The following is a 57671-nucleotide window of genomic DNA, read 5'->3' on the forward strand; positions in this document are numbered from 1 at the left end:
GAATTGACTGAAGATGCCGTCGTTGAACTGGCGCGTGAAGGTGGCGTCGCCTTTATTCCAAAGTTAAGCGGCCTGCGCAGAATCGCGCTCTCTTCACTGAATGCGCAACAGCGCCAAAAGGTGGTAGAGATTCTGGACCAGGCGCTGGAGCTGGGCCAACCGCCCGGCCAGCCTGCGTCGCCAGGCCAGGGCGATCAGCGCTACTTTCGTATTCAGATCGTCTGGACCCAGCACAATCAGGCGCAATATACGAATGTCATCTTGCTGGTACCCGAACAGGAAGCGCCGCCGTCGCTGGTGGATTTGTGGTTGAAAGGCGAAGGTTGCGTTTGCGATTAAGCCTCTGGCAGAACAAACTCCACGCGCTTTTTCGAGATCAGACCGTGGCCATTCTGGCAAAAATAATCCACTGCGCCGCAAGCTTTTAAGACCTGCAAAGGCTGATGGCACTCCGGGCAAAGGGCTTGCAGCGCAATCTCTTTGTTACAGGCCGCACAGTGCGCCAGGCCATTTTGCGGGGTTAATTCTGCATGACAATCCGGACAGGTAACAGGCATTGTGACTCCTTAAAAGGGGTTCAGCATGGGCTGATTTTACCACAGCGCGGTCAGTGGGGGCCACGCAGCCGTTGCTGTAAATTCAGGAGCAGTGTGACTTCGTCCAGTCGCCGTCGGGTAATGTGGCGCACCTCATCCGGCGCGCGGGAAAACAGGCTCGCCTCCCCAAGGATCTGTTCTGCGAGGCAGTGTTCATAGAGCGTACCGGTACGCGCCCAGCGCTGGAGATGTTCACCTTCGGTGAGCGTTAGCACATCCTGCTGGCCTCGCCTGTCGTGGCTGATAATGCGGCCATCGCGAAGATGCAGCCGCAGCCCTTTTTGTCCGCCCTGAGGCCCGGCATATTTATTAAGCCAGACAGCCACCGGAATACCGCTCAGATGCCCTTCTAAATGCGCTTCACCTTCTGCCGTGCGCAGATCGCCTCTCTCGATATCGCGCCCCAGCCGATCCCTGGCGGAGATCACCTGCAGCGCCATCTCGTTATTTCCCCCGAGATGGCAAACCGTTTCCCGCATCATTGCCAGTACGTGGGTGCCAATATCCAGAATTACGCCGTCCGGATGGTGCAACGTACGTGGATCAGGCTCCCCGGTAGCGAAGTTAAGAGCGACAGGTTCTCCTGCCTCATTAAAACCGCTGGGTTCCAGCAAAAAGCCCTCTATTTTGACGATATCTGCAACGCCGGAAATGGCGCGCATGGGGCGTACTTCACCCTGCGGCTGCCAGCGGGGATCCGGTTGCCCCAGCGCCAGCTGCAGCGCACCGGTTCGCGCCATCCAGTGATCGAGGGCCAGCACCCGGCGGGCGACCCGGCAATCGTTCAACAGCCCGTTTAACCGGGTGGCCTGAGCGAGGGTCGCAATAATCGGTTTTTCCACCACGATACGGGGGATCGGGGAAGCCAGGGCCTGCTCGAGTACCTCAAGGTGATGGAGCGAAGAGGTGGTAATAAATAGCGTTTCCAGCGGGGAGTCCAGGAGCGACGACAGCGTGGGACAGCGAATGATCCCCTCAGGCTGGCGGTCAAGGCGAAGGTCAAAGCCGTAGCAGTTTGCCCCCATCTGTCGTAGCGCAGGGAGGTAAGCCGTTTCCACCACCGCCCCCAGGCCGATAAAGCCGACATTCATATTCTGCCTCGCTCAATATAAAAAAACCGGCGTACAAGGCGCCGGTTTTGTCTGGTTATAACCCTGCCGTCAGGCGGTGGTTACCGGTTTTTCCTCACTTTTCGTTTGCGCATTTTCCAGCATGCGGCGGACCGGAACAATGAGGACGATCAGTACGGCAGCACAGATCAGCAAGGCAATGGAGCAGCGTGCAAAGAGATCCGGCAGCATATCCAGCTGATCGGCCTTAACGTGGCCACCAATCAGGCCCGCTGCCAGGTTGCCCAGCGCACTGGCACAGAACCACAGGCCCATCATCTGGCCGCGCATTCTTTCTGGGGCCAGCAACGTCATGGTTGCCAGGCCAATCGGGCTCAGACACAGCTCACCCAGGGTCAGCATCAGGATACTGCCCACCAGCCAGAACGGCGATACGCCTGCCCCGCCATTTTGCAGCACGTTCTGTGCCGCCAGCATCATCAGGCCAAAACCTGCCGCTGCGCAGAGAATACCGATGACAAATTTGGTGATGCTGCCCGGACGAATGTTCATGCTCGCCATCTTCGGCCACGCCCAGCTAAAGACCGGTGCCAGCAAAATAATGAACAGAGCATTAATAGACTGGAACCATACCGCCGGAATTTCAAAGTCGCCGATCATACGATTCGTATAGTCATTGGCGAACAGGTTGAACGAGGTAGGTTTCTGTTCAAACGCAGACCAGAAGAAGGCCGCCGAAATCAGCAGAATGAAGCAGACCAGCAGGCGGGCACGCTCTTTGCGATTGAGACCGGCAAAGACGAACAGCCAGATGAAGTACAGCGCTACCGAGGCGGCAATCACGTAGACCAGCGCGCTGGCGACCGCGACCGGATTAATCACAATCACGCCCTGAGCAATCAGCGCAACGACAATCGCCACACCCACCGCCAGCGCCACCAGCCAGGCCCCTACGCCATTTTTCTTCGCCACCGGGCTGTTCCAGGTGGAGTCGAGCCCCACTTCGCGGTCATAGCGTTTCATTGATGGCACGGCGAAGAGACGGAAGATCACCAGGGCAACCAGCATCCCGATACCACCGATGCCGAAGCCCCAGTGCCAGCCATGGGATTTAATCAGCCAGCCGGAAATCAGTGGCGCGATAAATGACCCCATGTTGATGCCCATATAAAAGAGCGAGAAGCCGCCATCACGACGCGTATCGCCTTTTTTATACAGGGTCCCTACCATCACCGAGATACAGGTTTTGAACAGACCCGATCCCAGCACAATGAACATCAGGCCGATAAAGAACAGGTTGTTCCCCATCACCGCCGACAGCGCAATCGACAGGTGGCCGAGCGCAATCAGAATGGAGCCGTACCAGACCGCTCTCTGCTGGCCGAGCCAGTTGTCGGCCAGCCACCCACCCGGCAGGGCCGCCAGATACATGGTACCGGCGAAGATCCCGACGATAGCCGAGGCATTTTCACGTGCCAGCCCCATGCCGCCGTCATAAACGGTGGCCGCCATGAACAGAATCAGTAACGGGCGAATGCCATAGAACGAGAAACGTTCCCACATCTCTGTGAAAAAGAGCGAGCCAAGCGGATACGGGTGGCCGAAGAAGGTCCGGCTTTCTTTATTATTAACTGAGGATTGCATAGTTCTCCCGAAGAGGTGTGTCGTTGTGCTTATAAACGCGGAATTAAGGTCGGCCAGTTACGGTTCAGGTCGATCAATACACTCCGAAAATTTTATTTAACCATTTGATAACCAGTCGCTGGTTTTGTCTAGTGCCAGATGCGGAACGTTAAGACGAAAATTCGACAGGTATCTCTTTTCGTAGATTTTATGCTGGAAAAAGCAGAATTGTGATTGACATCAGCGCACTAACGTCAGGAAGGTGAAAGAGCGTGAAAAGTAAAAAGCCCGCTGAAAGCGGGCTTGTTGAGCAAGAGGTCACCTGAAACGGTTATTTGCCCTTTTTGATGTGTTTGATTAAACGCTTACGTTTACGCATCTGGTTTGGCGTCAGGGTGTTGCGCTTATTGGCGAACGGGTTATCCCCTTCCTTGAACTGGATACGAATCGGCGTGCCCATTACGTCCAGAGACTTACGGAAGTAGTTCATCAGATAACGTTTGTAGGAATCCGGCAGGTCTTTTACCTGGTTACCGTGAATCACCACAATCGGCGGGTTATAACCACCGGCGTGGGCATATTTCAGCTTCACGCGACGGCCACGCACCAGCGGCGGCTGATGGTCTTCAGCGGCCATGGTCATGATGCGGGTCAGCATCGCCGTGCCTACGCGGCGGGTGGAGCTGTCATAGGCTTCACGTACGGATTCAAACAGATTTCCCACCCCACTGCCATGCAGAGCAGAGATGAAGTGCACGCGCGCAAAGTCGATAAAGCCCAGACGGTAGTCCAGGGTCTCTTTCACCTGCTCTCTCACTTCATTGCTCAGGCCATCCCACTTGTTAACCACAATCACCAGTGAGCGCCCACTATTCAGGATGAAGCCGAGCAGAGAGAGATCCTGATCGGAAATACCTTCACGGGCATCGATAACCAGCATAACTACGTTGGCATCTTCGATCGCTTGCAGGGTCTTAATAACCGAGAATTTTTCCACCACATCGGTAATTTTGCCGCGCTTACGCACCCCTGCGGTGTCAATCAGAACGTATTCACGCTCGTCACGCTGCATCGGAATATAAATACTGTCGCGGGTGGTGCCCGGCATATCGTAAACCACCACGCGGTCTTCGCCGAGGATACGGTTAGTAAGCGTAGACTTACCTACGTTCGGACGCCCCACGATAGCCAGTTTAATCGGCAGATCCTGCGGGTTGAAGTCGTCTTCCGGCTCTTCTTCGCCCTCTTCACGCTCTTCAAACTGCGCCCAGTATTCGGCGTCTTCATCAACCTCTTCCGGCGGGCTGATTTCATCAACGAATGGCAGCAGTGCAGTTTCGAGCAGGCTGGTTACGCCACGGCCATGGGAGGCCGCGATAGGATAAATATCGCCCAGACCCAGAGACCAGAAATCGGCCATCGCCTGGTCGACATCAATACCGTCTGTCTTGTTCGCCACCAGGAAGGTCGGCTTTTGACGCGAACGCAGGTGCTTGGCAATAGCGGAATCCGCAGGCATCAGACCCGCGCGGGCATCCACCAGGAAAAGAACGACATCGGCTTCTTCGATAGCCAGCAGAGACTGCTCAGCCATACGCGTTTCAACGCCGTCTTCCGTTCCGTCGATACCGCCGGTATCAATACAGATGAATTCACGACCTTCCACTTCTGCACGACCGTACTTACGGTCACGCGTGAGCCCCGGGAAATCCGCAACCAGCGCATCACGGGTGCGTGTTAAACGGTTAAAAAGAGTGGATTTTCCAACGTTCGGGCGCCCGACAAGCGCGACCACAGGTACCATGTTTAAAGCCTCATAAAATGCATTACTACGTCGCTTTTGCGGCGTAGATAAAAAAGTCAAAACGGCCCCTGAAGAGACAGGAGCCGTTTATTATACTACAACCGCTGTGATTAACGCGTGATCGCGTACAGCGTGCCGTCTTTTGCCTGAATCAGCAGTTTGCCGTCAGCGACGACAGGTTCCGTCAGGAAGCCGGAGCTGTCGACTTTATCCTGAGCAACAAAGCGGCCGTTTGACGGGTCGAGCCAGTGCATATAGCCTTCGCTATCGCCCACCACCAGGCTGCCGTTATAGAGCGCCGGTGCGGTCAGCAGACGGTGCAGCAGATCGCTTTGCGTCCACAGGGTCACGCCCCCTTCGGTGCTCAGCGCCAGCAGACGATCGTTCTGGTCAACCAGGTAGATACGGTCGCCATCAACGATGAAATCATTCACTGAACCCAGCTCACGTTTCCACATGATCTGGCCACTACGCAGATCCAGCGCGGTCAGATTGCCGTTGTACGCCAGCGCGTAGACGACGCCGTTGACGATAACTGGCGTGGTATCCACGTCGCTCAGACGGTCGATCTCAGTCGGACCGGTCGCCTGCGAGATACGCTGTTGCCAAATCAACTGGCCCTGCTGCATCAGCACGGCGTTCACACGACCGTTATCACCGCCCACGATGGCTGCGCCAAAGGCGGTTGCAGGAGCGGATTCACCGCGCAGAGAGAGCGCAGGCATATCCAGGTTAACGGTCCATTTTACCGCGCCATCGGCTTCGTTAAGCGCCTGAAGCTGACCATTCGCCGTGTGAACCAGCACCATACCATCGCTCACCACCGGACGAGAAAGCGCTTCGCCTGCAACACGACTCTGCCAGACGATTGAGCCATCGCCGCTGTCCAGGGCGTAGACCTGTGCTTTTTCACTGGCCACATACACGCGTCCACCGGACACGGTTAAACCGCCAGAGAGCAGCGCTGGGTTACGGGAGAACCAGCCGCTTTTTTCTGCCAGATTGATCGACCAAATCTCTTTTCCGTCGTCGGCGTTGACCGCTTTCACGGTGCCTTTACGATCGGCCGCATAGACGACGCTATCCGCATAGGCCGGGTGCAGGTTGGAGTAGAAATCACCGATACCGTCACCGACGGAGGTACTCCACGCAGTAGACGGGGTGAATTGATTTTCCACCGTCGGCAGCGGAGACATGGTGACAACATCTTCTTCGCCACTGAACAGTGAACAGCCACTCAATAACGTAACGGAAAGCAGTCCTGGCAGAAGTAATTTACGCAATTGCATCGGGTCCCTCTCAGACGGACAAATTATTTATTTTCATCTGCATCATTTCGCTCAGCGCTGGCGAGGCGTTGCTTTTTACGCCCGCTTCCCATGCGCTGCGCGCGCCTTGTTTATCGCCTTTGCTCAGCAGTGCTTCACCGCGCAGATCGGCAACAATAGAGGCAAAACCTTCACCTTTAATGGTGTCGAGCGTTTTCAGCGCTTCGTCAGCTTTCTTCTGCTGAACCTGAACGCGTGCCAGACGCAAGTTGATCAGCGCTTTCAGGTTATCGTCGCTGGCGGCAGCCAGACCTTGCTGAAGCTGAGCCGCTGCTTTATCCAGGTCGTTTTTATCAACGAACTGCTGCGCAACTTCCAGCGACGCCAGTGCACCATAGGTGTTTTTTGTCTCCGCGGCGAATTTCTCAGCGGCGGCCAGGGTTTGCGGCTGGTCGGCTTTGATCGCGCTGACCGTATTTTCATACTGCAGCGAGGAGCCACGCACGGAATCCACCTGATGACTGGTCCAGTAACGCCAGCCAATTAATGCGCCAACACCTAAAATAACCCCAACTGCCAGAGCCTTGCCGTTTTCAGCAAAGAAGCGCTTGATGGCATCAACCTGGTCGTTTTCGTTTTCGTACATTTCCACGCCGTCCTTCTCCTTAGAAAGTCAAAGAGCGCAAGTGCGCCGCAACGCCGTCCTGCGTTACCGTAATCTGTTCACCAGAGCGCAAGTCTTTCACCACGACGTTACCCGCAGCGACTTCAGACTCACCCAGTACCAGTGCCACCTGTGCGCCCCACTTATCGGCACGCGCAAACTGTTTTTTAAAGTTGCCGCCACCATGGTTGGTCATCAGCTTAACGCCCGGCAATTCATCACGAATGCGTTCGGCCAGCTGCATTGCCGCAGGTTGCGTATCCGCACCCGAGGCGACCAGGTATATATCGACAACGGATTCTGCTTTAAATTCCGGATTAACTGCCTGAACCAGCAAAACAAGTCGCTCAAGACCCATGGCGAAGCCCACTGCAGGCGCAGCACGCCCACCCAGTTGCTCAACCAGGCCATCGTAACGACCGCCTGCGCAGACTGTACCCTGCGAGCCCAGGCTGGTGGTTACCCACTCAAATACGGTACGGTTATAGTAGTCCAGACCACGCACCAGGCGCTGGTTCACGGTGTAGGCAATGCCCGCCGCTTCCAGTAATTTGCACAGACCGGTGAAGTGCTCACGCGACTCGTCGTCCAGATAATCACCCAGCGCAGGCGCGTCGTTCAATAGCGCCTGTACCTCGGCGTTTTTGGAGTCCAGTACGCGCAGCGGGTTGCTGTACATCCGGCGTTTGCAATCGTCGTCCAGCTTCTCTTTATGCTGTTCAAGGAACGCGACCAGCGCGTCACGGTAGTTGGCTCGCGCTTCCAGAGAGCCGATAGAGTTCAGCTCCAGGGAAACGTGCTCAGCAATACCGAGCGCACGCCACCAGCGGGCGGTCAACATAATCAGTTCGGCGTCAATATCCGGCCCCTGCAGGCCAAAGACTTCAACACCCAGCTGGTTAAACTGACGATAGCGGCCTTTTTGTGGACGTTCGTGGCGGAACATCGGGCCGATATACCACAGGCGCTGCTCCTGATTGTACAGGAGACCATGTTCGATGCCGGCGCGTACACAACCCGCCGTACCTTCAGGACGCAGCGTCAGGCTATCGCCATTGCGGTCTTCAAAGGTATACATCTCTTTTTCAACCACGTCGGTTACTTCGCCGATTGCGCGCTTGAATAACGGGGTCTGCTCTACAATCGGCAAACGGATTTCGCTGTAACCGTAGCTGCCGAGCACCTGTTTCAGTGTGCCTTCAATGCGCTGCCAGATGGCGGTCTCGCCAGGCAGATAATCGTTCATGCCGCGAATGGCTTGAATGTTTTTTGCCACGTTTATTCTCTTTCTATATACAAAAATGAACCCAAAGATTCATTAACCCAAGGGTTCAATCATACACAGGAAGCGCACCGCTTCCCATCTCGTTATTTTTCGACGTGTTGCACGCTGATGCGTTGCGTCTCATCTAGCATGGTTGCCTTGGCACGAATGCGGGCTTCCAGCTGATCAATCATGTCGTTATTATCCAGACGATCTTTGCGAACGCCATCTTCATAGAGACCGCTTTTCTTGTTACCGCCGGTTACGCCCAGGGTAGAGACCAGCGCTTCGCCTGGGCCATTGACCACGCAGCCAATGATAGAGACATCCATTGGCGTGATGATATCTTCCAGACGCTGCTCCAGGGCATTAACCGTACCGATAACGTCAAACTCCTGACGTGAACAGGTTGGGCAGGCGATGAAGTTGATCCCGCGCGAGCGGATGCGCAGCGATTTAAGGATATCGAAACCGACTTTGATCTCTTCGACCGGATCCGCCGCCAGTGAAACGCGCAGCGTGTCGCCGATCCCTTCGGAGAGCAGCAGGCCCAGGCCAATGGCTGATTTCACCGATCCGCTGCGCAGTCCACCGGCTTCGGTGATCCCCAGGTGCAGCGGCTGATCGATCTGTTTTGCCAGCAGGCGATAGGACTCTACGGCAAGGAAGACGTCAGACGCTTTCACGCTGACTTTAAACTGATCGAAGTTCAGACGATCGAGGTGATCCACATGGCGCATAGCGGATTCGAGCAAAGCCTGCGGCGTTGGCTCGCCATACTTTTCCTGCAGATCTTTTTCCAGCGAACCGGCGTTCACACCGATACGAATAGGAATGTTTTTATCGCGTGCGCAGTCAACGACGGTGCGAATACGCTCTTCACTACCGATGTTACCCGGGTTGATACGCAGGCAGTCCACGCCGTATTCCGCCACTTTCAGGGCGATACGGTAGTCAAAATGGATGTCTGCAACCAGCGGAACGCTGACCTGCTGTTTGATAAGTTTGAACGCCTCGGCGGCATCCATGGTTGGCACGGAGACGCGAACAATATCGGCGCCTACGCGTTCTAACGCTTTAATCTGATTAACCGTCGCTTCCACATCCGTGGTGCGTGTGTTCGTCATGGACTGAACGGCGATAGGTGCCCCATCGCCGATTGGCACATTCCCAACGTAAATGCGTTTGGACTTTCTACGCTGAATAGGGGCCTGGTTATGCATGAAAAATCTCCCGCGTCGCCTGTCTGTTACTGTGCTGCTGATTGTTCGGCATCGAGGGTCAGACGCGCAACCTGGTTAGTTCTGATAAAACGGCTCAGATCGACAGGTTTACCCTGGAACTGAATCTGTACGGCTGATGGTGCACCGATTTTAAGTTTGTACGGTGTCTGGCCTGCCAGATTTAAACTGCCATCTTTACGCTGCAGGCCGCTGAAGAGTTTTTTGCCTGTGGCATCGGTCACTTCCAGCCAGCAATCGGCGGTGAAGTTCATGACCAGTGCATTAGGGTCAGCCGCGGGGGTTGCCACCCCTGCCGGATCGGACGGCAGAGTCTGGGCGGTATCCGTCGTCGTGGTGGCCGGAGCGCCAGAATCGACGTTCGCCTGAGACGGAGAAACCACGGCATTATCCACCGGTGCCTGAGCAGGCTGATCGGCGGCTGGCGTCTGTGCCGGCGTCGCCGCAGGCGCAGCGGTTGCAGCTGTCTGCGGATCGGCTGAAGGCGTGCTGCTGTCGGTGTTCAGAGGAACGTTCTGCGCGCCGCTGTTTCCGGAGTTGTTAAGCTCGATAGAAGATTGATCGGCCATGGTGGTGATCTCTTCCTGCTGCGCTTTGTGGTTCTGCCACCACCATGCGCCCGTCAGACCGATCACTACAAACAGCACCAGCCAGGTAAAGCTCATCAACCAGCCGTCGCGTTTTTTGCGGCGTTTACCTAAAGAAAAAGTCTGCATCGGCGCGACCTTAGCCGCTCTGACCGGTGCCTGCTTTTCCATCATAGGCAGAAGTTCTTCTTCGGGGATATGCACCAGTTTTGCATAAGAGCGGATATAACCACGCAGAAACGTTGAAGCGAGATCGGCCGGAGCCTTGTCTTCTTCAATATCGCGAACCGTGGAAACCTTCAGACATAGGCGCTCTGCAACGGCTTGCTGGCTAAGTCCGAGTTGTTCACGGGCGTTGCGGAGACGAACGCCGGTGGAAAGTGCTGCATTTTGGTCGTGAGTGGCTTCAGTATTCATTCGCTACAACTACTGGTACGTGAAAATTAAGGATCCAGGTGCCGGTGAGTCACAATGCTACCCGCACCGCGAAACTTCTGGTCAGTTAACCTTAGTAAGACAGTCCTGGACTGTCAGGTTTTTGTTGACAGAAGAGGCCTGCCCGCGAGGCTAAACTGTTGTTGCGTCGTTACATACTGCCCTAAAGTCATCAGAAACGCACCGTAATTATTTCCCCTTCACTCGCACACGGAATGATTATGCGCGTGAGACGCCGTCACCGCGCAAAACCTGCGCGGTGACGGCATAAGGATTAGACGGCTTTGACCGCAATCGACTCGCCCTGCATGCGTTTACGCAGCGTGCGTTTGGTACGGTCAATGACGTCACCCGCCAGCTGACCACAGGCGGCATCGATATCATCACCGCGGGTTTTACGCACGATAGTGGTGAAACCGTACTCCATCAGAACTTTGGAGAAACGGTCGATGCGGCTGTTAGAGCTACGGCCATACGGCGCGCCAGGGAACGGGTTCCATGGGATCAGGTTGATCTTGCATGGCGTATCTTTCAGCAGCTCGGCTAACTCATGCGCATGCTCGGTACCGTCGTTCACATGATCCAGCATCACGTACTCAATGGTCACGCGGCCCTGGTTAGCGTTGGACTTCTCCAGATAGCGGCGTACACCGGCAAGGAAAGCTTCGATATTGTACTTTTTGTTGATCGGTACAATTTCGTCACGAATTTCGTCGTTAGGTGCGTGCAGGGAGATAGCCAGCGCCACGTCGATCATGTCACCCAGTTTGTCCAGCGCAGGCACAACGCCTGAGGTAGAGAGGGTAACGCGACGTTTAGACAGACCAAAGCCGAAGTCGTCGAGCATGATCTCCATGGCCGGCACAACGTTCGTCAGGTTGAGCAGCGGTTCGCCCATGCCCATCATCACAACGTTCGTAATCGGACGGGTACCGGTCACTTTTGCCGCACCGACGATTTTCGCCGCACGCCAGACCTGGCCAATAATTTCGGACACGCGCAGGTTGCGGTTAAAGCCTTGCTGAGCCGTAGAGCAGAATTTACACTCCAGCGCGCAGCCAACCTGTGAAGAGACGCACAGCGTTGCACGATCGTCTTCCGGAATGTAGACCGTTTCAACACGCTGATCGCCCACGGCGATGGCCCACTTAATGGTGCCGTCAGAAGAGCGTTGCTCTTCTACGACTTCCGGCGCGCGAATCTCAGCCACTTCTTTAAGCTTGTTACGCAGCACTTTATTGATGTCAGTCATGTCATCAAAGTTGTCGCTGCAATAGTGGTACATCCACTTCATGACCTGATCGGCACGAAATGGCTTCTCGCCCATCTCTTTAAAGAACTCGCGCATCTGCTGACGGTTCAGATCCAGCAGGTTAATTTTTCCATTTTTATTTGGAACCGCAGGCGTGGCGATTTCGGAGGTGTTCACTAATTCAGACATAATTTTTTCCGGCCTCGTTGTTACACGTTATGGCCCGTGGAGGGTTGAAAAGAAACGCCCCGGAAAGCAGTGTGCTCATCCGGGGCGTTGCATTGTACAAAGTCTGGCGCAGGGATGCCACGTTTGCACGTGGCATTTACGAAAATAATGTGTAAACGAAACCGTTAAATTAACGGGTACGTGGACACACTTCGCCTTCAGCGAAGAAGAAAGCGATTTCACGGGCTGCTGATTCAACAGAGTCGGAACCGTGGGTGCCGTTCTCGGTGAAGCTGTCTGCGTAGTCAGCGCGCAGCGTACCCGCCAGGGCGTTGTCCGGGTTGGTTGCACCCAGCAGATCGCGGTGACGCTGAACCGCGTTTTCGCCTTCCAGTACAGAGACAACGATTGGGCCAGAGGTCATGAACTCTACCAGGCCGTCGAAGAATGGGCGACCTTCATGCTCAGCGTAGAAACCGCGAGCCTGCTCTACGGTCAGATGCAGCATTTTGGTGCCAACGATTTTGAACCCTGCAGATTCAAAGCGAGCAAAGATGCTGCCAATAACGTTTTTTGCCACCGCGTTTGGTTTGATGATGGAAAAAGTACGTTCAATAGCCATGATTACCTCTGTGATTTGTTATGTGGTTTGCATACAGCGTTAGACCTGGCGCGGATTATAATGAGCAATAGCGCCATTGCCTATGGATGGATGTAACATTTTTTTAAAATAAGACGAGTTTCAACAACAGAAACGTTCAGAGACCCCTTTTCTCCGTTTACCTACTGCAGCGTAAAGTGCACAGTGGCCACCTGCCCGGCTTCATCCATCACCAGAAGTTGATACTCCCCGGCCTGTTCCAGTTTTAAGGTATAGGTCCGCCCTTGCGCATTGAGCGGTTCACCGTTTAAAAACCACCAGCGCTGCCCCGTACTGCCGCTAACCTGTAGCGGCAGCGACACGCGCGGCTCGCCCGGAAGACGCTTAACAACCGCCCCCTCCTGAATACCGGAAAGAATTAACGGCACCGGATCGTCCTGACTCAACGGCGGGCACTGCGTCGATGACGGCGGAATACGCTCCGCCCGCCGCTCTGTTCCCGGCAGCCACGGCTCCAGCGCCAGCGGCCAGACGTCGACTGTTTTCTGCCTCGCCTGCGGGCAATCTGCCGCGACCCGTTTACCGGCGCTATCCAGCCACAGCGGGAAGCGGATCCCTCGCATCCCCTCCTGCTCGGGCAGTAAAAGCGTAGGCGGCTGGCTGCCATCGAGCAGCCAGGTTGCCAGACGTCGACGGCAGTTATCATCCCCATCGGGCAATGCCTGGCCTCCAGGCCAGCAGATGACCCCGCGCCCCACAGACGCAGGACGCGGGTCGCGTGGTAGTCGCGCTTCATCCACCACCGAGTGCGACAGCAGCAAATTGTTCACCTGGTTAAGCAGCGGTACCGCGCTGGCATAGCCAAACTGCCCCGCCACCGGCGTACCGTCCGGCCGACCGGTCCAGATGCCGATGACATAGCGGGCATTAACACCGATAGCCCAGGCATCGCGATAGCCATAGCTGGTGCCGGTCTTAACCGCCAGCGGCACCACCTGAGGCAACGCGCTATCTGGCAAAGGCTGGGCCTGGTTAGCCAGTATTCGACGAATGATCCACGCCGCCCCCGGCGTCATTAACGGGCGTTCAACCAGCGGATCGCCGGGTAACAGACGCAGTCGCGCGGCATTTCCATGCCGGGCAAAAGTACTGTAGGCGGCGACAATATCCTGCAGGCGTGCCCCCGCCCCGCCCAGAATCAGCGCCAGATTGGGCTGGGCTCCGGCGGGCAAGATGAGCGGTAAGCCGACGTTACGCAGCTTCCCGGCAAATTTTTTCGGTCCGTAGGCTTCCAGCACCTGTACCGCAGGGAGATTCAGCGAGCGTAGCAGCGCCTCGCTCATACTGATTGGGCCATGGAATCCGCTGTCAAAATTGCCAGGCCGATAATCGCCGGTGCGGCGAGGAACGTCCTGTAGCAGCGAGGCCGGATGGAGCAGTCCGTCTTCCATCGCCAGGCCATAAACGAAGGGCTTCAGGACCGATCCCGGGGATCGGATTGCGCTCACCATATCCACATGGCTAAAGCGACTGTCATCGTTAATGTCTACCGATCCCACCCAGCCGCGCACTTTCATCGTGGCGTGATCGACAACGATCATTGCCAGCGAGCTACGCGGCGGCAGGCGCCCTTTCCAGTTCATTGCCAGCTCTTCAAGCTGGCGCTGCAAGGCGGCATCCAGCGTGGTGACAATTTTATCGTCGCGGCTTTTGCCCAGCATCATTCGCGAGAACAGCGGCGCCAGCTGCGGCATCTGACGCGGCGCCAGCCACACCGTCTCTTCACGGGATTCCCGCACCTGCTTCGCGCTCCACACCCCCTGGGTTTCCATCCGCGCCAGCACTTTGTTGCGCGCCGCTTCGGCGCGCCCGGGCCAGCGGTCAGGACGCAGACGGCTCGGCGCCTGCGGCAATACTGCCAGCAACGCCGCCTCGGAGTAGCTGAGCTGTGCCGGTGATTTGCCCAGGTAGGCCCAGCTTGCAGCCCCTACCCCCTGCAATGTGCCGCCAAAGGGGGCGCGATTGAGGTAGAGCGTCAGGATATCGCGCTTTGACAGGTGCCACTCCAGCTGCAGGGCGCGCCAGAGTTGACGAATTTTGCCGCCAAAGGTGCGGGGATGTGGATCGAGAAGGCGCGCGACCTGCATGGTCAGGGTGCTCCCTCCGGAAACCACTCTGCCAGAGGTGAGATCTTGCCAGGCGGCACGCAGAACGGAAAAGGGGTTTACGCCCGGATGATCCCAGAACCAGCGATCTTCGTACTGGATCAGCGCTTCAAGATAGCGGGGAGAGACCTCTTCTATTGTGACCGGATAGCGCCAGATCCCTTCACTGTCGGCAAAGCGCCAGAGCGGCGTGCCCTGTTCGTCCACAACAACCCGCGCGGGATTAACCTCTTTTAACGGTAGCGGCCACAGGCGATCGGCGGCAACAACCAGCCCCCATATCAGCAGAATCGCCCCCGCCAGCCACAGCCAGCGGGAGCGCAAAGGTGAAAGAACCGGCACGTTATGGGGCTACAGTCAGCGGGCCACTTGCCGCACCCGTTGCCCGCCACTGGGGAACGTACATCGATTCAACCATGGGGACCGGCACCTGATAGGTCCCCGGCGTCACGGCACGCGCCAGGTAGACCAGCGTGACGGGCTGACCTTCATTCACCGGTACTGCGGCCACAAAACGGTCATCGCGAAACTCCATGTGCTGGATATCCGCCTGCTGCATCTGGTTTAGCAGATTTTGCACTTCGCTACCGCTCTCCTGCAGGCTGGCGCTGCTGCTGGCCAGATTCTGATTTTCCAGCTCAAGTCCGGCAGGGAGCAGATCAACCACCAGCGCATCCGGTACGTTCTGGCTGGCCTGCACCTCGAGCCAGACCAGTACCAGCTCACCGCTCTTCAGGGTAGAGAGATCTTTGCTGCTGCCATCGGTGGCCAGAATGTGGCGCTCGATTTTCAGCACCTTCGAGGAAGGCTGCGGCGCACGCTGTGGATAGCCGCTACTGTCGAGACGTACCCACAGCGGACTGGTGCCACTGTTACTCACCTGCAGCCCAGCCAGCCGATCGCCATCGACATTGGTTACCTGCGGTTTGTCACCGTGCGCCGGCTCTTCTGCCAGGCTGGTGGTGGCCTGCCACGCACCAGAGAGCGTTTGTTGCGCACGTCCGGCGAGGAACAGGGCATTACTCTCCTGGGTTGATAGCCAGCGCTGGCTGAATGCCTGCTGTACCAGGGCATTCAGCAGGGTGTTTTGTGCCTGCGGTAACAGAGAATTTTCCTGCAACAGCGCGAGCATCATGGCGTTATCACGCAGTTGACTGCCGTAATCCGCGATCCAGTTTTGCGAATCTGTACGCGGGGTTTGCAGCGCAGCTTCCAGCGCCTGCTGGCTTCGTGGCGCATCTCCCATCATCTTCAACGCGACGCCTAACTGCATCAGCGGCAGACCCGATTTTGCCTGCGCATGTTTTTCCCATATTTCACGCAGCGCACCCAGTGGGGCTTTTTGCTGACGTGCCAGCACCAGCGCGGCATAAGCCTGCACCGCGAACTTACTGGCCTGGGTATCGTTGCTGTAGCGGATAGAGATCATGCCCGGGTCCTGCAGGTAACGCAGCAGACGGTTGTTAGCACTGTTTAGCGCCTCTGCCGGCACGCTATAGCCCTGCTCGCCCGCACGTACCAGGAAGTCAGTCACGTAGGCCGTCAGCCAGTACTCTTCCGGGCCGTTTTTATCCCAGAGCGCAAAACCGCCGTCATCCCGCTGCATCTGTAACAGACGCGAGATGCCTACATCAATGGCACCACGCCGTTTTTCATCGGTGTCACCTTTGATACCCAGCGCAGCCAGCTGCGCGGCGTTGGTGTAGAGCGACGGGAAGAGTCCACTGGTAGTCTGCTCCAGGCAGCCATAAGGATAGGCCTGCAGTTCACGGATATAACGCGCGAGGTTGAGCGGCGGTTTACCGCTCAGCATCAGTTGCCCCTGCAACGTTGCAGGCGAGAAACCGGCAAGGTGTTGCCCTGGCGCAATCCAGCTCTCCCCCGGGTTGAGCATCGTACCCGAGTTAACCGTCTGTGCCGGGAAGGCCGGACGCACGCCGATTTTCCAGTTTTTACTCAACGGCGCGAAGGTTTCGCCGGGAAGCGACAGGCCATTGACCTGGGCCACTACCTCTCCGTCGCCATATCCCTCCAGCGCACGCACCGGGATGAATAGGGTGCTACGTGCACCGGGCGCCAGTTTTACGGGCTGCGGTTGCCCCCCTTCCAGCGCCAGTTTGCCGTGAACCGTTAACGCCACGTTCAGCGTCTGCGGCCGATCGGTCAGGTTAGTGAGATCCAGCGTCAGCCGCGAAATATCGCCGCTGGCGAGGAAGCGTGGAGTGTTGAGCTCAGCGATGACCGGTGCCGCGACCACGACCTTACTTTCGCCGCTGCCAAAGTCGTCGTCGGTCCAGGCTTGTGCCATCAGACGAAGCTCACCGTTAAAATCGCCGATCGGCATCGTAATGGTGCCTTCGCCGTTAGCATCCAGCTCAACCGGCTGCGCCTGCTGGGCGATGATGGTCACGTGATTAACAGGCGGTTTGCCGCCACGTTTGAGCTCATCGCCGTCGCCGCCGAAGCGCAGGGAGGCCAGACGCCCCTGCCCCTCTATGACCTGGCCGTAGATATCGTAAATATCGGCGCCGTAACGCTTCTGCCCAAAGAAGGCCTGCCAGGGATTCGGCGTGACATAGTCGGTAATGTTTAGCACGCCGCTGTCCACCGCCGAGAGCAGGACATTCACTTTCTGCGGCACCGCCCCCTCTTTAACGCTGGCTTTCACCTTCACCGTCACCGTCTGGTCAGGACGCATTTTGGGCGGGTTTTCCAGCGAAAGATTCAGACGACGGTTTTCATCCCCCATCGGCAAGTGCAGCAGGCCGACGGCGCGTTTTGGCGTGGCAGATTTAGACTTATCGCCGGGACGTACCACCAGCGTACTGAGGTAGAGGTCGTGGCGTTTCCAGGCTTTATCGACAGGAATAGAGAGCTCCAGCCCGTCGGCCGGAACATCGATCTCTTTCCACCATAGCGGCCCTTCGCTGGATTCGATCATCGCATAGCCTTTCCCGGCAGCCGGGGCGGCAATATGCAGCTTGATGGTATCGCCAGGCTGGTAAGCCGGTTTGTCTATCTTCAACGTAACGCGATCCGGGCGCGCCGCGCCGCTGCCTTCACTGTTATCTTGCCAGCTATAACCGGCCCAGAAACGGACGCTGCTGACGGTGTCGTTCGGCGCTTTTACTTCCAGACGATATGATCCCCACTCCACCGGGAAGCTCACTTTACCGGTCTCATCGGCCTTAAGATCCAGCGCCTGCTCCGCTTCGATCAGATCTTTTTGATCATACTGGGACTGCCAGCCTTCGCTCTCTGACCAGTTCCAGAAGTAGTCACGACGCTCGCGGATAAGGCGAACCTGCAGACCTGAAACTGCTTTTTTGGCGCCGCTGGCATCGGTGTAAACAATATCGAAACCGGCCTGGCTATTTTCGTCCACGATGGGCTGCGTCACGGTGGTGTCGGTGCGGTAGTCATAGACCGCTTTGCTGGCGAACTGCGGGCGAATCCCCGCCAGCGTGTCCGCCGGCCAGATAGCCTGTTCAGCGCGACGTGTCACCGGGCGGCCACCGGACTCCAGCAGGCTGGCCTGCAAAATGAGCTGCAGCGGTGAGTGCGTCTCTTTCCACTGGCTCTCCGCGCTGACCTGCCCGCGCCCCTCGTCATTTAACGTGAGTTGAACTTCATCCAGACTGCGGCTCAGGTTCTCTTCAGCGATATCGCCAAACTGGAATCCCGGCAGTGCCGCGACCGCCTCACGCAGCGGGCGCAGGAACAGCTGCCCCTGTAGACTATTGCCGTTTGCGGGCGCGCCATACAGGTAATACCCGTTCACGTCGAAGCTGACATTGTCCTGCGGTTTAACAGGCGCTTTTTGCCCGCTGATATTCAGCGCCATCCGCTCCGGCATAAAGTCTTCGACGTGGAAATCCCACATCTGCTTTTGATTATCGCCGGTGCTGGCGCGGATATGCCACATCCCGGTCTGGGCGCCGCTATCCAGCGCATAGTTAAAGCGATAGAGGCCATTTTCCGGCTGGCTCACGACGGTTCGCGCCACCTGTCCATCCGGGCGTAATACTTCCAGTTTTACCGGCTGGTCAGGCAAGGGTTTGCCATCACTGTCGCGCAGTAAGCCATTAAGAATTACCGTTTCTCCCGGCCGGTAGAGGTCACGCGGGCCAAACATAAAGAACTGTTTGCTAAAACCTGGCGCACCGGCAATAGCGAATTCGGCGAGGTCGAGTGCGGGCAGATTGAGGTCGAGAAGCGTGGTTTGCCCCTCTTTACGCGCCAGAATAAGCGCCGCTTCTTTATCCGTTTGCAGCACAGCGTGACCATCGCCGTCGCTGGCGGCCTGAGCCAGCGTCTGGCCTTTGTCGTTGAGCAGCACGACATCAACGCCGGCCTGCGCGCCACCGTTTTCAATGCTCTGGGTAAAGATATCCAGCCGGTTGTGGTAGCGGTGAACCGACAGGCCAATATCGCTGAGGGTAAAGAGCGTGGCGGCATTGCTGTAATTGTAATGCCCCGCCTGGTTCATTACCGCCAGGTAAACACCGGCCTGCTGCAGCGGCGCGATATCACGCAGCGGTAACAGCAGTTTTTCACGGGTGTTACGCGCCGGGTTGAGGTCGAAGCGGCCGGTATAGACCAGCTCCGCCATTTTAAGCAAATTGTCGGATTCCCAGTTGGTCAGGGAGTTACGGTATTCCCACTGGCTGACAAATGCCGCCAGCGACTCCGGTTTCACCCGATAGAAATTGACGTCAACGTTGCTGACGTTCAGCGCCATGACCGGCAGCCCCTCTACCACCTTGCCCGGCAGCAGCGAGCCGCGGCTGGCAAAGCCGACGGTAGGCTCGATATCGCGCGTGGTTATCGCTTTTTCGTAGTCGCTATCGAAGGTGGCTTTATTCAGTGCCAGCAGGCCACGCTCAACGGTCACCACCAGATTGCGGTTGGGCTCCAGATGACGTAAACGGACCTCCTTCAGATTTGGCGCCAGTTCCCATGCGCCATCTACCTTGCCGCTTTTCTTGTCCACGACGTGGAGGGTTTTTGCGAAATCCTGGGAAGGATCGAGCGGCACCGAGAAGGTGAGCACCAGCGTCGATGCGCCGTCGAGCTGAATTTCCGACGCATCCAGCAACGTCAGCGGCTTGCCCTGACTCTGTTCCGCCAGTTTTTGCAGCGTGGCATCGTCGGGTTTAGTCGCGGCCTTCGGTTCAGCAGGCGTTGCGGCAGCGGTTGCCGGCGCTTCTGCATGGGGTTTCTCGGTGTTGTCATCACAGCCGGCAAGCGTAAAGGCTGTCAGCAGCGCTATGGACAGCGCGGCGAGGCGAAACGGTTTCATCCTGCATCCCTGGCCTGAGAGGCCTGTTGGTCGTCGTCGGGTTAAGTATTATCCGCAAGTTTCATTAATACAAAAGCCCATTTTGAGGGGGCTGGAAAGCATCTCGCAAAATGGTATAGGGAACAGCATCCACCCTGTTATACCGATCACAACCTGCATGGTTACATGTTACCTTTTAGGTCATTTGTTTTTAAAACAATAAGATAGCTGGTTAAGCTCCGTTAGCGCCTGCTAGTTTTATGCCTAAGACGCACCCCGAGTGCGCGGTTCAATAAGAGAGATAGCCATGAAACGAGCCGTGAACGCCCTACAAAATTTCGGAAAATCATTGTACGGACCGGTACTTATCCTGCCGATCGTTGGTCTGTTTATCGCCTTTGGTAACGTGCTGGGTAATGGCGCGCTTGCCGATTACCTGCCGTTTCTTGGGCATCCGTTGGTGCAGAGCCTTGGGCAGTTAATCGCCAAGTCTGCCGTTTCGGTGTTAGTAAACCTGGCGCTGGTATTCGCTGTGGGGATCCCTATCGGCCTGGCGACACGCGATAAAGGTTACGCGGCCCTGATCGGTCTGGTGACCTTTGTGGTCTTTATCAACGCCATGAACGTGACCCTGCAGTTACAAGGCGCGCTTGCCCCTGCCGATCAGATGAAAGCTGCCGGGCAGGCGATGGTACTCGGGGTACAAGTCCTGGAGATGGGCGTTTTCGCCGGGATCCTGACCGGCGCGCTGTCGGGCTACCTCTACAACAAATATTCCGGGGTACAGTTTAACGGGGCGATGGCCATCTACTCCGGTCACTGCTTCGTCGCTATCGTGATGCTGCCCGTCTCAATGCTGCTGGGCGTGGTGATGAGTGAGCTCTGGCCGTTCGCCCAGCATGGTATTAGCGCAATGGCGCTGGCCATTAAAGGGGCAGGCCCGTTTGGGGTGGCGGTGTATGGCTTCCTTGAACGTATCCTGGTGCCGACCGGTCTTCACCATCTGGTCTATACCCCATTCCTCTATACCGAACTGGGCGGAACCCAGGAGGTATGCGGCACCACTTACCAGGGCGCGCGCAACATTTACTTTGCCGAAATGGCCTGTCCGGACGTGAAGCAACTGAGCAGTACGGTGGTCTGGGATGCGCGCGGTATCAGCAAAATGTTTGGCCTGCCTGCGGCGGCGCTGGCGATGTACATGACCGCGAAGCCTGAGCGTAAAGCTGCGGCAAAAGCGATTCTGATCCCGGCAGCCCTCACCTCCCTGCTGGTGGGCGTGACCGAACCTATCGAGTTCTCCTTCCTGTTTGTCGCCCCGCTGCTGTTCGTGGTGCATGCGGTACTGACCGGGATTGGCATGATGCTCTTCTCCCTGTTTGGCGTTCACGCCATCGGTGCGAACGGCATTATCGATTTCATTCTTTATAACCTGCCGCTCGGCACCGAGAAGTCCAACTGGCCGATGTACATTTTGGTCGGGCTCATCATGTTTGCTCTCTACTTTGTGATTTTCCGCTTCCTGATTGTTCACTTCAACATGAAGACGCCGGGTCGGGAAGATGACGAGCAAGAGACCCGTCTCTATAGCAAGCAGGAGTATCAGGCGAAAGGCAATAACGACGGTCTGGGTGAATCCATTGTGATTGGCCTGGGCGGGCGCGAAAACATTGAAGTGGTGGATAACTGCTACACCCGCCTGCGCGTCACGGTAAAAGATGTGGCGATCATCGACGAGCCGCGACTGAAAGCGACGGGTGCGAAAGGCATTATCAAACAAGGTAACAACGTTCAGGTGGTCTACGGGCTGCATGTCAAAAAAATGCGAGAAGCCGTTGAGACGTTTCTCTGAAAGGAGCTAAAGATGTTTAAACCCCCATTCATTCTCTCTATCGCCGGCGGTGGCAGTACCTATACGCCGGGTATTGTGAAAAGCCTGATGGTGCGCCTGCAGGATTTCCCGCTGGCGGAGATTCGCCTCTACGACATCGATGAAGCACGCCAGAACACCATTGCGCCGGTGGTCGAGAAGGTGATTCGTGACCATAGCCAGAGCATCAAATTTACGGTCACCACCGACCCGGAAGTCGCCTTTAGCGGCGCCCACTTCATCTTCGCCCAGATGCGCGTCGGGCAATATAAGATGCGCGAGCAGGATGAGAAGATCCCGCTGCGCCACGGCGTGGTTGGCCAGGAGACCTGTGGACCAGGCGGGCTGGCCTATGGCTTGCGTACGATCCTGCCGATGGTTGAGCTGATCGATTTGGTAGAGCGCCACGCCCACGAGAAAGCCTGGATCGTCAACTACTCTAACCCGGCGGCGATCGTCGCCGAAGGGGTGCGTCGTCTTCGTCCTAACGCGCGGGTGCTGAATATCTGCGATATGCCAGTAGCGGCTATGCGCAATATGGGGGCGATTCTGGGCGTTGATCGTCATAAGCTGGAGGTGGACTACTTTGGTCTGAACCATTTCGGCTGGTTTACCCGCGTGCTGGTAGACGGCGAAGACAGACTGCCAGAGTTGCGTCGCCATATCGCTAAGTTTGGCCTGCTAACGGAAGATGCCGCCAAAACTGATCCGCAGCACTCAGATCCGTCATGGGTGAAGACCTGGCGCAACATTAAGCCAATTATGGATAACTTCCCCGAGTATTTGCCAAACCCGTATTTGCAGTATTACCTGATGCCGAACCAGATCGTCGAGCATCAAAATCCGGAGTACACGCGCGCTAACGAAGTGATGAACGGTCGTGAGAAAAAACTGTTTGCCGCCGCCGAAGAGTATCAACGTACCGGGGTTTTGCCCGACGCGTTTCACGTGGGGGTGCACGGTGAGTTTATCGTTGATGTGGCCCGCTCGCTGGCGTTTAACCTGCGTCAGCGCCATCTGGTAATGGTGGAAAACCAGGGAGCGATTACCAACTTGCCGTACGATGCCGTGGTGGAAGTGCCCGCTTATATCACCTCTGAAGGGCCAGAGCCGATCCGCGTGGGGCAGGTTCCCCTGTTCCATCAGACGCTGTTGCAGCAGCAGCTCGCTTCGGAGCAGCTACTGGTGGAAGCGACCATCGAAGGCAGCTACGAAAAAGCGCTGCAGGCATTTACCCTGAACCGCACCGTGCCCACCATGGAGCACGCGAAAGCGATTCTGGATGAGATGATTGAAGCGAACCGTGAGTACTGGCCAGCGCTGCAAAAAGCCTGGCGGGATGGCGAAGCAGTGAAATAATACGGGCGTGCTCGCGAGTTGAACGTGGTTTGCTTGTCGGTGTCAGAAAAAACACCGACAATCCTCTTTTACGGAAAAGAACGGAGGCAACCCATGTCCACCTCATATTTTGTCGCCGCCGACTGGCTGATTGAGCACAGCGACGACCCGGAAATCCAGATCCTCGACGCGCGAATGGCCCCTGCAGGGCAGGAGCATCTCCGCGATATGACCGCTGAATACCGCGCCGGGCATCTGCCAGGGGCGGTATTTTTCGATATTGAAGCCTTATCCGATCACACCTCATCACTGCCACATATGCTTATCCGCCCGGAGGCATTTTCCGTCGCAATGCGCGAGCTGGGCATCAGTCGCGACAAGCATCTGGTGATCTACGACGAGGGTAATCTCTTCTCCGCGCCGCGTGCCTGGTGGATGCTGAAAAATTACGGCGTCGAAAAAGTCTCTATTCTCGCGGGCGGGCTTGCGGGCTGGCAGCGGGATGAACTGCCGCTGCAGCAGGGCGACGTGACGCTGCCGGAAGGGGAGTTTGACGCAACCTTTGACCCGCATGTCGTAAAACGTCTGACCGACGTGCTGGTCGTCAGCCATGAAAAAACGGCGCAAATCGTCGATGCGCGCCCTGCCCCACGCTTCAATGCCGAAGCGGACGAGCCGCGGGCTGGCCTGAAGCGTGGCCATATTCCCGGCGCGCTAAACGTGCCCTGGGGCGATTTAGTGTTTGAAGGGGAGCTGAAAACCACCGACGAACTGCAGGCTATCTTTGAGCGTCAGGGTGTGGATCTGAGCAAACCCATTGTTGCCAGCTGCGGCTCTGGCGTCACCGCCTGCGTGGTGATTCTTGCCCTTGCTACCCTCGGTAAAACCGACGTCACGCTCTACGACGGCGCCTGGAGCGAATGGGGTGCACGGGACGATCTGCCGATTGAACCGGCTCACTAATGGATAATCGTCTGGCGACGCTTCTCACGCGCGGGGAGTCACTGACCCGCGCGGAATACCGCGTACTTTCCCATCTGACGGAGCATCCGCTGCTGGTCGGCAACATTACGGTACGCGAGCTCGCGCAGGCGACATTCGTTTCGACCGCCACAATCATGCGGCTTTGCCAGAAGCTGGGGTTCAGCGGGTTTAGCGAATTTATCTGGCACTGTAAGCAACTGCTGTCTGATACCCCGCATATTGCCATTGAGGCCAGTGCCTCCAGCGACGTGCCCGAACTCTTCCATCGGTTTATTGCCAACTATCAGCAGACATTGCAATGGGCGACGGTGGAGAAGCGTCAGCGCTTCCGCGCACTGCTTAGCGAGAAAGAGAGCTTTTTTCTGTACGGTGCCGGGTTTTCTTATCTGTTTGCCGAGTACCTGACCAAAAAACTGCAGGTATTGGGAAAAACGGCGTTTATCTCGGGGCCGGGCGACAGCCGGAATATCTTCCTCAGTAATGCCGCCCGCTATCAGGTCTTTATCGCCGTCTCGCGCAGCGGCGAAACGGAACAGGTGCTGGATAAAGCGCGGATTGCGCAGAACGTAGGGATGGTCGTGGTGGCCTTTACGCGCGCCTCGGCAAATACGCTGGCGGGCATGGCCGATCTGCATTTTGCCCTGTATGACGAAGCGGTGCACTTTGCCGCCGAGGCCGCCGGTGTCACCTCGTTTGAGTCGAATCTGGTGTTGCTGATGGATTTACTGCTGCTGGAAGCAACGGGGTGAAAAACCACCCCGTCTTCATCAAATGATACGGGTCGTTTTGAGATCGCGAAGGAACCCGCCCCAGCGACGCTCATAAAAGGGTGTGATGTGCTCAGTAATAAAGTGGCTAATGCCCTTCTCGCCTTTCAACACCTGACAGATATCAATAGGTTCATCGCCTGGCAGCGTGTCGGTCGCTACACTGCCCGCCGCCTGGATAATCTCATCGATATCGCCGTCTGCCTCAATGCCAATCAACAGCACTGGCTGCTCGTCGGCTCGCTCTTTGATGGAGCAGAGAAACGCGCGTCTGACGGGCTTCATGGTTTTAAACAGCGTGGTTAAAGAGTCAATCATCTGCGCCGGCGGCTCGGCCACTTCTGAGAGCAGCAGCGTTTCGCCCCCTTCCAGCACCTCCTGCGTGCTGAGCGGGTTGCCTTCTTCACCCATCAGATGACTAATTTCGCGTGGGGTAAACTCTTTCCCGGTCGGCAATTTGGCGTTAAGGAACAACGTCTGGCCCAGGGTCATCTCAAAAAGGGTACGTACGGGCATAACCACAAACGCCTGTTCGTCTTCCACCGCTGTCTGTAGGGCTTCAAGAGAAGTAAAGAACGGGATCACCGACGTGCCGTCGTCTTTCTCCCAGTGCAGCAGATCCAGCGCGCTGTCTTCAACAACTTGCTCACCTTCCGCAGCGGTACCGGGCACCCAGACGGTAGACTCCAGCAGCGTGCGGAAAAATGCCGGACGGTGGGCGGGCTCGGTCGCCGCCTGCTCCAGCAGAGTTTCTAATTCGTTTTTGGTTTCGGACATAATTATTCCAGATGGTGCATTCGCCCCCTCACCCCGGCCCTCTCCCTCAAGGGAGAGGGAGCAAACCATCCCCTCTCCCCCATGGGAGAGGGTTAGGGTGAAGCGGTAACAGTTACTCTGCCGTCAGCAGGTTTGCAATGGTACGCACGCCCAGCCCGGTTGCCCCTGCGGACCACTGTTCAACCGCCGCTTTGCGGTAGGTCGCAGAGCAGTCGATGTGCAGCCAGCCTTCGCGGTAGTTTTCAACAAAGTGGGACAGGAAACCTGCCGCCGTGCTTGCTCCCGCCGGGTAGGCGGCGCTGGCAGTGTTGTTCAGCTCGGCAAAGTTTGAAGGCAACTGGCTGCGGTGGAACTCGGCCAGCGGCAGGCGCCAGAAGGGTTCGTTTTCTTCGGCAGCACTCGCCAGTACGCGAGCCGCCAGCTTATCGTCGAAGCTGAACAGCGCGTGGTAGTCGTTACCCAACGCGGTTTTCGCGGCACCGGTCAGGGTCGCCATATCGATAATCAGCTCAGGTTTCTGGGCAGAGGCATCGATCAGGCCATCGGCCAGTACCAGACGGCCTTCGGCGTCGGTGTTCATCACCTCCACATTTTTACCGTTGCGGTAGCGAATAATGTCGCCCAGCTTAAAGGCATTGCCGCTAACCATGTTATCCGCGCAGCACAGGTACAGCTTCACACGCTTATTCAGACCACGGGTAATGGCGAAAGCCAGCGCACCGGTAATGGTGGCCGCGCCGCCCATATCGGACTTCATGGAGTCCATAAAGGCGCTCTGCTTCAGGCTGTAACCACCGGTATCGAAGGTGATGCCTTTACCGACCAGGCAGGCAAATACGGGCGCTTCTTTATCACCGGTTGGGTTGTAGTCCAGCGCCAGCAGCACCGGCGGACGCTCAGAGCCGCGGCCCACGGTGTGGATGCCCATATAGTTCTGCTCGCGCAGATCTTCACCCTTGGTGATGCGGTAAGACATGTTGTCCCCCGCCACGCCGCAGAGCAGGTCAACGGCACGCTGCGCCAGCTGCTCAGGACCGAGCTCTTCCGCCGGCGCGTTGATGGTGTCACGTACCCAGTCAATAATGGTCAGACGGCTTTCCAGCTCTTTCTGACCGGCTTCGTCGAGGTTCGCCCACTCGATTTTACGGGTGCCTTTCGGCCCTTTATATCCGGCCCAGAATGCCCAGCTACGATCGATATCCCAGCCTTCACCCGCTAAGGAGACGTGTTTAATGCCAAGACCGTCGATTTTACGTGCTGCGCGTTGAATCAGACCGGCGTCATCCTGGCCCGTCAGGTGCAGGGTAATACCGTCGTTATTGATACTGTAAGTGGCTTTTTCGCCCCAGCGCGCGTCGGCTGGCTGATGCGAAATCGTAATCTTCATCGCTTCGGTCATTTTATTTATCCTTATTAGCAAACGGGCCGCCTGAAGGCAGCCCGTAATGTGATTTAGCTAGCCTCATCTAACCAGACTAACAGAATCGCCTCCAGAATTTTTTCATTGGATGCGTTAGGATCATCGTCAAAATCCTCCAAATCGCAGATCCACTGGTGCATATCGGTGAATCGTACGGTCCTGGGATCAAGATCCGGGTTCGCGTCATAAAGCGCTTCGCCGATTTCACGGCTGTCTGTCCACTTCAGTCCCATATCAATGCTCGCGTGCGTGGTTAATGGTGTAACGCGGGAATTCGACCACCAGATCTTCATCGGTGACGCGTGCCTGGCAGCTTAAACGGCTGTCTGGCTCCAGACCCCATGCTTTATCCAGCATGTCATCTTCGTCTTCGGTGCTTTCGGCGAGCGAGTCAAAACCTTCACGTACGACGCAGTGGCAGGTTGTGCAGGCACAGGATTTTTCACAGGCGTGTTCCACTTCAATACCGTTACGCAGGGCAACGTCAAGGATGGTTTCGCCGGTCTCAGCTTCCAGAACTGCGCCATCCGGACAGAGGTCCGCATGAGGCAGAAAAACAATCTTTGGCATATTAAACCTCGTCCACGGAGTGGCCTTTCAGCGCGACACGGACCGACTGATCCATACGGCGAGCGGCAAACTCCTGGGTTTGTTTATCAACGTTTTTAATCGCTTGTTCTATGGCGTCAGCGTCATTGCCTTCTGCTACCGCATGCAGTTGTGCGATGGCATCGTCAATGGCCTGACGTTCTGCGGCGCTTAGCAGCGCGGCATCGGCAGTGAGCGCACCGGTCAGGCTTTCCAGCACACGTGCGGCTTCAACTTTCTGTTCAGCCAGCATTCGCGCCTTCACGTCCTGTTCGGCAAAGCTCATTGAGTCCTGAATCATGGAGGCGATTTCGCCCTCGGTCAGCCCGTAAGACGGCTTAACCTGGATGGAGGATTCGACACCGGTGGATTTTTCCATCGCCGTCACGCTCAGCAGGCCATCGGCATCCACCTGGAAGGTGACACGAATATGTGCCCCGCCCGCAGGCAGCGCCGGGATCCCGCGCAGCGCAAAGCGCGCCAGCGAGCGGCAATCCTGTACCAGCTCACGTTCACCCTGCATCACGTGAATAGACATGGCGGTCTGGCCATCTTTAAAGGTGGTGAACTCCTGCGCACGTGCCACCGGAATGGTGGTATTACGCGGGATCACTTTCTCCACCAGGCCACCCATGGTTTCGAGCCCCAGGGAGAGCGGGATCACATCCAGCAACAGCATTTCGCTGTCCGGTTTGTTCCCCACCAGAATATCCGCCTGAATCGCCGCCCCGATAGCGACCACTTTGTCCGGGTCGATAGAGGTCAGTGGCGTACGGCCAAAGAACTCACCCACGCGCTCACGCACCAGCGGTACGCGGGTTGAACCGCCCACCATGACCACTTCCAGTACGTCCTGCGCCTCTACGCCAGCATCTTTCAATGCGCGACGGCAGGCCAGCAGCGTGCGTTTAACCAGGGAGGCGATCAGGTCATTAAACTGGTCACGGGTGATCTCCCCCTTCCAGCCAGCGACCTCAACGGTGACGCTTTGCGCATCGCTGAGGGCAATTTTGGCCGCAATCGCCGCATCCAGCAGTTCACGCTGTACGCGCGCGTCGCTGCGATCGTCAATCCCCGCCTGCAGGCGGATGAAATCTGCCAGCAGGTGGTCGAAGTCATCACCGCCCAGGGCTGAATCACCACCGGTGGCCAGCACTTCGAATACACCGCGGCTCAGGCGCAAAATAGAGATATCAAAGGTTCCACCGCCAAGATCGAAGACGGCAATGACCCCTTCCTGACCGGAGTCGAGGCCGTAGGCAATGGCGGCGGCGGTTGGTTCATTGAGCAGACGCAGAACGTGCAGACCCGCCAGACGCGCGGCGTCTTTGGTGCCTTGACGTTGTGCATCGTCAAAATAGGCCGGAACGGTGATCACTACGCCATCCAGTTCGCCCTGCAGCGAGTCAGTGGCGCGCGCGGCCAGCGCTTTAAGGATGTCTGCAGAGACACGAATCGGGTTGAGCAAACCGGCAGCGGTGGCAATCATCGGCAGACCGTTCTCACTCGCCTGCAGCTGATACGGCAGATGCGGGTAACGGGTCTGGATGTCGGCCAGGGAACGGCCCATCATGCGCTTCACAGAGCTAATGGTATTAGCCGGATCTTTAGCGGCATTAGCACGCGCGTGGTAACCGACCGTGTGACCCTGTTGCTGGTAGTGGACCACCGACGGCAACAGGTGCTGGCCCTGTTCATCTGCCAGCGTACTGGCCTCGCCGCTACGCACGGTTGCCACCAGCGAGTTGGTGGTGCCTAAATCAATGCCCACCGCCAGACGACGCTGGTGCGGCGCAGCACTTAAACCGGGCTCACTAATTTGTAATAAGGCCATAATTGCTTCCGAAATTAAAAATCGAGCAGCTTTTCTTCGAGTTGTTCAGCACTGCTTCGCAGTTTATCGAGAAAACGGAGTTTGCGTACCGTGTCGGCCGCTACGTCCCACGTCTCATTGTTCAACTGCTCCACCATCTGCTGATGGCGGGTATCAAACATGCCCTTCACGCGGGTGATAAAACGTTCCAGACGCGCTTCGTCTTTGGCTTGTTCAATCTCATCCAACTCTTCGCGCAGTTCCAGCTGTTCCATCAGGAACGCGGTATCACGTACGGTATGCTGTTCGCTCGCCAGGTCGAAACCGTGGAGCGAGAGCAGATACTCAGCGCGGGTCAGAGGATGACGCAGCGTCTGCCAGGCCTGATTGATGGTGGCAGAGTGTGAAACGGCAGCCAACTGTTCTGACTGCGTCCCACTCGCGAATTTATCCGGATGATACTGGCGCTGCAGATCCTGAAAGCGGGTCGTTAAAGCCGGGATATCGATCGGGTATTGAGCGGGTAGTCCGAAGAGTGTGAAGTAATCCATAACAATCTCAGGGGTAGCCTGTTAGAACAAACCCCACGCGCAGGTAACTGCGGTGGGGTTATTCGGGTGACGCACAATCAAACGTGGAAGCTTTCGCCGCAGCCGCACTCATCTTTTACGTTCGGGTTGGTGAATTTAAACCCTTCGTTCAGACCTTCTTTAACAAAGTCCAGCTGAGTGCCGTTGAGGAACTGTAGGCTTTTGCCATCGACCACCACCTTCACGCCCTTGTCTTCAAACACGGTATCGTCAGACGCCGGTTCATCAACGAACTCCAGGACGTACGCCATGCCAGAGCAGCCGGAAGTCCGCACGCCCAGGCGCAGGCCAAAACCTTTACCACGGTTTGCCAGGAAGGCGCTTACGCGCGCGGCAGCGCTGTCGCTAAGGGTAATCGACATAACAACCTCAACTAATTATTTTGCTTCACGTTTACTTTTGTAATCCGCAATTGCGGCTTTGATCGCGTCTTCTGCCAGGATAGAGCAGTGAATTTTCACCGGCGGCAGTTCGAGTTCATCGGCGATATCGGTGTTTTTAATCGCCTGCGCTTCGTCCAGAGACTTGCCTTTCACCCATTCGGTGACCAGCGAGCTGGAGGCAATGGCGGAACCGCAGCCGTAAGTCTTGAAGCGCGCGTCTTCAATGATACCTTCATTGTTAACTTTGATCTGCAGCTTCATGACGTCGCCACACGCCGGTGCGCCAACCATGCCGCTACCTACGCTGTCGTCGCTGTTGTCGAAAGAGCCAACGTTGCGTGGGTTCTCGTAATGATCAATAACTTTTTCGCTGTATGCCATGATTGAATTCTCCTTATAAACCGATTAGTGATGTGACCATTCAATGCTGTTCAGATCCACGCCTTCTTTGAACATTTCCCACAGAGGAGAAAGCTCACGCAGACGGCCAATGGAGTTGCGAACCAGCTTGATGGTGTAGTCAATCTCTTCATCGGTAGTAAAACGACCTAAAGAGAAACGAATGGAGCTGTGTGCTAGCTCGTCGGTCATGCCCAGCGCGCGCAGCACGTAGGATGGCTCGAGGCTTGCAGAAGTACAGGCAGAACCGGAAGAGACCGCCAGATCTTTCAGCGCCATGATCAGCGATTCGCCTTCAACGTAGTTAAAGCTGACGTTGAGGATGTTTGGCGCGCCCTGCTCAAGATCGCCGTTCAGATACACTTCTTCCATATCTTTCACGCCATCCCACAGACGGTTACGCAGCGTACGCAGACGTGCCATCTCGGTTTCCATCTCTTCTTTGGCGATACGATACGCTTCGCCCATGCCCACGATCTGGTGAACAGGCAGAGTACCGGAACGCATGCCGCGCTCGTGACCGCCGCCGTGCATCTGGGATTCGATACGGATACGCGGTTTACGACGCACATACAGCGCGCCAATGCCTTTCGGGCCATAGATTTTGTGGCCGGAGAAGGACATCAGATCCACTTTCAGCTGGCTCAGGTCGATAGGCAGTTTGCCCACGCTCTGGGTTGCATCCACGTGGTAGATAATACCGCGTGCACGGCACAGTTCGCCGATGGTGGCGATATCCTGAACCACGCCAATTTCGTTGTTTACGTGCATGATGGAGACCAGAATGGTGTCATCACGCATTGCCGCTTCGAGCTCTTTCAGGTCGATGATACCGTTGCTCTGCGGGGCGAGGTAGGTCACTTCAAACCCTTCACGCTCCAGCTGACGGCAGGTATCCAGCACGGCTTTGTGCTCGGTTTTGCTGGTGATGATGTGCTTGCCTTTTTTCTGATAGAAGTTGGCCGCACCTTTAATCGCCAGGTTATCGGATTCGGTGGCACCGGAGGTGAAAACAATTTCACGCGGGTCAGCGCCAACCAGCTCAGCAATCTGATTACGGGCGATATCAACCGCCTCTTCAGCATGCCAGCCAAAACGGTGTGAACGGGAGGCAGGGTTACCAAAGTTTCCGTCCAGGGTCAGACACTGCATCATTTTCTCGGCAACACGCGGGTCCACCGGCGTGGTTGCGGAGTAATCGAGATAGATCGGTAATTTCATTGCTCTTTAAACTCCGTACATCGCTTCAATGCAAGGAATCAGGCTACCGGCTGGATGTACGACCGAGTACACGGGGCGAGTTAACGCCCCGGCCTGATTCTAAAATTCTTTATAATTTTTACCCTGACTATTTTGCGGGGCTGCAACGCACCGAAAACAGGCCAGGGAAACTACGCGCGCAGTTTAACGTCGATGGCGTCTTGCGTGCGGGTATTGCGCTGTGCTTCGTGATTATGCTGACGGTCAGAGACGTCCAGCACTTCCTGGTTGTTAACCAGTTCACCGATGGTGATGTTGTTCAGGAAGCCGGTCAGACGGTCGCTCAGGTCGCGCCACAGCGCGTGCGTCAGGCATTTATCACCACCCTGACAACCCCCTTTGCCCTGGCAGCGGGTCGCGTCAACGGACTCGTCCACTGCGCTAATGACTTCGCCAACCGCAATACTGCCTGCGTCTTTACCCAGTAAATAACCACCGCCAGGACCACGGACGCTGGAAACCAGGCCATTTTTACGCAGTCTTGAAAACAGCTGTTCCAGATAAGAGAGGGAAATTCCCTGACGTTCAGAAATATCAGCCAACGGTACCGGGCCCGCTTCGGAGTTGAGCGCAACGTCCAGCATCGCGGTCACGGCATAACGCCCTTTAGATGTCAGTCTCATGTCTTACTTAACCTCAAACTCGCCCCTGCCCGGGGTTTTTTATTGTAAAATGGGGTATTGCATAGCAGGGCCAAGTCTGACATTCCCGACTAAAATGGTCAACTATTTAGTTGACTGTTTTAGTCAGGTATTTAACCTTCTGTGCCGTATCATAAAAGTGCGGCCTGATGCCCTCACCTCTCCCCTCTTTCAGGGAAAAAGGGAGAGAGTGGCGCTACTCTTTATTCTTCTGCTCAATCGACGCCAGAATGCCGCGCAGGATATTCAGCTCCTGGCTTTCCGGACGCGCGCGCGTAAACAGACGACGCAGTTTATTCATAACCTGACCCGGATGGTCGGCGCGGATAAACCCGGTGCCCAGCAGCGTTTTTTCAAGGTGCCCGTAGAACCGTTCCAGATCGTCCACCAGCGGGTATGGCGCCTCTTCCGGCTCGGTGGCCGGCGCGTTTTCCTGGGTTGCCAGCCATGCCATACGCACTTCGTAAGCAATAACCTGTACCGCCATCGCCAGGTTCAGCGAGCTGTATTCCGGGTTCGCTGCAATGGCCACGTGATAATGGCACTTTTGCAACTCTTCGTTAGTCAGGCCGACGCGTTCACGGCCAAACACCAGCGCCACAGGGGCGTGCTGCCCTTCAGCAACGCTTTTCAGACCGCATTCGCGAGGGTCAAGCATTGGCCACGGCAGCGTGCGGGAGCGTGCACTGGTGCCAACAACCAGGCTGCAACCCGCCAGGGCTTCATCCAGGGTATCGACGATTTGCGCGTTACCGATGACATCGCTGGCACCCGCCGCGAGCGCAATGGCCTGTGAGTCGGGTTTGACCAGCGGGTTAACCAGCCAGAGGTTGGTTAAGCCCATGGTTTTCATCGCGCGGGCCACGGAGCCCATATTGCCGGTATGCGAGGTTTCGACCAGCACAATTCGAATATTTTGCAGCATAATTTTTCTGAGTCTGAAGAATATTCGGCCATGCTACCATAAACGGAAGACATATTCCGAACTCGCTGCTATACTCTGCGCCGTTTTCGTATCCCCCGTTCTTTAACATCCAGTGAGAGTAACCGATGCAACATCCAATGTTGACCATCGCCGTGCGCGCAGCGCGCAAGGCGGGTAATGTAATTGCCAAGCACTACGAGACGCCAGATTCCGTAGAAACCAGCCAGAAAGGCAGCAATGATTTTGTGACCAACGTCGATAAAGCCGCAGAAGCGATGATTATCGAAACCATTCGCAAATCTTACCCGCAACACACCATCATCACCGAAGAAAGCGGTGAGCACGTGGGCGAAGATCAGGATGTTCAATGGATTATCGATCCGCTGGATGGCACCACCAACTTCGTAAAACGTCTGCCCCACTTCGCTGTTTCTATCGCCGTACGCATTAAAGGCCGTACTGAAGTCGCCGTGGTTTACGATCCAATGCGTAACGAACTCTTCACCGCGACCCGCGGCCAGGGCGCACAGCTGAACGGCTACCGTCTGCGCGGCAGCAACGCCCGCGATCTGGATGGCACCATTCTGGCGACCGGCTTCCCGTTCAAAGCGAAACAGCACGCTCCTGCCTATATGAAGGTACTGGGCAAACTCTTTACTGAATGTGCTGACTTCCGTCGCAGCGGTTCTGCAGCACTGGATCTGGCCTACGTTGCCGCAGCGCGCGTGGATGGCTATTTTGAAATTGGCCTTAAGCCATGGGACTTTGCCGCAGGCGAGCTGATTGCCCGTGAAGCCGGCGCGCTGGTGTGTGATTTCACCGGTGGTCATAACTACATGATGACGGGCAACCTGGTTGCCGGTAATCCGCGCGTCGTCAAAGCCATGCTGGCCAGCATGCGTGACGAACTGAGCGAAGCGCTGAAGCGCTAATCTCTGAGGGCGGGTGAGGTTCTCCTCACCCGCTACTGCCGTAAATCTCTCACGCGCTTAAGCCAACAGCGAATGCAGAGCACCGCAAAACATCCCCGCAATTTAACTCTCAACGCCAAATAACAGTGACAAATAAACCGCACTGTAAGATCCAGCTGCGCCCTATCCAGCCGACCCGTAGTCGGCAGAGAGACTAAAACGGCCGCAGCCCTCGTCCTACCGGAACCGCACTGACCCACATCACTACTGCAGCCGCGAGCAACATCACCCCGCCGGCCAGGGCTAAGGTCGTCCAGCCAATTTGCTGCCACAGTACAGGGGTTTTATTGCCGCTAAGCCTGATGGCCAGCTGGCGAAAGCTATGTACCAGCAACGCCAGCGCGCTGATGGTAATAGAGGTGCCTGCCGACATCGCCAGGGCAGAGATGACGCCCCAACCGAAGACGCCGATAACCTTACTGAAGAGCAATACCATAATCGCCCCGGAGCAGGGCCGCATCCCCATAGAGAGAATGATCATCAGCCTGGCGCGCCAGTCATCGCCCTGCTGTAATTGCGCCCCGGTGGGCAGATGTTGATGCCCGCAGCCACAGTGGGCATCGTGCACGTGATGCGGCGAAAAACGTTTAAACGTCGGCTTACGCAGCAACGCACGTAACTTTTTTATTGCCCGCCAGCAGAGCATCACTCCCAGTACCCCCACCAGCGCATAGCTCCCCTTTTCTAGCCAGAAACTGCTGGCATGAAGCTGGCGTGCGGGCAGTTGCAGAAGCGTTAGCACCACGATCACTAACGCAATGGCCACCAGCCCCTGCAGCAGCGAGGAAGCAAGCGTCAGGCCAATACTGGATTTCAGCTTAGAGGGATGGGTTGCCAGCCATGTAGTAATAACAATCTTGCCATGCCCGGGCCCGAGCGCATGCAGCACACCATAGAGAAAGCTGAAAATCAGCAGCGAACCGCCCGCACGGGCAGGGTTATCCGCCACCGCCTTCAGCAACCCGCTCATCTGCTGGTTAACCTCACGCTGCCAGATAACGCTCTGCATCATGACCTGCGGCCAGGCCTGCCATAACCAGATTGCTGCCCCGACGGCCAGTAGCGTAAAGAGTCCCAGCGGCCAGAGATGCAGCCAGCGGCGCTGTTTGGAGGGCTGAGAAAAGGTTACTGACATTGTAAGGTCACCTGTTGAGCAAACTGTTTACCGAGGTCCATGTCCTCCGGCGGCGCATCGTCCTTATCAAGAGAAATGGCAAAATTGAGCGTCTCTTCGCTGGGCTCGGGGGTATGAACCGCGAGGGAACATTTTTTCTGCAGCGCGGCTGGCAGCGTGACATCGCTATCTTCGGCATAGCTCATGTCCACATAATAAGAGGGATCGAAGGTAGAGAAGGTGTAGGTCTGCCCGGCCAGCGGCTGGGGTTGCGCCAGCGGCAGCACAAAAGTCAGCACGGCCTGGTGATCCTCGCGGCTCATGCCGTACTCCGTAGGACGATTGAGAAACTTCACCTTCTGCCCGTTATGCCAGAACTCGGTGAAGTAGTGCTGGCCGAGCACGTTGGCCATCACTTCTGCCGCCAGCTTTTTCCAGATCTCATCCCCCGGACGCGCATCGCCGGCGTCGTACAGCAGATCGGCGGAGGTCATTTCATCCATGGTCCAGCGCATCTTAAGCCCGGTAAGTTGACTGTCGTTAGCCACGATCTCGGTTTTGAGGGTGATAAAACTGTGAGGATGCGCGGCCACGGCAGAAGATATTACCGCCAAAAATAGCGCCGCAGCGCTTTGTTTAACTATTTGCATCTCTTCCTCACGTCAAAAATTCTGTGATGTCTGCCCGCATTCCTGAAGGAAAGAGCCCTGAACGCGCGCTATTACGCAGATCCTTTAGCTATTCTTATCAAACATTCTTACTGGAACCTTGCAGATGATGACGACTCTCGAAATGCCATCTGTGCTTTCCAGTTCGCAGCGCCGCTGCCAGGTGCTGCTGATGCTCTATCTGCCGGATTTTATCGCCACCGAGCAGCGCATCGGTGAAATCAACGGGGTGGATCACAGCATTGCTCGGCAAGATATAGCCGAGACGCGCGATGAAATCCAGCGCTATCATCGGCTCAACATTGCTACGCACCATGACGGCAGCTACCGGATTGAAGGCACCACACTTGACCAACGCTTATGCTTGCTGCACTGGCTGCGGCGTGCACTCCGACTCTGCCCGCATTTCGTCGCGCAGCAGTTTACCCCATCTCTGAAAACCGCGCTTAAACAGCATGGCATTGCGCGCACGTTGTATGACGATACCAATTTACGGGCGCTGATAAATTTCTGCTCCCGCCGCTTACAACGTCAATTTGAGTGCCGCGACGTGCAGTTTTTACAGCTTTACCTGCAATATTGTCTGATTCAACACCATCTGGGCCAGACACCGCAGTTTTCGGAGATTCAGCGCAGCTGGACGCAACAACGTGGTGAGTATCTGATGGCGCAGGAGATTGTTCGCCACTGGCAGCGCCGTGTGCTCCCCCTGCCCCATGAAGATGAGCAGCCTTTCCTGACGCTACTCTTTATGATGCTGCGCACCCCGGATCCGCTACGGGATATGCAAAACCAGGATGAACAGTTACGCCAGGCGATTGGCCGAATGATTACCCGCTTTCATTGCCAGACGGGGATGCGTTTTAGTGACGAGCAAGGGCTGACCGATCAGCTCTATATTCATCTTGCCCAGGCGCTAAACCGGTCTCTGTTCGGGATTGGGATTGATAACAGCCTGGCGGAGGAGATCCAGCGCCTTTATCCACGGCTGATGCGCACCACCCGCGATGCGCTCCTGGAACTGGAGAGTGCGTTTTCGCTCTCTTTTTCCGAAGAGGAGGCCAGTCTGGTGGCGGTGATATTTGGCGCCTGGCTGATGCAGGAAAATGACCTGCATGAAAAACAGGTGGTGCTGTTAACCGGGGCGGATAAAGCGAGCGAAGAGGCGATCGAGCAGCAACTTCGCGAACTGACCCTCCTGCCCTTAAACATTCGCTATGTGCCGTTACAGGCTTTTCAGAAGGAGGGCGCCCCCCGGGAAGCAGCCCTGGTAGTGACCCCCTACGCGACCGCCCTGCCGCTCTTCTCGCCGCCGCTCATCCACGCGGTAGAGACGTTGAATGCGCAGCAGCAGGAACATATTCGCGTGATGCTGGAGACTTAGCGCGCTGCCACGCGCGGTCGGAGCACCATGGCCGGCAGCGCCAGCAGCGCCATTACCCAGAAGACACCCTGACCGAGATGCTGATACAGGAAGCCAGCAAATACGGTCATGACCGCAATACTTCCCCCCATCGCCACCGCAGAATAGACCGCCTGTAGACGAATCACGTCGGCCCCTTCCCGTGAAGCGATGTAGCGCATCGCCGCCAGGTGGCAGACCGTGAAAGTGCCGCAGTGCAGGATCTGGGCGACAATGAGCCACGGCAACGCTGTCGTCCAGCCCATGATCCCCCAGCGGGCCAGGCCGCAAATGGCAGAGAGCAGCAGCAGGTCCCGGGCGCCGAAGCGGCGGAACAGCCTGTTGCTTAAGGCAAAGATAATCACTTCAGCCACCACGCCCAGCGACCAGAGATACCCCACCGCCGAGGCTGAATACCCTGCCCCCTGCCAGTAGATGGCGCTAAAGGCGTAATAGGCCGCGTGGGCCCCCTGTAGCAGGCAGACGCAAGCCAGGAACCGCCAGCTCTGGGTTACCAGCGCGCGCCAGGCTGGCCAGCCTGCGCTCTCCTGATGACGGCTTTCCCCCTGCGGCATTACCGACGGGCGTAAAAGTAGCCCAAGCAGCATCGAGAAAATACCGAGGGTTAACAGCGCCAGAATCGCCTGATAGTCATACAGGCTAACCAGTTTGCCCACCAGCGCAGAGCCAATGACAAAGGCGATCGATCCCCACAGGCGCACCCGACCATAATCCATGGTGATCTGTTTCTGCCAGGTGTTTGCCAGCGCATCGGTGAGGGGCACCAGCGGTGAGAAAAAGAGGTTAAAGCCAACCATCACCACCATTAACCACGCAAACTGCTGGCTGACCCAGAAGCCGCAGAGAAACACCAGGGTTAACAGCGCCAGGACGCGCACGGCGTTGATCAGAAGAGCGGGATCGCTCACGCGAGGGGCAATCAGCAAGCTACCGAGGAAGCGCGCCACCAGGCCTGCGCCCAGCAGTACACCAATGGTCTCGGGCGTCAGGCCTATGCCTTTAAGCCAGACGCTCCAGAAAGGAAGAAAAATACCGTAGCTAAAAAAGTAGGTGAAGTAGCTGAGCGCCAGCCAGCGTGTGGAATGCAAGACCATGAATCCCTCCCGTTATGGAGGCGATAGTCTGGCGAGAAAGGCGATACTGCGCAAGTCCATAAGCTGGCTAAGCATTAACTTTTATTTAACTTTTATCACCGGCCTTCCCTTCCTGCCCCGGCTATAGTTGCGCGGTGTCAGGAGTCACTCCTGAGTGAAAACGCGCGGGATCCGTTTTGAGAAGAGAAAATACGGGATCCAGATGAGCGCGCCGACAACGGGCGTGAGCGCATTGCGAATATCCATCGTATCCAGCGTGGCCCCGAACAGCCACACGCGTAAGGCGACAAAGTACAGCATATAGAGCAGGCCAAAAAGATAGTATGGAATAATCACCTTGCGAATATTTCGCTTCCTTTTGAAGAAGTACCAGCCCGTCAGGAAAGTCAGCACAACATCAATAACAATCAGCGCCACGCCGCCTATACCGAAAGGGGTGATTGCCATTCCTTGTCGCATAAAGCCCACAATGGACGAGATAAATTCCCAGGCATTGAAGGGGGAGATCAGCATATTGATGACTAACCCGGCCGCAGGAAGATAGAGCAGGCCGTTAATTTTCTTCTCATCCAGACTTTCACACTGATGACATAACCCCGACTCTTTATTGGCCGGTTGTTCCTGACATTCAATACATTGCATCGCGATATCCTTACCGAAATAGAGAATTCTACACAGCCAGCCTGTGACCCTGAAATTAAAATCACCCTAACGGCTGATTTATAGCGGGAAGGTCAATGGCAGGCGCCGATAATTTGTATTAGGGTTAAATTACGCCCCACCGAAAAGCGAGCTCATCATGAACGCACTTCGCTATTTAGATTTCGGTCAGTCACGTCCTCTGCTTCTTTTGATCGCCCGGATCGCTATCGTGCTGCTGTTTATTATTTTTGGTCTGCCGAAAATGACCGGGTTTGATGGCACCGTGCAATATATGGCGAAGCTGGGCGCCCCCATGCCGATGCTGGCGGCGATTATTGCGGTGGTGATGGAGATCCCGGCGGCTATTTTGATCGTGCTGGGTTTCTTTACCCGCCCTATCGCACTGCTGTTTGTCTTTTACACGCTGGGTACGGCAGTTATCGGCCATCCTTACTGGGATATGAGCGGCGACGCCGTCATGCCGAATATGATTAACTTTTATAAAAATATCAGTATTGCTGGGGCCTTTTTATTATTGGCCGTCACCGGGCCTGGCGCAATTTCTATTGACCGGCGCTAAGAACCTCCCTTTTTCGCCACCAAATAAAAAAGGCCGCTTGCGCGGCCTTTTCTCTTTCTGCGAAGCAGAATTATGCGTATACCGGGAAGCGTGCGCAGATTTCCAGAACTTTACCTTTAACGCGCTCGATAACCGCTTCGTCATTGATATTGTCCAGCACGTCACACATCCAGCCTGCCAGCTCTTTCACTTCCGCTTCTTTAAAGCCACGGCGAGTAACGGCCGGTGAACCGATACGGATACCGGAGGTCACGAACGGGCTCTTCGGATCGTTAGGTACGCTGTTTTTGTTTACGGTAATGTTGGCACGGCCCAGGGCAGCGTCAGCCTCTTTACCGGTCAGGTTTTTATCCACCAGATCCAGCAGGAACAGGTGGTTTTCAGTACCGCCAGACACCACTTTGTAGCCACGGTTCAGGAACACTTCCACCATCGCTTTAGCGTTTTTAGCAACCTGTTGCTGATACACTTTGAACTCTGGCTCCATCGCTTCTTTCAGCGCCACGGCTTTCGCTGCGATAACGTGCATCAGCGGGCCGCCCTGCGCGCTTGGGAAGACAGCAGAGTTCAGTTTTTTGTACAGATCTTCGTCGCCGCCCTTCGCCAGGATCAGGCCACCGCGTGGACCCGCCAGGGTTTTGTGAGTCGTGGTGGTGACAACGTGCGCATGTGGAACCGGGTTCGGGTAAACGCCCGCAGCAATCAGACCGGCAACGTGCGCCATATCCACAAACAGATATGCGCCGATGCTGTCCGCGATTTCGCGCATTTTAGCCCAGTCAACGATACCGGAATAGGCAGAGAAGCCGCCGATGATCATCTTCGGCTTGTGCTCTTTGGCCTGCTTCGCCATATCTTCGTAGTCAATTTTACCGGACTCATCAATACCGTAAGGAATGATGTTGTACAGTTTGCCCGAAAAGTTAACCGGAGAGCCATGAGTCAGGTGGCCACCCTGTGCCAGGTTCATACCCAGAACGGTATCGCCTGGCTGCAGCAGTGCGGTGTAAACCGCGAAGTTAGCCTGAGAACCGGAGTGCGGCTGGACGTTAGCGTAGTCGGCGCCAAACAGCTCTTTCGCGCGGTCGATTGCCAGCTGCTCAACGATATCCACGTACTCGCAACCGCCGTAGTAGCGCTTGCCCGGATAACCTTCAGCGTATTTGTTGGTCAGCTGAGAGCCCTGCGCCTGCATCACACGCGGGCTGGTGTAGTTTTCGGAGGCGATCAGTTCGATGTGCTCTTCCTGACGTACTTTTTCCTGCTCCATAGCCTGCCACAGTTCGGCATCATAATCGGCAATGTTCATTTCACGCTTTAACATCCGCATCTCCTGACTCAGCTAACAATAAAATTTTGACCTGAAAAAGGCAGTCCTGTTGGACAACGCGCAACAGTATAACTGATTAGTTCTGTGATAACAGGTCTTGACAAACGATTTTACGCAAACGTTTTCCTGCCCGCCACGCAAGGGTTTGACACATAAAGCGCAGACGGCAAGTAAGGGATTTCTTTTCAGGTTTGTGATGTGAATATTTCACGTTGCAAAGAACCATTTACAACGCAGGGTTATTTTTTATAAGATGTATTTAAAATACATCATTAGAGTTACAGAAAAGGAAGCAGCCATGCTCGACGCCCAAACCATCGCAACCGTGAAAGCCACTATTCCCCTGCTGGTTGAAACAGGTCCTAAACTTACCGCCCACTTTTACGACCGGATGTTCGCCCACAATCCCGAGCTCAAAGAAATTTTTAACATGAGCAACCAGCGTAACGGCGATCAGCGCGAAGCGCTGTTTAATGCGATTGCCGCCTATGCCAGCAACATCGATAACCTGGCGGCCCTACTGCCGGCAGTCGAGAAAATTGCGCAGAAGCACACCAGCTTCCAGATCAAGCCGGAGCAGTACAACATCGTGGGTACTCACCTGCTGGCCACCCTGGATGAGATGTTCAGCCCGGGTCAGGAGGTGCTGGATGCCTGGGGTAAAGCTTACGGCGTGCTGGCTAATGTCTTTATCAACCGTGAAGCGCAGATCTACAGCGAGCATGCCAGCAAAAAGGGTGGCTGGGAGGGCACTCGCGCCTTCCGTATCGTAGAGAAAACCCCGCGCAGCGCGCTGATTACCAGCTTCGAATTCGAACCGGTGGATGGTAAACCCGTAGCGGATTATCAGCCTGGCCAGTATCTGGCCGTGTGGCTGAAACCCGAAGGCTTCCCGCATCAGGAGATCCGCCAGTATTCCCTCACCCGCAAAGCCAATGCTAAGAGCTATCGTATCGCCGTGAAACGCGAAGAGGGTGGTCAGGTCTCAACCTGGCTGCATAACGAAGCGAAAGTAGGCGACGTGGTGCATCTGGCCGCGCCGGCGGGGGATTTCTTTATGGCCGTTGACACCGACACGCCGGTTACGCTGATTTCCGCAGGCGTGGGGCAAACCCCGATGCTGGCGATGCTGGATACTCTGGCGAAATCGCAGCACAGTGCGCCGGTAAACTGGTTCCATGCCGCCGAGAACGGTGATGTGCATGCGTTTGCCGATGAAGTACAGACTCTGGCCGCTCAGTTGCCGCACTTTACCGCATACACCTGGTACCGCCTGCCGACGGAGACCGATCGCACAGCAGCACGCTTTAATGCCGAAGGGTTGATGGATTTAGCCCAGCATAAAGGCCTATTTAACGCCCCGGAGATGCTGTTTTATGTCTGTGGCCCGGTAGCCTTTATGCAGTTCGCAGCTGCGCAGCTGGTCGAACTGGGGGTCAACAAAGAGAACATCCATTACGAATGTTTCGGCCCGCACAAGGTGCTGTAATGCAAAAAGCCCCCGGCAATTACCGGGGGCTTTTTTTATACAGATGAGTCAGCGTGATGCGGGTTTAGATCGCCGCGTCGTCCTCTTCACCCGTACGAATACGGATCACCCGCGCAACATCAAAGACAAAGATCTTTCCGTCGCCAATTTTACCGGTCTGAGCGGTGCGAATAATCGTATCCACGCAGGTGTCGACGATATCGTCGCTGACCACGATCTCAATTTTCACCTTCGGCAGAAAGTCCACCATATACTCTGCGCCACGATACAGCTCAGTATGGCCCTTCTGGCGACCAAAGCCTTTCACTTCAGTTACCGTCATCCCGGTGATGCCGACTTCCGCCAGCGCTTCACGCACATCGTCCAGTTTGAAAGGTTTAATAATCGCATCAATTTTTTTCATGGTGAGTCCTTGAAATCGTACCTGTCAGCAGCATCGTAATCGGTTGCTCACAGTATCATACCCGATGGATTTAGCGGTATTACTCTTTAAAGTCGTTTGCTTCCAGCTCATGGCGCGACAGCAATTTGTAAAACTCGGTGCGGTTGCGTCCAGCCATACGGGCCGCATGGGTCACGTTGCCTTTGGTAATTTGCAGCAGCTTACGCAGGTAGTTGAGTTCAAACTGATTACGCGCTTCCACAAAAGTGGGCAACGCGGTGTTCTCCCCTTCCAGCGCCTGCTCAACCAGCGCATCACTGATCACCGGCGAGGAGGTCAGCGCTACGCACTGCTCGATCACATTCACCAGCTGTCGCACGTTGCCCGGCCAGCCGGCGGTCATCAGCCGCTTCATGGCATCGGTTGAAAAGGCTCGCACAAAGGGTTTATGCCGCTCAGCCGACTGGCGCAGCAGCTGCGTCGCCAGCAGCGGGATATCTTCAGCACGCTCTGCCAGCGGCGGTATTTTCAAATTCACCACGTTAAGACGGTAGTAAAGATCTTCACGGAACTCTTTGCGCTCCATCGCTTTCGGCAGATCGCGATGGGTTGCAGAAATAATGCGGACATTGATGTCGATATCGCGGTTACTGCCCAGCGGACGTACTTTACGCTCCTGCAAGACGCGCAGGAGCTTCACCTGCAAAGGCGCGGGCATATCGCCGATCTCATCCAGAAATAGCGTGCCGCCCTCTGCGGCCTGGAACAGCCCTTCGCGGCTGCTCACGGCCCCGGTAAAGGCGCCACGGGCATGACCAAAGAGCTCAGACTCCAGTAACTGCTCAGGCAAGGCGCCGCAGTTGATGGCGATAAAGGCATTTTTACTACGCGGGCTGGCGTTGTGAATGGCCTGAGCAAGGATCTCTTTCCCGGTACCGCTCTGGCCGTTAATCAATACGCTGACGTCAGACTGAGCCACCATTCTCGCCTGCTCAAGCAGACGCAGCATAATGGGGCTGCGGGTCACAATCGCCTCGCGCCACTGGTCATCGCCGGACGAAGCGGTATGTTCCAGCGCATCGTCGATGGCTTTGTAGAGCGCATCTTTATCCACTGGCTTGGTGAGAAAACTGAACACCCCCTGCTGCGTGGCCGCCACGGCATCGGGAATCGATCCGTGGGCGGTAAGGATGATCACCGGCATGCCGGGCTGGACTCGCTGGATCTCGATAAAGAGCTGCATGCCATCCATCTCATCCATGCGCAGATCGCTAATCACCAGATCCACTTTTTCCCGTGCCAGCACCCGCAACCCTTCTTGTCCGCTTTCGACGGTCACGACGCTGTAGCCTTCACTCATCAGACGCATTCCCAGCAGCTTTAGCAGCCCAGGATCATCATCTACCAGTAAAAGGTGCGCAGGTTTACGGCTCATGGCTCACTTCCTCAGATTTTGGCATATCGCCCACCGGTTTTCGGGTGGAGAGTTGACGCTCAATATCGGTCAGGTTTTCCAGCTTGCGGGTAGTGGTCTCCAGCTCGCCACGCAAATATTGCTGCTGCTGGCGCAGTGTATCCAGCTCTTCGTCACTCGCTTGCTGAAGCTTACTGTAACGCGAACGCTCTTCGGCAAGCTGCAGCTGCTGCATCTGCCCGTCACGCCAGACCTGGAATAAGGGGCGTACCTGTGCCGGGATCTGTGGGCTCAGGGCATCAAGTCGGGTGGTATAGGCGCGGCGCTCCACAGGGCTGATTTTGGCATTTGCCAGCAGGATGCCGCGTTTAAAGGTTCCTTGCCAGCTATCATCCGCCCAGTTCCTTGCCTCTGCGCGGGCAACCGACGGTGCCAGGCGTTCGGCACAGTCCATGCTGCGCAGCCAGTAAAGAGGGTTAGTCTCGGTTTCGTGTCCCTGTAATCGCCAGATATTATTGCAGTCCGTGGAGAGGAAATCGGCCAGTTGATGTTCAGGCAGCTTCTCTTCCGGCTTATTGCTAATGGCGCTGGTCGGCGCATGGGTAACACAACCGCTTAGCAGCAGACCGGCAAGGCTGATACGTAGACATTTGCTGTTAAATACCGCGTTAATGGCGCGGGAAAAGATATGTGACATACTCACCAGGCATAGATTCATTTCATTGATTTTTCCGGCTTAAGCGGCAGTTCGATGCGAAAGCAAACATCGGTACGGTCGTCAGTAATTAGGTTTAGCTCTCCGTGCATGCGGCGAATGCAGTCGCGAGCGATGCTCAGACCCAGGCCGCTCCCCTTGACCGCCCCTTTGCGCTGATGGCTCCCCTGGTAGAAGGGCTCAAAGATCATCTCCTGCTCGTCATCAGGGATAGGGCTTCCAGTATTGGCGACATCAATACAGACCCGCGAACCCTGGGTAAAACTCCGAATATAAATGGTACCGGATTCAGTACCATAGTGCACCGCATTGGAATAAAGATTGTCCAGCACGCTCATCAGTAGCATTGGCTCGGCAACACAGGCTGACGCCTGCAGATCCATTTCGGTATGCATCATTTTAGCTCGCGCCGGCAAGCTATGGGCGGAGAGCACCATATCGACCAGCGGCGCAATCTCAACCCGCTCTAGCTCTGGCGCACCATCCGCCAGTTTACGGTTGTAATCAAGCAGTTGCTCAATCAATTTTTGCAGATTGCGGCTGCTGTCATCGAGAATATCCACTATCTCTTTTTGCTCGGGGGTGAGCGGCCCGGCAACCTGATCCGCCAACAATTCGGTGCCTTCACGCATGCTGGCCAGCGGTGTTTTCAATTCATGGGATATGTGACGCAGGAACTGGTGGCGTTGTGACTCAAGCCACGCCAGCCGTTCCGAGAGCCAGATGATACGCTGCCCCACCGAACGCAGCTCGCGCGGGCCGGTAAAGACCACGGTATTGCCCAGAGAGCGCCCTTCCCCCAGGCGGTTGATCATCCGCTCAATGCCTTTTACCGGGCCGATGATCATGCGGGTAAAGAGCAGCACCAGGATCAGGCTGACCAGGAACAGCACCAGCGCCTGCCAGCCGAAGAACTGCCCGCGTTCGGCGATCTCCTGCTGTAGCTGCTGGCCTCGAGAGAAGATCACTGAACGGGTAGCCTGTACCATCTCGGTATTGGCCGTGGCGAAGGCTTCCAGCCGGGAGGCGGCGTCGGCGTCCGGGCCGCTGTTATGGCATTGAAGCTGGGCAAGCGCGTTTAGATCCTGACGCAACGCCTGATAGAGTTTATCGTCCGGTAATACCCCGGCGTGGGCATCCAGCATTTCACTGTAGCGCTTGCGCTGATTCTGGTACACCCGTGCCAGCGTACGGTCATCCAGTACGCAGTATTGCCGGTAGCTGCGCTCCATCTCCAGTGCGGCATTGGTCATCGCCTCACTGCGACGGGCATCTATCAGCGTGGTTCGGTTAGTCAGCGCCGCCTGGGCGCTGAGCGCGTTCAGGCTTTGCCAGGCCTGCCATGCCAGCACCAGTAACGGCAGCAGGATCAGGATAAAGGCCATCATAACTAACTGTCGCAGGGAGCGAGGAAAAACAGGCCAGCGTTTCAACGCATTACTCTCAGCAAAATAGGGGGTGAGTGGGATGCTACTGACTACGCGCTTCAGATACAACAAAGCCGGGTAAAAACCCGGCGTTGTTGTGGAATGAGGCGGTGCCTAACTCGACGTTTCGCCCTGGGTCTGATAAAGCAAAGCAATTATCAGCAGTTGGACGGCAGGCACCTTGTTGTGCGTCATTCGAAGTTTATGTAGCGCGTCCCGAAGGGGCTGACATAAGAAGGTGAATGAGCCACTGGTTATAATTATGCAACACTCGTGCCAAAATGCAAATAAATTTATTATTTATATGATTTATAAGGGTTTAATGTATAAAAGACGTTAGTTTGCCACTGAATGATTTTCAGGCTAACTGTCGCCATTTAGCAACAGCTTAAAGTGCAATTACCCCACCCTATGAAAATCAATAATTTATGTGTCTCCATATAGAGACACCCGATTATTGCGCTTGTCGCAATTTCCCGACACTATCGCGTGTTCTCCATCACAAATAAAAAAGCCCGGCGTTTGCCGGGCCTTATTACTTGCCGGGGAATTAACCCAGCTGTTTACGCGCGTTGCGGAAGATACGCATCCATGGGCTGTCTTCGCCCCAGTTTTCCGGGTGCCAGGAGTTGCTGACGGTACGGAAGACGCGTTCCGGGTGCGGCATCATAATGGTCGCACGGCCGCTTTCGCTGGTGACCGCGGTAATACCATTGACTGAGCCGTTCGGGTTCGCCGGGTAGGTCTGGGTGACTTTGCCGAAGTTATCCACGAAGCGCAGCGCCACCAGCCCTTTACTTTCCAGCTGAGCGAGATGCGCCGCATCACGTACTTCTACCTGCCCTTCGCCGTGAGAGACGGCAATCGGCATCTGCGATCCTACCATCCCTTGCAGCAGCAGAGACGGGCTTTGGGTCACTTCAACCAGGCTGAAACGCGCTTCGAAGCGATCGGACTGGTTACGCACAAAGCGCGGCCAGGCCTCGCTACCTGGGATCAGCTCGCGCAGGTTAGACATCATCTGGCAGCCGTTACACACGCCCAGCGCCAGCGTCTGCGGACGATGGAAGAAGGTTTCGAACTCATCGCGCACGCGGCTGTTGAAGAGGATCGATTTCGCCCAGCCTTCACCCGCCCCCAGTACGTCACCGTAAGAGAAACCACCGCAGGCTACCAGCGCATGGAAATCTTCCAGACCCCTGCGTCCGCCAATCAGGTCGCTCATGTGCACATCGATGGCATCGAAGCCCGCACGGTGGAAGGCCGCTGCCATCTCAACGTGAGAGTTCACCCCCTGCTCACGCAGAACCGCCACTTTCGGGCGCGCGCCGGTCGCGATATAAGGCGCGGCGATATCCTCGTTGATATCGAAGGAGAGCTTCACATTCAGCCCTGGATCGTTATCGTTGGCCTTAGCCTCGTGTTCCTGATCGGCACATTCCGGGTTATCACGCAGGCGCTGCATCTGCCAGGTGGTCTCTGCCCACCACATACGCAGGGTGGTACGGCTTTCGCTGAACACCGCATGGCCGTCCGCTTCAATCACGAAGCGATCGCCCTGTACGGCTTTACCCAGATAGTGCACGCAATCTGCCAGGCCATGCTGAGCCAGCAGGGCCTCAACCGCGTCGCGATCGGCAGCACGCACCTGAATCACGGCGCCCAGCTCTTCATTGAACAGCGCGGCCAGACGATCCTCGCCCAGCGTCGCGATGTTGGCTTCCACGCCACAGTGACCGGTAAAGGCCATCTCTGCCAGAGTCACCAGCAGACCGCCGTCGGAACGGTCGTGATAAGCCAACAGTTTGCGCTGCGCCACCAGCGTCTGAATCGCGTCGTAGAAGCCTTTCAGCTGCGCCACGTCACGCACGTCGGCAGGCTTATCGCCCAGTTGACGGTAAACCTGCGCCAGCGCGGTTGCCCCGAGGGCGTTCTGGCCTTTGCCGAGATCGATCAGCAACAGGGCATTATCTTCGAGAGAGAGCTCAGGGGTAATGGTCTGACGCACATCTTCCACGCGGGCAAAGGCGGTAATCACCAGCGACAGCGGAGAGGTCATCTCGCGCTGTTCGTTACCTTCCTGCCAGCGGGTTTTCATCGACATGGAGTCTTTACCCACCGGAATGGTCAGCCCCAGCGCCGGACAGAGCTCTTCGCCCACGGCTTTCACCGCTTCGTACAGCCCGGCGTCTTCACCCGGATGACCCGCTGCGGCCATCCAGTTAGCAGAGAGTTTGATGCGTTTGATATCGCCAATGCGGGTAGCGGCGATGTTGGTCAACGCTTCACCCACGGCCAGACGAGCCGAAGCCCCGAAGTCCAGCAGTGCAACCGGCGCGCGCTCGCCCAATGCCATCGCTTCACCGTAGTAGCTATCGAGGCTGGCGGTGGTTACCGCGCAGTTGGCAACCGGGATCTGCCATGGCCCTACCATCTGGTCACGGGAGACCATTCCGGTCACGGTACGGTCGCCGATAGTTACCAGGAAAGTTTTTTCCGCCACGGTGGGCAGATGCAGAACGCGGTTTACCGCTTCTGCTATCGAGATGTCCTGACGTTCCAGCGCTTTGCCGGCCGCTTTACGAGTCTCGACATCGCGGGTCATCTTCGGCGTTTTGCCCAGCAGCACGTCCAGCGGCAGATCGATCGGCTGGTTGTCGAAATGGGTGTCATTCAGGCTGAGGTGCATCTCTTCGGTCGCTTCACCGATCACCGCATAAGGGGCACGTTCACGACGGCACAACTCATCGAACAGCGGCAGCTGGTCTGGCGAAACCGCCAGCACGTAACGCTCCTGCGATTCGTTACACCAGATTTCCAGCGGGCTCATGCCCGGTTCGTCGTTCAGGATGTCGCGCAGGTTGAAACGGCCACCGCGACCGCCATCGCTCACCAGCTCCGGCATAGCGTTGGAGAGACCGCCCGCCCCGACGTCGTGGATGAAGAGAATCGGGTTCGCATCGCCCAGCTGCCAGCAGCGGTCGATCACCTCCTGACAACGGCGCTCCATTTCCGGGTTATCACGCTGTACGGAGGCAAAATCGAGATCCGCATCAGACTGACCGGATGCCATGGACGAGGCCGCCCCGCCGCCCAGACCGATGTTCATCGCCGGGCCGCCCAGTACGATCAGCTTCGCACCGACGACGATCTCACCTTTCTGCACATGATCGGCGCGGATGTTGCCGATCCCGCCAGCCAGCATGATGGGTTTGTGGTAGCCGCGCAGCTCTTCGCCGTTGTGGCTCTCCACTTTCTCTTCGTAGGTACGGAAGTAACCGTTAAGCGCCGGACGACCAAATTCGTTGTTGAATGCCGCACCGCCCAGTGGGCCATCGGTCATAATATCCAACGCGGTGACAATACGTTCCGGCTTACCGAAATCTTCTTCCCAGGGCTGTTCAAAGCCCGGGATACGCAGGTTGGAAACGGAGAAGCCCACCAGACCCGCTTTGGGTTTTGCACCGCGACCGGTTGCCCCTTCGTCACGGATTTCACCGCCGGAGCCGGTCGCCGCACCCGGCCACGGCGAAATCGCCGTCGGGTGGTTATGCGTTTCTACTTTCATCAGGATATGCGCTGGCTCCTGATGGAAGTCATAGCGCCCTGCTTCGCGATCGGCGAAGAAGCGGCCCACCTCGGAACCCTCCATTACCGCGGCGTTGTCTTTATAGGCAGACAGCACGTGGTCAGGGGTTTGCTCCATGGTGTTTTTAATCATTTTGAACAGCGACTTCGGCTGCTGTTCGCCGTCAATCACCCAGTCGGCGTTGAAGATTTTGTGGCGGCAGTGTTCTGAGTTCGCCTGGGCGAACATATAGAGTTCGATATCGTTCGGGTTGCGATTCAGTTTAACGAACGCATCCTGCAGATAATCAATTTCATCTTCGGCCAGCGCCAGGCCGAGACGCAGGTTGGCGTCAATCAGCGCCTGACGGCCCTGCCCCAGCACATCCACGCTCTGCACGGGCGCCGGCTGATGATGGGCGAAGAGCTGCTCCGCGTCGTTTAACGCGCCAAAGACGCTCTCCATCATGCGGTCATGCAGTTCAGCGGCCACGGTCGCCCACTGGGCGTCGGTCAGCGTTGAGGCTTCAACGTAATAAGCCACGCCGCGCTCAAGGCGGTTAACCTGCGTCAGGCCACAGTTATGGGCGATGTCGGTTGCTTTAGAAGACCAGGGGGAGATGGTACCAGGGCGAGGGGTGACGAGCAGAAGTTTACCGGTTGGGGTATGGCTGCTCAGGCTCGGGCCATACTTCAGCAGGCGCTCAAGTCTCGCTCGCTCCTCTGCATCCAGAGGGGCATTCAGGTCAGCAAAATGGACATACTCAGCGTAAATATTGCTTACCGGAAGGTCGGCCGCCTGAAAACGTGCCAGCAGTTTGTTGATACGGAAGGCAGACAGTGCAGGCGAACCACGCAGAATTTCCATCATAAGTCTCTCGTCTTCGAAGCGCCGGAGGCGCTTACAGTGTGCGCAAGGGGGGAAAACGGGCGTCATTATAGAGAATCCTGAGCGCAGACGAAACCGTTTGCGTCGAAATAAAATCACAGCGGAAATTTAACAATAGGTGTTGCCGTTATCTGTAATAAGTTGCCAACTGGCTTAAGTTTACGCAAAATGCCGCTCAATCAATGGCAAACCGTACGTTTAACATGGCCACTGCAGACTGAGGCAAGCGCTGACGCAGAGAATTAACTAATTGAAAAAATTAAAGATTAATTATCTGCTCATCGGCATTGTTACCTTGCTGCTGGCAGCGGCCTTATGGCCTTCAATCCCCTGGTTCGGCAAAGCCGAAAACCGTATCGCCGCGATCCAGGCGCGGGGGGAGCTGCGCGTCAGTACCATTACCTCCCCGCTGACCTACAACGCCATCAACAATAAAGTGATTGGGCTGGACTACGAGCTGGCGCAACATTTTGCTGACTACCTGGGCGTGAAGCTAAAAGTAACCGTACGCCAGAACATTAGCCAGCTTTTCGACGACCTCGATAACGGCGATGCCGACCTGCTGGCCGCCGGTCTGGTTTACAACAGCGAGCGTAGCAAAAATTATCAGCCGGGCCCAACCTACTATTCCGTTTCGCAGCAGCTGGTCTACCGCGTGGGCAGCCTGCGCCCGCGTACCCTGGCAAATCTGACCGCTGAACAGCTGGTCATTGCGCCTGGCCACGTGGCAATCGAAGACTTACGCGTCCTGAAAGAGAAAAAATATCCTGACCTTAGCTGGACGGTCGATGAAAAGCTGGGCACGACGGCCCTGCTCGAACAGGTTAAAGACGGGAAGCTGCCCTATACCATCGCCGACTCGGTTGCCATCAGCCTCTTCCAGCGTGTACATCCTGAACTGGCCGTGGCGCTGGACGTGACCGACGAGCAGCCGGTGACCTGGTTCAGTAAACTTGATGACGATCAGACCCTCTCTGCCGCAATGCTCGATTTCTTCAGCGGCCTGAATGAAGATGGCACCCTGGCACGGCTGGAGGAGAAATACCTCGGTCATGGCGATGACTTTGATTATGTGGATACCCGCAGCTTCCTGCGGGCCGTCGACAACGTGTTACCGGATCTTCAGCCGCTGTTTGAGAAATACGCTCAGGAGATCGACTGGCGGTTGCTGGCCGCGATTTCATATCAGGAATCGCACTGGGATGCGCTGGCCACCTCGCCCACCGGCGTACGTGGATTGATGATGCTGACCAAGAATACCGCCCAGAGTCTCGGCCTTACCGACAGGACGGATGCGGAGCAGAGCATCAGCGGCGGGGCGCGCTATCTGCAGGACATGATGAGCAAAGTCCCGGAGACAGTACCGGAAGAGGAGCGGATCTGGTTTGCGCTGGCGGCGTATAACATGGGCTACGCCCATATGCTCGATGCCCGCGCCCTGACGGCCAAAACCAAAGGCAACCCGGACAGCTGGTCAGATGTGAAGCAGCGCCTGCCTCTCCTGAGCCAGAAACCCTGGTACAACAAGCTCACCTACGGGTATGCGCGCGGCCATGAGGCCTACGCCTACGTCGAAAACATTCGTAAATATCAGATAAGCCTGGTGGGTTATTTGATGGAGAAAGAGAAAGAGGCGGCGCAGGCGCGCCAGATGGCGGAAAACTATCCGGTGGTCGCCCCGGACGAACTTAACCACCCGGTAACTTCGATTCTGCCTTTTGTTGCTTTTTCTGCTGGCGACGCATTCGAAAAAAGTCACTCAGCATCGCCGAACAGGCTGGTGCAAGTACCCCACCGATGACATTAACCTGATGATTCATTCCCGGGTGTCCCAGCACGTTCATAAGAGAACCTGCGGCCCCGGTTTTTTCATCCTGCGCGCCGTACACCACGGTGCCAATGCGGCTGTGGACCATCGCACCTGAGCACATGACGCACGGCTCCAGGGTAACATAAAGCGTTGTCTCCAGCAGACGGTAGTTTTGCAGTACCAGCCCCCCCTGACGCAGCGCCATAATCTCTGCATGCGCGGTAGGATCGTGGCGGCCAATCGGGCGGTTCCACCCTTCGCCAATCACCTTATTGTTGTGTACCAGCACGGCACCCACGGGCACTTCGCCCTCATCCCAGGCGCGTTGAGCCAGCGAGAGCGCATGGCGCATCCAGTATTCATGATTAGGTTCAGGGTTAGACAACGACATGCACTCCAGTCTGTAAAGCGGGCGCATTATACACACAGCTTATGTATAACACTATTCCAGCTGCTGTAGCTCGCCCTGGGGAGTGACACGCCAGCGGTGCTGGCAGAAGTAGAGCAGCGGGTTATCTTGCTTACTGTCGCTGTAACCACTGTACAGGCGCAGCGGCGTACCGATTCTTTTCTCCAGTTGCGCCACCTTTTCATGGCCAAGACAGCGCATGGTGAGCACCCAACCGCCGTAGCGTCGCCCTGTCTGGGTGGCGATAAGGTTCACTTTCGGCAACCACGGCGTATCAAAATAGACGAGCTCCACCAACGGCTGTGGAGATCCGGTAATCAACCAAATATCGGCATCCGACGCATCAAGATAGGCGGTGAGCCTCTGCTGCACCACCGGAAAGGCGGTAACATGCTGGCGAAACCAGTCGGCAAAATCCTGACGCAGCTGTTGCAGTCGCGCCTCGCTGTGGCCAAATGTGCATCCCCACAGCAACAGACTCATGGGCCAGCGGGCTGCGCGCCCTTTTATCAGTAACGCGCAGCCGATGACCGGCAGGAGGGGCAATACGAGCAACGCATTCAGGGGTTGTCGGCGCAATAAATAACGCATAAACGTACCGAACATATCCTGTTGATGAAGCGTTCCATCCAGATCAAAAAAGACAACCCGACGCTCGTTATTAACCAAACCTCACTCCTCTGGATCGTTGAACCCTAACAGCCAGGTAAAGAGGAACCCGGCGATCACCGCTATTAAATAGCCTAACAGATAGAGCATGACTTTTCCGGTCACGATGGTTAATGCCAGCGGTAAACCGGAAATACCAAAGGTGATGACGGTCGCCACTTTCCAGAAACTGATCAGCGCCCCACCCACGGCACCGCCCAGGCAGGCACCGATAAATGGCTTACCGAGCGGCAGCGTGACGCCAAAAATGAGCGGTTCGCCGATGCCGAGTAAGCCCACCGGCAGAGCCCCTTTAATCACTTTTTTAAGGCGTGCATTGCGGGTTTTCATCAATACCGCAATCGCCGCCCCCACCTGCCCGACACCGGCCATCGACAGAATCGGCAGCAAGGCGTTAAAGCCGTGGGCCTGCACCAGCTCGACGTGGATGGGCACCAGCCCCTGATGCAGGCCAGTCAACACCAGCGGCAGGAAGGTTCCGGCCAACACCGCCCCTACCAGGAATCCCCCCCGGTCGATAGCCCAGGAGGCACCGTGCGCTATCGCATCGGAGATCCAGCCGCCGAGCGGTTGCAGGGCAATAATCGCAATACTGCCCGTAATGAGCGTCGTCAGCAGCGGGTTGAGGATCAGCTCCAGCGAGCCCGGCAGGGCATTGCGCAGCTTTTTCTCGACCCAACACATCAGCACGACCACCAGCAGCACGGCAATAACCCCGCCACGGCCAGGCTGGAGCGCCTCGCCAAACAGGCTTATTTGCGCCAGCTGTGGGCTGGAGAGGATCCCGGCCATAACCCCGCCCATAGCAAGCGAGCCGCCAAATACCTTGGCGGTATTGACCCCCACCAGAATGTTCATGATCGCGAAGACAGCACTGCCAAAGATGCCCAGGATCCCCAGCAGATTGGGGTACTGCGTAGCAAAATCACCGACAATATCCGGGCGCTTCAGGATATTAATGATCCCGGTGATCAGCCCGGAGGCGATAAACGCCGGAATCAGCGGAATAAAGACGTTTGCCAGCTGGCGCAGGGCATCGCTCATCGGTGCTTTATAGCGCGCCTTCACCTGAGCTTTGGTGCGCTCGGCGTCATCCACCGCTGCGCCCCCCATCACCGCGCGCATGGCATCCACGACTTGCGCAGCTTTGCCCGGCCCGACAATCAACTGGTGCTGCTCGCCCTGCTTCACATAGCCGCTGACGCCCGGCAGTTTCTTCAGATGCGGGAGATCGAGCCTGGACTCGTCTACTACCTCCACCCGCACGCGCGTCATGCAGTTTTCCAGACGCAGGATGTTTTTCTCTCCGCCAATCCCCTGCAGGATACCGCTGGCGAGCGCTGCCGTTTTTTCCATATCCGCCTCTTTAGTTTTCTAACGCCGCCCGTAAAAAACCACTGTGCTGGTCGAGTCGGGCACGCGCCGTCGTCGCATCCAGCCCGCTTAATATCATCAGAATGGCAGGCTTAACGTCATAATCGGTCTGCTGGAGCACCTTTTCGGCCTCTTCACGCGTGGTGCCGGTCGCTTCCACGACCATGCGGCAAGCCCTGTCGATAAGCTTCACGTTAGTGGCCTTCATATCCACCATCAGGTTCTGGTAAACCTTGCCGAACTTCACCATCGCGCCGGTAGAGATCATGTTCAGCACCAGTTTCTGCGCCGTGCCGGATTTAAGTCGCGTGGAGCCGGTCAGAGCTTCAGGCCCTACCACAGGCGAAATAGCGATATCCGCCACCTGGGCGATGGGGGATCCCGGATTACAGGAGATGGCCACCGTCGTGCAGCCGGTCTGTCTGGCATATGCCAGCCCACCCAGCACGTACGGCGTGCGCCCCGATGCCGCCAGCCCGACGACCAGATCCTGCGGTGTCAGGGCAATGTCGCGTAAATCGTCTTCACCGAGCTGCGGGCTGTCCTCCGCCCCTTCGACGGCTTTTAACAATGCCCCCGGCCCACCGGCTATCAGGCCGATCACCAGGCCGTGCGGTACGCCGAACGTAGGTGGACATTCAGAAGCATCCAGCACGCCCAGGCGACCACTGGTCCCCGCCCCCATGTAAATAATGCGGCCGCCCGATTTCAACGAAGTGGCCGCCGCATCGACCGCTTTCGCAACCTCGGGCAATGTCTCTTTCACTGCCTGCGCGACCAGCGTATCCTGTTGATTAAAACGGCTTACAAGGTCAAAAGTGGAGAGCGCATCCAGATCCATGGTTTGCGGGTTACGGGTTTCAGAAACAAGCGATCCTAGATTCATCTTTTGTGCCTCAAGAATTTTTAATTCATAATAATCGCACTATAATGGAATATAAAATTCATTCGGGCGAGCAATATTCGCAATTTGCAACAGCTATCACATTTCGCCAGGAGACCTCATGAACTGTTTAATCCGAATTCGCCAGCGATACGCTGGCTTTGCCCAGAGCGACAAAAAACTGGCGGATTTCCTGCTGTCTCAGCCCGACCATGCCCGGCATCTGAGTTCACAGCAGCTGGCCCAGGAGGCAGGCGTCAGCCAGTCGAGCGTGGTGAAATTTGCGCAGAAGATCGGCTTCAAAGGGTTTCCCGCGCTCAAACTGGCCATCAGCGAAGCGCTGGCCAGCCACCCTAACCCACAGTCGATGCCGGTACATAACCACATCCGTGGCGACGATCCGATGCGGCTGGTCGGTGAAAAACTGATCAAAGAAAAATTGGCGGCCATGCACGCTACCCTGGATGTGAATACTGAAGAGAAGTTGCTGGAGAGCGTGACCATGCTGCGCACGGCACGACGGGTGATCCTGACGGGTATTGGCGCGTCGGGGCTGGTAGCACGCAACTTTGGCTGGAAGCTGAATAAAATTGGCCTGACCGCTATCGTCGAGCAAGATATGCATGCTCTGCTGGCCACCGTTCAGGCTATGGAGCCCAGTGACGTGCTGCTGGCCATCTCCTATTCCGGCGAGCGCCGTGAAATCAACCTGGCAGCAGACGAAGCCCTGCGCGCGGGGGGGAAGATCCTCGCAATAACCGGTTTTACCCCTAACGCCCTACAGCAACGCGCCTCTCGCTGCCTGTATACCATTGCGGAAGAGCAAGCGACCCGGAGCGCGGCCATCTCTTCCACCAGCGCACAGATGCTGCTGACGGACCTGATGTTTATGGCGCTGGTGCAGCAAGATCTCGAACATGCGCCGGATCGTATTCGCCACAGCGAAGCGTTGGTTAAAAAACTGGTTTGAGTACGTAATGAGCGTATAATGCCCGCCCTGTTTGTGATGTTTCTGAGAATTACCTGATGGCGCTGTTAATTACCAAA

General features: G+C 56.4%; 50 protein-coding genes and 1 pseudogene (2 of these 51 cut by a window edge). 13 read left to right on the forward strand and 38 right to left on the reverse strand.

Annotated features, from left to right (window positions below; genetic code table 11):
- Positions 1-339, forward strand: the 3' portion of a protein-coding gene (locus WFN75_RS11970) for a protealysin inhibitor emfourin (RefSeq protein ID WP_336996196.1). 12 nt of this gene lie to the left of the window's left edge; 339 of the gene's 351 nt are visible here — the last part of the coding sequence; the start codon falls outside the window, past its left edge; its stop codon occupies positions 337-339.
- Here WFN75_RS11970 and WFN75_RS11975 read toward each other — a convergent pair.
- The 13 genes from WFN75_RS11975 to WFN75_RS12035 form a co-directional block, all read right to left on the reverse strand.
- A complete protein-coding gene (locus tag WFN75_RS11975) occupies positions 336-557 on the reverse strand; it encodes a zinc ribbon domain-containing protein (RefSeq protein ID WP_040074530.1) in 222 nt (73 codons plus the stop codon). The genes WFN75_RS11970 and WFN75_RS11975 overlap by 4 nt on opposite strands.
- 50 nt (positions 558-607) lie before the next feature.
- Positions 608-1687, reverse strand: coding sequence for an oxidoreductase (locus tag WFN75_RS11980; RefSeq protein ID WP_336996197.1), 1080 nt, complete (start codon positions 1685-1687; stop codon positions 608-610).
- A gap of 69 nt (positions 1688-1756) precedes the next feature.
- Positions 1757-3310 (reverse strand): peptide MFS transporter, encoded by a 1554-nt coding sequence (locus tag WFN75_RS11985; protein WP_212478463.1) that lies wholly within the window; start codon positions 3308-3310, stop codon positions 1757-1759.
- A gap of 310 nt (positions 3311-3620) precedes the next feature.
- A complete protein-coding gene (gene der / locus WFN75_RS11990; protein ID WP_040074525.1) occupies positions 3621-5093 on the reverse strand; it encodes a ribosome biogenesis GTPase Der in 1473 nt (490 codons plus the stop codon).
- A gap of 110 nt (positions 5094-5203) precedes the next feature.
- Complete coding sequence (gene bamB / locus WFN75_RS11995; protein ID WP_336996198.1) at positions 5204-6382, reverse strand: outer membrane protein assembly factor BamB; 1179 nt, start codon at positions 6380-6382, stop codon at positions 5204-5206.
- 10 nt (positions 6383-6392) lie between these two features.
- Entirely contained in the window at positions 6393-7013 is a 621-nt protein-coding gene (locus WFN75_RS12000) for a YfgM family protein (protein ID WP_040074522.1), read from the reverse strand.
- Between the two features lie 13 nt (positions 7014-7026).
- Positions 7027-8301, reverse strand: coding sequence for a histidine--tRNA ligase (gene hisS / locus WFN75_RS12005; RefSeq protein WP_040074520.1), 1275 nt, complete (start codon positions 8299-8301; stop codon positions 7027-7029).
- Positions 8302-8393: 92 nt separating this feature from the next.
- On the reverse strand, positions 8394-9512 hold the full coding sequence (gene ispG, locus WFN75_RS12010) for a flavodoxin-dependent (E)-4-hydroxy-3-methylbut-2-enyl-diphosphate synthase (protein ID WP_040074518.1): 1119 nt from the start codon (positions 9510-9512) through the stop codon (positions 8394-8396).
- A gap of 26 nt (positions 9513-9538) precedes the next feature.
- A complete protein-coding gene (gene rodZ, locus WFN75_RS12015; RefSeq protein ID WP_207292204.1) occupies positions 9539-10534 on the reverse strand; it encodes a cytoskeleton protein RodZ in 996 nt (331 codons plus the stop codon).
- 292 nt (positions 10535-10826) lie between these two features.
- Positions 10827-11993, reverse strand: coding sequence for a bifunctional tRNA (adenosine(37)-C2)-methyltransferase TrmG/ribosomal RNA large subunit methyltransferase RlmN (locus WFN75_RS12020; protein ID WP_040074516.1), 1167 nt, complete (start codon positions 11991-11993; stop codon positions 10827-10829).
- A 169-nt stretch (positions 11994-12162) separates the two neighbouring features.
- Positions 12163-12594, reverse strand: a complete 432-nt coding sequence (gene ndk, locus WFN75_RS12025; RefSeq protein WP_003860625.1) for a nucleoside-diphosphate kinase — start codon at positions 12592-12594, stop codon at positions 12163-12165.
- A gap of 161 nt (positions 12595-12755) precedes the next feature.
- Positions 12756-15080: a peptidoglycan glycosyltransferase PbpC gene (pbpC, locus tag WFN75_RS12030; protein WP_336996199.1), complete on the reverse strand. Its 2325-nt coding sequence runs from the start codon at positions 15078-15080 to the stop codon at positions 12756-12758.
- A 1-nt stretch (position 15081) separates the two neighbouring features.
- Positions 15082-20040 carry an alpha-2-macroglobulin family protein gene (locus tag WFN75_RS12035; protein WP_336996200.1) on the reverse strand — a complete coding sequence of 1653 codons (4959 nt, stop codon included), beginning with the start codon at positions 20038-20040 and terminating at the stop codon, positions 15082-15084.
- Between the two features lie 286 nt (positions 20041-20326).
- On the opposite strand from WFN75_RS12035, the gene WFN75_RS12040 reads away from it, so the two are divergent.
- The 4 genes from WFN75_RS12040 to WFN75_RS12055 all read left to right on the forward strand — a co-directional run bounded on the left by WFN75_RS12040 (position 20327) and on the right by WFN75_RS12055 (position 24960).
- A complete protein-coding gene (locus tag WFN75_RS12040; protein WP_040074512.1) occupies positions 20327-21871 on the forward strand; it encodes a PTS transporter subunit EIIC in 1545 nt (514 codons plus the stop codon).
- 12 nt (positions 21872-21883) lie between these two features.
- Complete coding sequence (locus tag WFN75_RS12045) at positions 21884-23248, forward strand: 6-phospho-alpha-glucosidase (RefSeq protein WP_336996201.1); 1365 nt, start codon at positions 21884-21886, stop codon at positions 23246-23248.
- Between the two features lie 93 nt (positions 23249-23341).
- On the forward strand, positions 23342-24190 hold the full coding sequence (gene sseA / locus WFN75_RS12050) for a 3-mercaptopyruvate sulfurtransferase (RefSeq protein WP_286933964.1): 849 nt from the start codon (positions 23342-23344) through the stop codon (positions 24188-24190).
- Entirely contained in the window at positions 24190-24960 is a 771-nt protein-coding gene (locus WFN75_RS12055) for a MurR/RpiR family transcriptional regulator (protein WP_040074508.1), read from the forward strand. The genes sseA and WFN75_RS12055 overlap by 1 nt, the downstream gene beginning before the upstream one ends.
- Before the next feature lie 18 nt (positions 24961-24978).
- Here the strand turns inward: WFN75_RS12055 and sseB are convergent, their stop codons facing one another.
- From sseB to trmJ, 11 genes are all read right to left on the reverse strand, one after another.
- A complete protein-coding gene (sseB, locus tag WFN75_RS12060; protein WP_212478458.1) occupies positions 24979-25755 on the reverse strand; it encodes an enhanced serine sensitivity protein SseB in 777 nt (258 codons plus the stop codon).
- Between the two features lie 112 nt (positions 25756-25867).
- Complete coding sequence (pepB, locus tag WFN75_RS12065) at positions 25868-27154, reverse strand: aminopeptidase PepB (RefSeq protein ID WP_040074503.1); 1287 nt, start codon at positions 27152-27154, stop codon at positions 25868-25870.
- 53 nt (positions 27155-27207) lie between these two features.
- Positions 27208-27408, reverse strand: coding sequence for a Fe-S cluster assembly protein IscX (gene iscX / locus WFN75_RS12070; protein WP_040074502.1), 201 nt, complete (start codon positions 27406-27408; stop codon positions 27208-27210).
- A gap of 1 nt (position 27409) precedes the next feature.
- Entirely contained in the window at positions 27410-27745 is a 336-nt protein-coding gene (fdx, locus tag WFN75_RS12075; RefSeq protein WP_040074501.1) for an ISC system 2Fe-2S type ferredoxin, read from the reverse strand.
- A 1-nt stretch (position 27746) separates the two neighbouring features.
- Entirely contained in the window at positions 27747-29597 is a 1851-nt protein-coding gene (hscA, locus tag WFN75_RS12080; RefSeq protein ID WP_046884551.1) for a Fe-S protein assembly chaperone HscA, read from the reverse strand.
- Positions 29598-29611: 14 nt separating this feature from the next.
- Positions 29612-30127: a co-chaperone HscB gene (gene hscB, locus WFN75_RS12085; protein ID WP_046884550.1), complete on the reverse strand. Its 516-nt coding sequence runs from the start codon at positions 30125-30127 to the stop codon at positions 29612-29614.
- A 77-nt stretch (positions 30128-30204) separates the two neighbouring features.
- The gene (gene iscA / locus WFN75_RS12090; protein WP_040074497.1) at positions 30205-30528 is read right to left on the reverse strand and encodes an iron-sulfur cluster assembly protein IscA; all 324 of its coding nucleotides are present in this window, start codon (positions 30526-30528) and stop codon (positions 30205-30207) included.
- Between the two features lie 15 nt (positions 30529-30543).
- Entirely contained in the window at positions 30544-30930 is a 387-nt protein-coding gene (iscU, locus tag WFN75_RS12095; protein ID WP_004866383.1) for a Fe-S cluster assembly scaffold IscU, read from the reverse strand.
- 24 nt (positions 30931-30954) lie between these two features.
- A complete protein-coding gene (locus WFN75_RS12100; protein ID WP_040074495.1) occupies positions 30955-32169 on the reverse strand; it encodes an IscS subfamily cysteine desulfurase in 1215 nt (404 codons plus the stop codon).
- 170 nt (positions 32170-32339) lie between these two features.
- Positions 32340-32831, reverse strand: coding sequence for a Fe-S cluster assembly transcriptional regulator IscR (iscR, locus tag WFN75_RS12105; protein WP_040074494.1), 492 nt, complete (start codon positions 32829-32831; stop codon positions 32340-32342).
- 214 nt (positions 32832-33045) lie between these two features.
- On the reverse strand, positions 33046-33774 hold the full coding sequence (gene trmJ, locus WFN75_RS12110; RefSeq protein ID WP_212478455.1) for a tRNA (cytosine(32)/uridine(32)-2'-O)-methyltransferase TrmJ: 729 nt from the start codon (positions 33772-33774) through the stop codon (positions 33046-33048).
- Positions 33775-33899: 125 nt separating this feature from the next.
- Between trmJ and suhB the strand changes: the two genes are divergently transcribed.
- Positions 33900-34706 carry an inositol-1-monophosphatase gene (suhB, locus tag WFN75_RS12115; protein WP_172657805.1) on the forward strand — a complete coding sequence of 269 codons (807 nt, stop codon included), beginning with the start codon at positions 33900-33902 and terminating at the stop codon, positions 34704-34706.
- Between the two features lie 193 nt (positions 34707-34899).
- Here the strand turns inward: suhB and WFN75_RS12120 are convergent, their stop codons facing one another.
- On the reverse strand, positions 34900-35880 hold the full coding sequence (locus WFN75_RS12120; protein ID WP_336996202.1) for a nickel/cobalt transporter: 981 nt from the start codon (positions 35878-35880) through the stop codon (positions 34900-34902).
- A complete protein-coding gene (locus tag WFN75_RS12125) occupies positions 35871-36509 on the reverse strand; it encodes a DUF1007 family protein (RefSeq protein WP_336996203.1) in 639 nt (212 codons plus the stop codon). The genes WFN75_RS12120 and WFN75_RS12125 overlap by 10 nt, the downstream gene beginning before the upstream one ends.
- 124 nt (positions 36510-36633) lie before the next feature.
- On the opposite strand from WFN75_RS12125, the gene csiE reads away from it, so the two are divergent.
- A complete protein-coding gene (csiE, locus tag WFN75_RS12130; RefSeq protein WP_233801483.1) occupies positions 36634-37911 on the forward strand; it encodes a stationary phase inducible protein CsiE in 1278 nt (425 codons plus the stop codon).
- On the opposite strand, the gene WFN75_RS12135 is transcribed toward csiE, so the two are convergent.
- Positions 37908-39044 carry a 3-phenylpropionate MFS transporter gene (locus WFN75_RS12135; RefSeq protein WP_336996204.1) on the reverse strand — a complete coding sequence of 379 codons (1137 nt, stop codon included), beginning with the start codon at positions 39042-39044 and terminating at the stop codon, positions 37908-37910. The genes csiE and WFN75_RS12135 overlap by 4 nt on opposite strands.
- A 144-nt stretch (positions 39045-39188) precedes the next feature.
- The gene (locus WFN75_RS12140; RefSeq protein WP_046884545.1) at positions 39189-39686 is read right to left on the reverse strand and encodes a DUF2569 domain-containing protein; all 498 of its coding nucleotides are present in this window, start codon (positions 39684-39686) and stop codon (positions 39189-39191) included.
- Between the two features lie 157 nt (positions 39687-39843).
- On the opposite strand from WFN75_RS12140, the gene WFN75_RS12145 reads away from it, so the two are divergent.
- Positions 39844-40266 (forward strand): DoxX family protein, encoded by a 423-nt coding sequence (locus WFN75_RS12145; RefSeq protein ID WP_233801479.1) that lies wholly within the window; start codon positions 39844-39846, stop codon positions 40264-40266.
- Positions 40267-40336: 70 nt separating this feature from the next.
- On the opposite strand, the gene glyA is transcribed toward WFN75_RS12145, so the two are convergent.
- The gene (glyA, locus tag WFN75_RS12150; RefSeq protein WP_263616555.1) at positions 40337-41590 is read right to left on the reverse strand and encodes a serine hydroxymethyltransferase; all 1254 of its coding nucleotides are present in this window, start codon (positions 41588-41590) and stop codon (positions 40337-40339) included.
- A 304-nt stretch (positions 41591-41894) separates the two neighbouring features.
- Between glyA and hmpA the strand changes: the two genes are divergently transcribed.
- A complete protein-coding gene (gene hmpA, locus WFN75_RS12155) occupies positions 41895-43085 on the forward strand; it encodes an NO-inducible flavohemoprotein (protein WP_336996205.1) in 1191 nt (396 codons plus the stop codon).
- Between the two features lie 64 nt (positions 43086-43149).
- Here hmpA and glnB read toward each other — a convergent pair whose 3' ends face one another.
- From glnB to purL, 5 genes are all read right to left on the reverse strand, one after another.
- Positions 43150-43488, reverse strand: coding sequence for a nitrogen regulatory protein P-II (gene glnB, locus WFN75_RS12160; RefSeq protein ID WP_003860685.1), 339 nt, complete (start codon positions 43486-43488; stop codon positions 43150-43152).
- Positions 43489-43567: 79 nt separating this feature from the next.
- A complete protein-coding gene (gene glrR / locus WFN75_RS12165) occupies positions 43568-44902 on the reverse strand; it encodes a two-component system response regulator GlrR (RefSeq protein WP_336996206.1) in 1335 nt (444 codons plus the stop codon).
- A complete protein-coding gene (qseG, locus tag WFN75_RS12170) occupies positions 44892-45599 on the reverse strand; it encodes a two-component system QseEF-associated lipoprotein QseG (RefSeq protein WP_207292218.1) in 708 nt (235 codons plus the stop codon). Before qseG ends, glrR begins: the two co-directional genes overlap by 11 nt.
- Positions 45596-47029: a two component system sensor histidine kinase QseE/GlrK gene (qseE, locus tag WFN75_RS12175; RefSeq protein ID WP_212478448.1), complete on the reverse strand. Its 1434-nt coding sequence runs from the start codon at positions 47027-47029 to the stop codon at positions 45596-45598. Before qseE ends, qseG begins: the two co-directional genes overlap by 4 nt.
- A gap of 544 nt (positions 47030-47573) precedes the next feature.
- Entirely contained in the window at positions 47574-51461 is a 3888-nt protein-coding gene (purL, locus tag WFN75_RS12180; protein WP_233801475.1) for a phosphoribosylformylglycinamidine synthase, read from the reverse strand.
- Positions 51462-51497: 36 nt separating this feature from the next.
- Between purL and WFN75_RS22675 the strand changes: the two are divergent.
- Positions 51498-51582: pseudogene (locus tag WFN75_RS22675) on the forward strand (hypothetical protein); the annotation flags it as partial.
- A gap of 147 nt (positions 51583-51729) precedes the next feature.
- The gene (gene mltF, locus WFN75_RS12185; RefSeq protein WP_233801473.1) at positions 51730-53280 is read left to right on the forward strand and encodes a membrane-bound lytic murein transglycosylase MltF; all 1551 of its coding nucleotides are present in this window, start codon (positions 51730-51732) and stop codon (positions 53278-53280) included.
- Here the strand turns inward: mltF and tadA are convergent.
- Genes tadA through murQ form a run of 4 tightly spaced genes read right to left on the reverse strand, consistent with a single transcriptional unit; the run spans position 53168 to position 56627 of the window.
- Positions 53168-53707, reverse strand: a complete 540-nt coding sequence (tadA, locus tag WFN75_RS12190) for a tRNA adenosine(34) deaminase TadA (protein WP_046884539.1) — start codon at positions 53705-53707, stop codon at positions 53168-53170. The genes mltF and tadA overlap by 113 nt on opposite strands.
- Positions 53708-53731: 24 nt before the next feature.
- The gene (yfhb, locus tag WFN75_RS12195) at positions 53732-54367 is read right to left on the reverse strand and encodes a phosphatidylglycerophosphatase C (protein ID WP_207292223.1); all 636 of its coding nucleotides are present in this window, start codon (positions 54365-54367) and stop codon (positions 53732-53734) included.
- A gap of 3 nt (positions 54368-54370) precedes the next feature.
- Positions 54371-55723: a PTS transporter subunit EIIC gene (locus WFN75_RS12200; protein WP_286933979.1), complete on the reverse strand. Its 1353-nt coding sequence runs from the start codon at positions 55721-55723 to the stop codon at positions 54371-54373.
- A 10-nt stretch (positions 55724-55733) separates the two neighbouring features.
- Positions 55734-56627, reverse strand: coding sequence for an N-acetylmuramic acid 6-phosphate etherase (gene murQ / locus WFN75_RS12205; RefSeq protein ID WP_212478445.1), 894 nt, complete (start codon positions 56625-56627; stop codon positions 55734-55736).
- Between the two features lie 118 nt (positions 56628-56745).
- Here murQ and WFN75_RS12210 point away from each other — a divergent pair, with 118 nt between their 5' ends.
- On the forward strand, positions 56746-57594 hold the full coding sequence (locus tag WFN75_RS12210) for a MurR/RpiR family transcriptional regulator (RefSeq protein WP_212478444.1): 849 nt from the start codon (positions 56746-56748) through the stop codon (positions 57592-57594).
- A 56-nt stretch (positions 57595-57650) separates the two neighbouring features.
- Positions 57651-57671, forward strand: partial view of a YfhL family 4Fe-4S dicluster ferredoxin gene (locus WFN75_RS12215; RefSeq protein ID WP_040074472.1) — the start only. The gene runs 240 nt beyond the window's last position; the window shows 21 of its 261 coding nt (coding positions 1-21); the start codon lies at positions 57651-57653; the stop codon falls past the right edge of the window.

The sequence above is a fragment of the Leclercia sp. UBA7405 genome, assembly GCF_037152215.1.
Lineage (GTDB): Bacteria > Pseudomonadota > Gammaproteobacteria > Enterobacterales > Enterobacteriaceae > Enterobacter > Enterobacter pneumoniae.

Excerpts from the sequence above, each read along its gene's own strand:
- WFN75_RS11975 (WP_040074530.1), bottom strand. The coding sequence starts at position 557 with ATGCCTGTTACCTGTCCGGATTGTCATGCAGAATTAACCCCGCAAAAT.
- WFN75_RS11980 (WP_336996197.1), bottom strand. The coding sequence starts at position 1,687 with ATGAATGTCGGCTTTATCGGCCTGGGGGCGGTGGTGGAAACGGCTTAC.
- WFN75_RS11985 (WP_212478463.1), bottom strand. The coding sequence starts at position 3,310 with ATGCAATCCTCAGTTAATAATAAAGAAAGCCGGACCTTCTTCGGCCAC.
- der (WP_040074525.1), bottom strand. The coding sequence starts at position 5,093 with ATGGTACCTGTGGTCGCGCTTGTCGGGCGCCCGAACGTTGGAAAATCC.
- bamB (WP_336996198.1), bottom strand. The coding sequence starts at position 6,382 with ATGCAATTGCGTAAATTACTTCTGCCAGGACTGCTTTCCGTTACGTTA.
- ispG (WP_040074518.1), bottom strand. The coding sequence starts at position 9,512 with ATGCATAACCAGGCCCCTATTCAGCGTAGAAAGTCCAAACGCATTTAC.
- rodZ (WP_207292204.1), bottom strand. The coding sequence starts at position 10,534 with ATGAATACTGAAGCCACTCACGACCAAAATGCAGCACTTTCCACCGGC.
- WFN75_RS12020 (WP_040074516.1), bottom strand. The coding sequence starts at position 11,993 with ATGTCTGAATTAGTGAACACCTCCGAAATCGCCACGCCTGCGGTTCCA.
- ndk (WP_003860625.1), bottom strand. The coding sequence starts at position 12,594 with ATGGCTATTGAACGTACTTTTTCCATCATCAAACCAAACGCGGTGGCA.
- WFN75_RS12035 (WP_336996200.1), bottom strand. The coding sequence starts at position 20,040 with ATGAAACCGTTTCGCCTCGCCGCGCTGTCCATAGCGCTGCTGACAGCC.
- WFN75_RS12040 (WP_040074512.1), top strand. The coding sequence starts at position 20,327 with ATGAAACGAGCCGTGAACGCCCTACAAAATTTCGGAAAATCATTGTAC.
- WFN75_RS12045 (WP_336996201.1), top strand. The coding sequence starts at position 21,884 with ATGTTTAAACCCCCATTCATTCTCTCTATCGCCGGCGGTGGCAGTACC.
- sseA (WP_286933964.1), top strand. The coding sequence starts at position 23,342 with ATGTCCACCTCATATTTTGTCGCCGCCGACTGGCTGATTGAGCACAGC.
- WFN75_RS12055 (WP_040074508.1), top strand. The coding sequence starts at position 24,190 with ATGGATAATCGTCTGGCGACGCTTCTCACGCGCGGGGAGTCACTGACC.
- sseB (WP_212478458.1), bottom strand. The coding sequence starts at position 25,755 with ATGTCCGAAACCAAAAACGAATTAGAAACTCTGCTGGAGCAGGCGGCG.
- pepB (WP_040074503.1), bottom strand. The coding sequence starts at position 27,154 with ATGACCGAAGCGATGAAGATTACGATTTCGCATCAGCCAGCCGACGCG.
- iscX (WP_040074502.1), bottom strand. The coding sequence starts at position 27,408 with ATGGGACTGAAGTGGACAGACAGCCGTGAAATCGGCGAAGCGCTTTAT.
- fdx (WP_040074501.1), bottom strand. The coding sequence starts at position 27,745 with ATGCCAAAGATTGTTTTTCTGCCTCATGCGGACCTCTGTCCGGATGGC.
- hscA (WP_046884551.1), bottom strand. The coding sequence starts at position 29,597 with ATGGCCTTATTACAAATTAGTGAGCCCGGTTTAAGTGCTGCGCCGCAC.
- hscB (WP_046884550.1), bottom strand. The coding sequence starts at position 30,127 with ATGGATTACTTCACACTCTTCGGACTACCCGCTCAATACCCGATCGAT.
- iscA (WP_040074497.1), bottom strand. The coding sequence starts at position 30,528 with ATGTCGATTACCCTTAGCGACAGCGCTGCCGCGCGCGTAAGCGCCTTC.
- iscU (WP_004866383.1), bottom strand. The coding sequence starts at position 30,930 with ATGGCATACAGCGAAAAAGTTATTGATCATTACGAGAACCCACGCAAC.
- WFN75_RS12100 (WP_040074495.1), bottom strand. The coding sequence starts at position 32,169 with ATGAAATTACCGATCTATCTCGATTACTCCGCAACCACGCCGGTGGAC.
- iscR (WP_040074494.1), bottom strand. The coding sequence starts at position 32,831 with ATGAGACTGACATCTAAAGGGCGTTATGCCGTGACCGCGATGCTGGAC.
- trmJ (WP_212478455.1), bottom strand. The coding sequence starts at position 33,774 with ATGCTGCAAAATATTCGAATTGTGCTGGTCGAAACCTCGCATACCGGC.
- suhB (WP_172657805.1), top strand. The coding sequence starts at position 33,900 with ATGCAACATCCAATGTTGACCATCGCCGTGCGCGCAGCGCGCAAGGCG.
- WFN75_RS12120 (WP_336996202.1), bottom strand. The coding sequence starts at position 35,880 with ATGTCAGTAACCTTTTCTCAGCCCTCCAAACAGCGCCGCTGGCTGCAT.
- WFN75_RS12125 (WP_336996203.1), bottom strand. The coding sequence starts at position 36,509 with ATGCAAATAGTTAAACAAAGCGCTGCGGCGCTATTTTTGGCGGTAATA.
- csiE (WP_233801483.1), top strand. The coding sequence starts at position 36,634 with ATGATGACGACTCTCGAAATGCCATCTGTGCTTTCCAGTTCGCAGCGC.
- WFN75_RS12135 (WP_336996204.1), bottom strand. The coding sequence starts at position 39,044 with ATGGTCTTGCATTCCACACGCTGGCTGGCGCTCAGCTACTTCACCTAC.
- WFN75_RS12140 (WP_046884545.1), bottom strand. The coding sequence starts at position 39,686 with ATGCAATGTATTGAATGTCAGGAACAACCGGCCAATAAAGAGTCGGGG.
- WFN75_RS12145 (WP_233801479.1), top strand. The coding sequence starts at position 39,844 with ATGAACGCACTTCGCTATTTAGATTTCGGTCAGTCACGTCCTCTGCTT.
- glyA (WP_263616555.1), bottom strand. The coding sequence starts at position 41,590 with ATGTTAAAGCGTGAAATGAACATTGCCGATTATGATGCCGAACTGTGG.
- hmpA (WP_336996205.1), top strand. The coding sequence starts at position 41,895 with ATGCTCGACGCCCAAACCATCGCAACCGTGAAAGCCACTATTCCCCTG.
- glnB (WP_003860685.1), bottom strand. The coding sequence starts at position 43,488 with ATGAAAAAAATTGATGCGATTATTAAACCTTTCAAACTGGACGATGTG.
- glrR (WP_336996206.1), bottom strand. The coding sequence starts at position 44,902 with ATGAGCCGTAAACCTGCGCACCTTTTACTGGTAGATGATGATCCTGGG.
- qseG (WP_207292218.1), bottom strand. The coding sequence starts at position 45,599 with ATGAATCTATGCCTGGTGAGTATGTCACATATCTTTTCCCGCGCCATT.
- purL (WP_233801475.1), bottom strand. The coding sequence starts at position 51,461 with ATGATGGAAATTCTGCGTGGTTCGCCTGCACTGTCTGCCTTCCGTATC.
- tadA (WP_046884539.1), bottom strand. The coding sequence starts at position 53,707 with ATGCGCCCGCTTTACAGACTGGAGTGCATGTCGTTGTCTAACCCTGAA.
- WFN75_RS12200 (WP_286933979.1), bottom strand. The coding sequence starts at position 55,723 with ATGGAAAAAACGGCAGCGCTCGCCAGCGGTATCCTGCAGGGGATTGGC.
- murQ (WP_212478445.1), bottom strand. The coding sequence starts at position 56,627 with ATGAATCTAGGATCGCTTGTTTCTGAAACCCGTAACCCGCAAACCATG.
- WFN75_RS12210 (WP_212478444.1), top strand. The coding sequence starts at position 56,746 with ATGAACTGTTTAATCCGAATTCGCCAGCGATACGCTGGCTTTGCCCAG.